Raw genomic sequence first — 57,671 nt, 5'->3', positions numbered from 1 at the left:
ATCCTCCGGATTCATGCAAAGATGCCTGCTAACAAATTCTTGTAGCCGATCTTCCCCAAATTCTTCCTCAGCCTCATTTAAGGTCTCTGTCAACCCGTCGGTGTATAGATGCAGCGTAAAATTACCGGGAATTTCACGTTTGCCTATCTCCAAAAATGGAAGACGATCAAAAGCCCCCAAAATAGTCGTCCCAGCCTCTAAAAGCTCACTCTCTTCTTTCTCCTCCCAGCAAAGAACAGGGGGATTATGTCCGGCATTTACATAGTCAAGCTCCCGGGTTTTCAAATCAAACCTACCCAGAAAAAAAGTGATAAATCGATCACCTTTGGTATTTTCATACAAGGTATAATTCAACTGATGGACGATCGTCTCTAGATTAGCATCGCTTCGAAGCATCGTACGCAGGGACGCTTGAAAATTTGACATCAAAAGGGCAGCGGCGATTCCTTTACCAGACACATCTGCTATACAGAAATAAATTACATCCTCGGACTGTCTGACAAAGTCATAATAATCTCCTCCAACCATACTGTGAGGGATGTAAGTCACCTTCGCTTTTATATTTTCATGATTGGGAAGTGCAGAGGGGAAAAGCATTTGTTGAACCTGAGAGGCTATAGCTACTTCTCGATTTAGCACTTCCTGTTGAACCTGCTTCCTAGCAAACCGCTTATTCTCTAAAGCTACTACCAGAATATTTGCTATAGCTTGGGTAAAATTCAGATTGAGTTCTATCTGTGGATCCTTGCTGCGCAAAAATAGAATCGCAAGCAACTTTTCTTTATGAAAAACGGGGAGATAAGTCTCAAACTCATCAAAGATCTCTCGATCCTCAACCTCCAGTCGTGCGTTTCCTTGGCTGTTAAACTCTTTAACCTCATCGGAGGGAATAAAGTCAGGCACCTTGGCTTTGACTCCATGGGCTATCTTTTTTTCATAGCCGCCTTCTTGAAGAACATAGAGGACCAGCGAATATATATTCAAATGAACTAGGCAGGTAAACTTGAAAATGTTGACCAATACCGACTCGGACTGATTTTCATTAATAGCCTGAGTGATCTCCAAGAGGGCCTTTAGCTCCAGTTCTTTCCGTTGGTATTTGTGATTTTCAGTTATCAAATTTTAAAGGGCATTATGGGCCATCAGACCCTTTTTGGTGGCTAGAAAGTAGAGCGAGGTGCCTTCTTTGGAAATATCCACTTGATCAAATCGCTCCTGATCAGGCTCCGTGAGACATTTGATATAAGATTTGCTGTACAACTGTGTCAGAGTTTTTAGAATCAAGTGCTCTTCCCAGCCCAAAGTATCTTTCAAATAGGAATAAGATTGCACAAAGTACAATTCATCTAACAAGTCAAACTCTTCGTCACTCATCTTTATTTTTTCTTTGCTAAAATAAGCAAAATCACTGGCTTCTTCCTTTCCAAGTATATTTTCCAAATATGATTCCAAAGATCGTCGAAATCACATAAACCGGATGAAAAAGACTCGTCTTTATAAACACCCCAAAGGAAGGCTCCTTATTGAATGAATAGAGCACTTTACCAAGTACCCATTTTTCCAAAAGAATTTTTCCAAGCCAAATTGCGAAAAAACTTATAATGGAAAAAAGCCCTAAAAACAATAAAGTGACACTACCCAGCCAAACCATCTGCAGGATACCGAAAAACACAGCTGTAAGACTATGGCTGATTGAGGAGTGATAGCTCCATTTTCCGGCCCAGCGTTTTCGCTGATTCAGCATTCCAAAAAAGTCATTTTGCGGTCGGGTCAGCACCAAGGTTTCATTTCGGGAGAGATATTGACAGGAGTCTCCGCTGAATTCTAAGACAATTTTTTTTAAAAGAAACTCATCATCTCCCGAAGCGATTTCTTCATTTCCTGCATAGCCATTCACCTTCAAAAAAGCAGATTTTCTATAGGCTAAATTTGCTCCACTACACATGAGAGGCTGCTTCTTGATAAAAAAGAAGTGAGTGAGCAATAGAATACTAGCCCATTCGACCTGCTGAAATCGGTCCAAAAATCCCGCTCTCTCAATTCTAGAAAGCACAGGTCCAGCTACTAATTGAATTTTTGCATCGGCAAAAGGAAGTAGCATTTGCTTGACCCATCCATCCTGAAAAAAGCAATCGGCATCCGAAGTGAGAATGATACTTCCCTTGGCCATGGCTACCCCATGTGCCAAAGCGGTCTTTTTGCCTTGACCTGGATTGTCTATAATTTTAAGTTTAGAAATACTTCCAGAACACCGCTCCAATTTACTTCTCGAGTCATCCTCGCTATGATCATCAATGAGCAGCACTTCCGCTACACTTGGGGTGACCTTGGCTAGCTGACGGCATAGTTCCTCTATATTTTCTGACTCATTTCTAAAAGGGATAAGAAGCGAAACAGGCTCGGAATAATCATTTTCATCCATCTGCTTTCGACCCTCGGACCAACTCCTAATCAGGAAAATGAGTTGTACGGAGTAGATTAGGAAGCAAAACAGGTAAAAACTGATCATCTTTTAGACTAACTTGCAGAGGTGAGTAAAGAAGCAAAAAAAGAAACGAAGGAAAAAATCATTTTAGGAATAGACCCCGGTACCAATATCATGGGTTATGGGCTGATTCTTACTGAGGGCAAAAAATACAAACTGCTCCAGTACGGAGTGATCCATCTAAAAAAATATGAAACCCATGAGCTAAAGCTCAAGAAAATTTTTGAACGGATAACAGGAATCATTGAGGAATTTCTACCCGATACTGTAGCTTTAGAAGCTCCTTTTTACGGAGTAAATGTCCAGTCCATGCTTAAGCTAGGTAGGGCACAGGGAGTAGCAATGGCAGCTGCTTTAGCACGAGAAATCCCCATCACCGAATACTCTCCAAAGAAAGTAAAGCAATCCGTCACTGGAAATGGTAATGCTTCAAAAGAGCAAGTCGCCGCAATGCTACAGACCTTGTTTAATTTAACAGAAATACCCAAGCTTCTAGACGCTACAGATGCGCTAGCTGTAGCACTTTGCCATCATTTTCACGAAGGAAGAGTACAAACTCGCGGGAGAAGTGCCGGCTGGAAATCCTTTATTGAGGAAAATCCAGGCAGAATAAAAAAATAAAGCCCAGTTTCCTGGGCCTATTTTAAAACTAGAAATCGTAAGCTATTGATAACTTTAAAGCCTGATTTTTGGCATCCTGTCCAAAGTAATTGACACTGGTTAATCCCAAGTCATAGCTAACCTGAAGATTGAAACCACGGGGAAGCAAAGCCTGCAAACCCACCACTCCACTGATGTCATAGCCTTTCACTGGCTCAGTAGAAGTTTGATTATTCCCTTCCTCGGTTCGCTTACGAGAGACTAAAGCCCCAAACTGGGGTCCGGCAAAGACATTTACCGCAGGGATGAAATTCAATCGAACTAATACGGGCACTTCCACATAATTGAGACGCTCGTCTACTTCATTGGAAGTGGGTGGATCTATGGTTTCAAATCCTTTTTGTGAAAACTGAATCCCTGGTTCCACACTAAAAAACTCTGAGGCTAGTATAGTGTAATAGCCCCCAACGTGAATCCCCACATTAGCGTTGAAGTTCGTATTGGAAAAATTGGATGAGGACAATCCGGCACGTACGCCAAATTGAGCTTCCGCACTAAAATAGAAGCCTATGACGAAGAATAAGATTAAAATCTTTCTCATATGTGTATTATGTTTTAAATTTCCGTTAAAACTAGCAGTTCTACTCGAATACATTTTAACTCGCTGGTATTTTTAACCAAAAAATATGAAACAATCATCAGGCCTTTTTGAAAACATCACCACAGTAAGTGAAGCTGCACGCCTTGCTTTTATCAGCAAACTGGAAGAAATCAAAGCCGACAAAGGCTTTAAGATGGAGCATGAGGGACAAGTCAGCAACTACTTGTATTATATTTCTGAAGGCTCTGCCAGGAGTTTCTACATCCGTGAAAACAGAGACATTACCGTTTCTTTTTCACTTGAAGGAGAATTTGTCACAGCCATGCACTCCTTCATCACTCGTAAACCGAGCTACGAAACGATAGAAACCTTAGAAAAATCTTTGCTTTACCGCATTTCGCACAGTGAGCTTCAAGCTTGCTTCGAAGAGTACCCCGAAATGGAACGAGCCTACAGGATCATTTTGGAAAAATACTTTATCGCACTAGAGGAACAGCGAATCTTCAACAAATTCAAGTCAGCAAGAGACCGCTATCTTGAACTAATGGACAATAAGCCCAAAATCATCCAGAAAGCCTCTGTGGGCCAAATTGCCTCATTTTTGGATATGACTATCGAGACCTTAAGCAGGATAAGAGCAAAAATCTAACTATCAGGTCTTCCAAGGCAGAAAGACACATAGAAGTATGTTTAACTTTTCGTCAAAAAAAAGGACTCCGAAAAGCCCTTTTTTGTGTATCAATCAATTACTTTTTTGTCCACATAATTGGAGTTTAGTATCCCTAGTGCCCCCATGTATTTCAAATCAAAAGTCATCAGGTCACCTACTTTGTAGTCATTGGGGTTTTTACCCAAATTAATGATCAGCATGTCGGAGCTCGCTCCCAATATTTCGATAGCCTCATCTGATGGGATCAAATATTTCGGATCCACATCTAAAAGCCCAACATCCACGATAGCCCGATAGGAGGTTTGACCATAGAGTGCTTCATCTATTTCCAATACTTCTCCTTGAGGATTTGCAGCCAAATTACCCACTGGAAGTAGAGGCTTTTCCTGCATTTCGATGATTTCAGCATGCAGCTCAAAAACATCACCGTGCATTCCTTCAATTACTTTCTCTTCGAATAAATCGACTCCAAAATATAGCGTTTCCCCTACTCGGAAATGATTAATTCCCTTAGGAAGCTGCTGCGTAAGCATTAAAGGAATCGTCACAGAGGTGCCTGCAGATACCCAAGGTATCTCCTTACTAAATTTGAGCTCAATGATTTGCTTGTAAAGAGAAAGCTGAATCAACTTATCTGTGGAAGGCATCACCCCATTCAGGCAGTTTAAATTGGTGCCTAATCCTATGATCTCAATATTGGGTAGCTTAAATACATCAGAATAGAAATCCACCAATTGCTCACCCATGACTCCTTCTCGGAGATCACCCGTTTCGACCATGATTATGATTTTATGCTTTTTACCTTGCCTCACTGCTTCCTCACTTATCCAGTGAATGGTCTCTAGTTCGCTATTCAAACTTACATCCGCAAACTCAACCATTTTTCCCACATTTCGCTTGGAAACTGGTTTCACATAGACGGTCTGTACCTCCGGGTTTAATTTTTTGACCATTGCAAGGTTACTGATTCTGCTGTCGTGAATTTCATCGACGCCAAGGTTAATCAGCTCCTGCAGAAAAAGCCTGTTGCCACAAAGAAGCTTGGACACTACGCCCCAAGCCACTTTGTTTTCATTGAATTTCTGTTTGAGAAACTCAAAGTTGTGCTTCAACTTGGTTCGGTTTAATGTCAAATATGCCATCTTATTTATTTAATCTCATCTCGAGATATTTGTTTGTAAATCCTAATCGTTCGTACAATTTCTTAGCAGGATTATCAGGCTCTACATGCAATGCAATGGCCCCATTGGCCATTTTAATAGCCATATCCATTATTTTCCCACCTATTCCTTTACCACGCTGGGAAGCATCTACTGCTATGTAAACTAAAATATTCTCAGGAATATAGCCCGACATGCCCGTCTTATTCATTACTAAAGCACCCACTATTTTGTTTTTTTCTCTAGCCATAACTACAAAGCCTCCTGCATGAAGCCCCTGATCAAGCGCATAATCAAGGCATTTCATGATATCGTCTTTTGGGTCTCCATATTGTCCCAAGTGCTCAAACAGAAATTCAGATATTTCATTTTTTTGCAGGTAGGTCGCATTATCTATGGCAGAGAGTGTTTCTAATTTAATCATACTTATGTTTTTTTCGAGTGGTTAAGTCTAGTTTATATATTGTTAAAAAGGTCAAAAGCGAAGCCGTCAACCCAAATAAGTTAGCATCTAACCCAAGTGGCAGAGCTACCTCCAGGAAAGTTAATCCCGCAGTCAGAGTTCCTCCTATGATCATTGAAGATACAGCAGCTCGTGAATTACTGACTTTAAAGAATAAGCCAGCCACCACAGGAACTAATAATCCTGAGACCATAAAGGCATAAGAGTAAAGCATTAAACTTAGCACTTCTGTCATTTGCCAAGCAATCAGAATAGCGACAATTCCTATTCCTAAAGTTAAAACCTGAGAAACTCTCATTTCAGTTTCATGAGATTTATTTTTCAAAAATTTCCCAAGCAAATCAGTAGTCAAGTTCCCGGATGCTGCCATTAGGCAAGAATCTGCTGTGGATAATACTGCTGAGAAATAGGCGGACATCATTAAACCCAAAATGCCGGCAGGAAGAATCTGACTAAGCAAAACAGGAAGTCCCATCTCAGGATCCATAGCAGTAGTGAAGCCTTCCAAGGCTCCTTGCTCTACTGCCACTCTAGACAAAAGCCCCAAGGCAACTCCCAGAAAGGCCATAATTGGCCATTCAAACAAGCCTGCAATAAACCAGGCTCTTTTAGCTGTTTTTTCATCTCTAGCAGCAAAAATTCGCTGGTAAAGAGTCATGCCTACAAACCAAATCGGAATGATCGTTATTCCCCAATTAAAGAGGTCTTGCCAGGTTAAATTGGATAATGAGAAAAACTCTTGGGGAAGAGTGGCCTCAATTCCTTCCCAGCCCCCCACGTAATTATAAGCTATGGGAATACCAATAAACATCAGGCCAAGCATTAAAATAATCCACTGCACAGTATCAGTATAAATAACTGCTTTTAGTCCTCCCATTACCGTATACACTACTGCTATCGCGCCCATAATCAAGAGCGCAGTCTGTAAATCAAGTGCAGAAAAGGTGCCTGACGCCAATTTAGCACCGGCTAGCAGCTGAGAAGAGGTAAAGCCCAAATACCCTAGGAAACAAATGACAGCAGCAACTTTTGCCGTAGTGGAATTATAGAGATGGCCTACAATCTGCGGGAAAGTGAAAAATTTTGCGAAAGCTGGATCTGACTTTACTCTTGGAATCAAAATCACCGCAGCGAGCCAAGCTCCCAATAAACCTGTGAAAAGCATCCAAGAACCTGAAATACCCATGGCAAAACCAAGTCCTCCTAGCCCAATCGAAAAACCTCCGCCTACATCCGTAGCTACAACCGAAAGGCCTATATGAAGACTACCAATAGACCTGCCGCCTACATAATAATCCTCCTGACTGCTGTTTTTCCTCATAAAAAAATATCCCACGCCCAGCATGGTAACCATGTAAAGAAAGAAGATCAGGAGATCTATCAAATGCATTATGTCTTTGGATTTGTATCAAACTTCTTTAGAATATAATTTTTCAAAGTTAATATAATTGCCTCTGAAATGAAATAAAATTGGGTTTTAATCTATTTTTTAACTTTTAAATCTTATTTCAACTCAAATAAATACAAAAAAAGCCGGACTTGCCGGCTTTTAATTTTTTCTGAATTTAGATTACACATTATTGCTACTGACGACAGCCGAGAAATACTCTCGGTTCATACGTGCGATATTGGTCAAGGAAATCCCCTTAGGACATTCTGCTGAGCAGGCTCCGGTATTGGTACAAGCACCAAAGCCTTCCGCATCCATTTGGGCGATCATTTTCTCTGCCCTGTCTTTCCGCTCAACTTGTCCCTGAGGCAACATTGCCAACTGGGAAATTTTAGCAGAAGTAAAGAGCATCGCAGAGGCATTTTTACAGGCTGCCACGCATGCACCACAGCCTATGCAGGTAGCCGCATCGAAAGCCTCATCTGCTATTCGCTTTGGAATGGGAATTTCATTAGCATCTGGTACTCCACCTGTATTCACGGAGACATATCCGCCCGCTTGGATTATTCGGTCAAATGAGGAACGGTCTACCACCAAATCTTTTACAACAGGAAATGCTTTTGCTCTCCAAGGCTCGATAGTAATACTATCTCCATCATTGAAGGAGCGCATGTGTAGCTGACAGGTAGTAGTCTGCTGTGGTCCGTGAGGCTTTCCATTTATGTATAGCGAACACATTCCACAAATACCTTCTCGGCAATCATGGTCAAAGTGTACAGGATCCTCTCCTTTTTCTGTCAATTTTTCGTTTAAGACATCCATCATTTCGAGGAATGACATGTCTTTGGATATTCCATCTATTGGATAAGAAACAAATCCGCCTTTGTCGGCATTGTTTTTCTGTCTCCAAACTTTTAATGTCAATTTCATATAGTAATGAATTTTAAGTCTTGATTATTTGTACGAGCGCTGAGTCAACTTCACATTTTCGAATTCTAGAGGCTCTTTATTCAATTCTTCCTCCTGTCCTTCTCCCATGTATTTCCATGCAGCTACATAAGCGAAATTTTCATCATCACGCAAAGCTTCCCCTTCTGGAGTTTGATATTCCTCTCTGAAGTGGCCTCCACAAGATTCATTTCTGTTTAAAGCATCGTCAATCATCAATTCTCCCAATTCTAAGAAATCAGCTACACGGTGGGCTTTTTCTAGCGATTGATTTAACTCCTCATTTTCTCCAAGTACTTTCACATCCTTCCAAAACTCCGCTTTCAACGCTTTAATATCTGCTTTCGCTTGAGTAAGACCCTTGGCTGTTCTGGCCATTCCACATTCATTCCACATGATTTTTCCTAATTTCTTATGGAAATAATCGACTGTTTTGGAACCTTTGATACTTAATAGCTTTTGGATTCTGTCTTTGACTTCTTTGGAAGCCTTTTCAAACTCTGGGTGATTGGTATCTACTGGGCTAGGTCCAATCTGGGCCAAATAATCACCAATAGTGTAAGGAGCTACAAAATAACCATCAGCTAATCCCTGCATCAAAGCAGAAGCCCCCAATCTGTTAGCACCATGATCGGAGAAATTGGCCTCTCCTAAAGCATAAAGACCCGGGACAGTGGTCATCAAATTATAATCTACCCAAAGACCACCCATGGTATAGTGTACCGCTGGATAAATCATCATCGGAACCTTGTACGGGTTCTCTCCTGTGATTTGCTGATACATGTCAAATAAGTTACCATATTTGGCACGAATTACTTCTTCTGTATCTCTTTTGATGGCATCTCTGAAGTCCAAGAATACGGCTTCGCCTGTTTCATTGACTCCACGTCCTTCGTCACATACATACTTTGCATTTCGAGAGGCCACATCTCTTGGCACTAAGTTTCCAAAACTTGGATACTTTCTCTCTAAATAGTAGTCTCTATCCTCTTCAGCAATATCATTTGCCTTGATTTCGCCTTTACGAAGCTTTTCTGCGATTTCCACTGTCGCAGGCACCCATACTCTACCGTCATTTCGGAGAGACTCAGACATCAATGTCAACTTGGACTGATGATCTCCAGAAACTGGAATACAAGTAGGGTGAATCTGAGTATAGCAAGGGTTCGCAAAGTAAGCACCGCGCTTGTGAGCTCTCCAAGCCGCTGTCACATTGGAACCCATTGCATTTGTCGAAAGGAAAAATACGTTTCCATATCCTCCAGTACATAATAATACTGCGTGTGCAGCGTGAGTTTCTACAGCTCCCGTAATCAAGTTTCTAGTGACAATACCTCTTGCATGCCCATCCACTACGACCACATCCATCATTTCAGTTCTAGGATAAAGCTTTACTTTACCATTGGCTACTTGACGACTCAATGCGGAATAAGCTCCTAAGAGTAACTGCTGTCCAGTCTGACCTCGGGCATAAAATGTACGGGAGACTTGAGCGCCTCCAAAAGATCTATTGGATAGTAGTCCTCCATATTCTCTTGCAAAAGGAACACCTTGCGCGACACACTGATCAATAATGTTGACAGATACTTCTGCAAGTCTGTAAACATTTGCTTCTCTTGCGCGGTAATCTCCACCCTTGATCGTATCGTAGAATAGTCTGAAAATAGAGTCACCGTCATTCTGATAATTTTTCGCAGCATTGATACCTCCCTGAGCAGCAATCGAGTGCGCCCGGCGAGGACTATCCTGAAAACAAAAGGCTTTGACATTGTAACCCAACTCTGCTAAAGAAGCTGCCGCAGAAGCTCCCGCCAAACCTGTACCCACTACGATGACCTCGTATTTTCTTTTATTGGCCGGGTTGACCAATTTGCTGTTAAACTTGTGCTTAGTCCATTTTTCTGCCAAAGGACCAGCAGGTATTTTGGAATCTAGTATCATACGGGACTATTAAATTAGCTAGTGAAATAAATATAAAGTGGCATGCTGGCAAAAAGCACAGGCACCACAACGCAATAGATTTTCCCCACAGCCTCTATAGCTGGAGAGTATTTTTTATGACTTAATCCAAGTGATTGAAAAGCACTGGCAAAACCATGAGAAAGATGAAATCCAAGGAATCCCATAGCAATAACATAACCGGCGACAAGCAATTCATTCTGGAAGGCGAATGTGACAATTTCAAACAGATTCTTGTACGTTTCTCCCTCATAAACTACTGTAGGTACATCTCCCCAATGCATCTGATACCAAAATCCTTGAAGGTGAACTACCAAGAAAATCAAAATAATGGTACCCAAAATCCCCATATTTCTGGAAGAAAAAGAGGAATTGGTGGAGGATTTGGACTCTGCATAGGCTACTGGACGAGCTGACTTATTTTTCCGACTCAGAATAACCGAATAAATCACATGTCCAATGACAGAAATGTAGGTTAGGTAGGATAAAATTTTGACTGCAGGATTGGTAGTCATAAACTTGGCATATATATTAAATGCCTCTCCTCCATCTCCTTTGAAAAGCAACAAGTTGCCTGAAACGTGACCTGTCAAAAACAGGATAAGGAAGAGACCTGTCAATGCCATGATCAGCTTTCTTCCAAGTGTGCTACTTAAGGTTTTTGTAACCCAGCTCATACGATTTTTTGGATTAATTTAAAACGAATGTTTTACTATAATTGCTGCCAAATTTACATTCGGATCAACTAGTAAACAATCCATTCATAATCTACCTTCTTATTTTAAAAGGTTCTAAATAAATTTCTATGTTGAAGTTTTAGACTTTAGAATCTACTTTTTTAACCCCCTGTTCAATTTTATTGTTTGATTTTAAATGGAATTTCTCCTTTCTTCCGTTTATTTCGTATAGATTAAAAAAAGTTCAATACCTGAGCTTTCATAACTTTTGGTATTGAGAAGTGTTTTGAATTAAAAATTAGGACAAATCGTGCGAATCATGAAGCTAAAACTTTCCTCACTATTTTTTTTGACCTACCTGATTATCGGGCTTTCAAGCGCATGGGCTACCCATATTCGTGCAGGTGAAATAATAGCAGAAAGAATCTCTGTGCAGACACTCACTTATCGAATCACTGTCGTAGGATATACCGATACCCGATCAAATGTGGTTTTCGGACCTGGTACGATCAATTTTGGTGATGGAAGAGAGGAGCAGCTTAATACGGAAAGTGATTTCTCTTTGAATGAGAGCCTAGGTAACCAAATCGAAAAAAACACTTTTGTCATCACGCACACTTTTCAGGGACCCGGCACATACACCATTCGTTTCCAGGAATTCAATAGAAACGATCTAACACTTAACATGGACAACTCAGTCGATACACCTTTTTATGTTGAGACTCAGATCACTATCGACCCATTTATTGGAGTTAACAATTCTCCTGTTTTGACCATTCCCCCTGTAGATAACGGTGCTGTAAATGTTCGATATATTCACAACCCTGGCGCATATGATCCTGATGGAGACAGCTTGGCCTACGAGCTTGACGTACCCAAGCAGGCTTTTCAGCGTCCAGTGAATAACTATCGCGATCCAAACAATGCCGAGTTTAGCACCAATCAAGAGTCGGGAGTTTCTCCAGCTCTCTTTTCTATCGATGAGGTATTTGGAGATTTAATTTGGGACGCTCCTGGTACGGCAGGTCAGTTTAATGTGGCATTTAAAATCAAAGAATTCAGAAAGCTAGATGGCGAATGGGTACAGATCGGCTACGTGGTACGAGACATGCAAATCATTATCGAAAACTCCAATAATAGGAGACCCGAGCTAATTTTACCTCCTGATCTGTGCGTGGAGGCAGGTACACATATAGAAGAAATCATACAGGGAGAAGATCCTGATGGGGACCCTATCAAGATTGAGATTTTTGGAGAGCCGATTGAAATCTCCACCTCGCCGGCAAGCTTCTCACCGGAGGCAGAATTTCAACCCAGCCCCGGCATCGTCAATTTCAACTGGCAAACCGTCTGCAATCACGTCAGAGCAAGAGAATATGATGTAAGAGTCAGGATTACGGATCAACCTCGATCAGGACCCGCGCTAGTGGATATCAAAACCTGGCGAATTAAAGTCATCGGTCCTCCGCCAGTTTGGGATGAATTGGAGCAGATGCCAGGTCGAACGGTAGCGCTAAACTGGGATCCCTATGCCTGTGCTAATTCTGCCAGTGAGATGCAAATTTGGCGAAGAATCAATTCGGATCCCTACGAACCTGATAGTTGTGAAACAGGCATCCGGCCTGGCTACGACCTGATTGGCACGACTAATATGGAGACCTTCAGTTTTGATGACCTAAATGGTGGAGAAGGCCTAGCTCCTGGAAACACCTATTGCTATAGGCTAGTTGCTGCCTATCCTGAACCGCGACTTGGAGAAAGTATCGTTTCAGAGGAAATCTGCATCACCATTGATGTAGACGTGCCGATTATCACCAATGTCAGCGTAGAACAAACAGATGAGCAAGATGGAGAAATATTCATTAAATGGACCCCTCCTTATGACATCGATCCTGAGCAATTCCCTGGACCATTTACTTATGAGTTGATCAGAAGTACAGGGTTTACAGGAGATCAAGACCGCACTTCATTAGGGGTCACCTCAGATACCTTATTTACAGATACAGGGCTGAATACCGAAAATCTAGTCTACAATTATAAGGTAATTCTTATCGAAGAGGACACTAAGATTGACACCTCATCCAAAGCCTCCTCGGTGTGGCTAGAACCCACCATTATCAATGAGGCTATTGAATTAAACTGGGACTTCACCGTCCCTTGGAATAATGCCATTGGGGAATTTAGACATGAGGTCTATAGAAATAGAACAGATCCTGATGCCGCTGATGAGGATACCTTTGAATTGATCGCGGAAGTGGATGTCACTCAAAGTGGGTTTCAGTTTCTGGATGATGGCAGCTTTAATGGTCAGCCTCTCGAGAGAGAAATAGAATATTGCTACTATGTCATCACAAAGGGTGCTTATAACGTCGATGGGTTAGTGTATCCTCTTGAAAACAAGTCCCAAATCGTTTGTGCGAAACCTGATGACAATAGACTCCCATGTCCTCCCGTTCTTACCTTTGAAGGGCCTGAGTGTAGTGACTACGTCGCTAATTTACCTTGTAATTCGAATACATACTTTCATGATTTAAGCTGGGAACCGGATTTCTCAGGTGAATGTGATGACGAATTATCCGGGTATCGATTATACTTTACCGCCAATGGTGAGGATAGTCAATTTGAGTTGATCAAGGAGCTCTCCTCCTTAGAATTATCTACCAGAATCACAGAGCTGACTAACTATCGGGGATGCTACTACATCACTGCAGTGGATCGATCTGGTAATGAAAGCGAGCCCAGCAACATAGTCTGTGTAGAAAACTGCCCTAATTATGAATTGCCAAACGCTTTCACTCCTAATGGTGACGGCCTTAATGAAACATTCATGGCCTATGACAACCCATTCGCAAGGTGTCCTCGATTTGTCACGGGTGTAGAGATCTTTATTGTCAATCGCTGGGGTGCTGAAGTTTTCTCCTACAACAGTCTAGAATCCAATGAAAATGATGTATTTATTCGTTGGGATGGTAGGGATCAAAATGGAAACGAGTTACCAGCAGGGACTTATTTCTACTCGGGCAAAGTTTTCTTTGACGTCCTAGACCCAAGGGAGCAAGAGCAAGCGCTCAAAGGCACCATTCAGATTATTCGATGAACTCACACAAATCCGTCATCTTTTTTGATGGAGTATGTAATCTCTGCAATGCCTCTATTGATTTCATCATCAAAAGAGACCATAAAAACCGATTTCTAGTAGGGGCATTGCAGGATGAATACAGTCAGAAAATTCTTTCAAATCACCAAGTAAAAGAGGGCTATCTCGATTCGCTCGTATTGCTAGAAAGTGGTAGTATTTACTACAAGAGTACTGCAGCACTCAAAATCTCAAGAAATCTCTCAGGACTTTGGCCGATTCTTTACCCCTTGATTTTCCTGCCTGCAGGCCTTAGAGATTTAATCTATGACTGGATCGGAAAAAATCGCTATCGCTGGTTTGGTAAAAAAAATACCTGTCGTCTACCCTCAGCTGAAGAGAAAGCAAAGTTTTTATCAGAAAATAATTTCAAGCTTTAAAACGCCTGTATAATCATCCAATAGATCGGCATGCCCAAAGTAATATTAAAGGGAAAAGTAATTGCCAAAGCCATAGGAATATAAAGTCCTTCATCCGCCTCCGGATTAGCTAGTTTCATAGCTGCCGGTACAGCTATATAAGAAGCACTAGCGGCCAAAATCGAGAATATAAAACGATCGCCATCTCCTGGAGTAATCCAATAGCTCGCAAAGGCCACTACACAGCCATTGACCAAGGGCACCAAAATCGCAAAGACCGTGGAGAAATAGCCGTTTTTAAAGAAGCTTTTTAACTTTCTGCCACTACTGATCCCCATATCCAACAGGAACACCGCCAAAAATCCTTTGAATATATCAGTTACAAATGGCTTAATACCTTCCGCTTGCTTTTCATCAGCAATTAGCCCTATCAACAGGCTGCCCAAAATCAAAAGCACGGAACCGTTGGTAAAAGCATGGGTAACTATACTCCGCATTCCTCCATTGCTCTTGTTTTCCGAATATTTTCTAAGAAGAATAACTCCTGATATAATGGCCGGTGCCTCCATCAGGGCCATGACAGCTACCATGTATCCACCAAAGCTTACTCCCTGTAGATCTAAAAATGAAACCGCCGCTACAAAGGTAACTGCCGAAATAGAACCATACGCCGCAGAGATGGCTGCAGCATTGGGTGTCCCCAATCGAGACTTAAGAAGAAAGAAAGTGTAAAAAGGAACTGCAGCAGACAGAAAAATACCAAAAATCAAGGCCCAAATAATGGTCATTTCGAATTCGCTATGGGAAAGCTCCTGCCCTCCCTTAAATCCAATCGAAAGCATCAAATACAGCGCAATAAATTTGGCCGAAGTAGGCGGAATCTCCAAATCACTCTTGAACCTCACTGCCAAAATCCCCAACACAAAAAACAATAAGCTGGGATTAGTTAGATTGTTTATCAGTATTTGAAAATCCATACTGCAAAGATTTGAGATAAAAATTTTAAAAAAAACAAAAACATAATTTTTATTTATCGTATATGGGTTAAAGATTAGATTTACTTATGAATATTTCTTTCACTCAGCTCCGCGCTTTACAGGCAATAAACGAGCATGACAGCATCACCAAAGCTGCCAAAATGCTTAACATGACTCAGCCGGCTGTTTCTATGCAGCTTAAAAACCTCCAAGACCAATTTGATGTCCCTCTCACTGAGATCATCGGCAAAAAAATTCATATCACAGAATTTGGTCAAGAGATAGTGGAGATGTCGGATAGAATCTTTGCTGAAATGGATCAAATCGAACAGCGAATGCTTGAACTCAAAGGACTTCTGGCTGGAAAAATCAGGATTTCCGCTGTTTCTACCGGTAAATACATCATTCCCTACCTAGTCGCTGATTTCCTTAAAATAAACCCTCATGTAGAGTTCAGTCTGGAAGTTTCTAATAGATACAAGGTCTTATCTCATTTGCAAGAAAACAGTACAGACTTGGCTTTGGTCTCCCTTTCCCCAGAAGATCTTGATCTAGAACACATTGTCCTTTCAGAAAATCACTGGCACCTAGCCTCTTCCCCTGAGAACGCTGCCAAATATCAGGACCTCATCGAACGTGGAGCTTGGGATAAAATCCCTTTCATCTTAAGAGAGAAAGGATCAGGCACTCGGGTAATGATGGAGAAGTTTTTCAAAGAGAAGGACATTCATATCCAAAGTAAGATGGAATTAGCCACCAATGAAGCCGTGAAACAGGCCGTAATGGCTGGACTTGGTATTTCCTTATTATCTAATTTCTCCATGAGTAAAGAAGTAAAAGATGGACGAATCAAGCTTCTTCAGCTTGAAGGCTTGCCACTTACGGCAGACTGGAAACTCATTTGGCTCAAACAAAAAAAACATCCCCCTGCAGTAAAGGCCTTTATCCGATGGATTGCAGAAAACAAGGAAAAAGTTTTCAAAGACCACTTTGAGGAATTCTAATCAGAAGCCCTCCTCCAGAAGGCCAAACAGAAAAATTCTATATTTGCCCTGAAATCAACTATCAATTCATGAAGGCATTTGTTTTTCCGGGCCAAGGAGCCCAATTCCCAGGAATGGGAAAATCACTCTATGAATACAATCCGAAAGCCAAGGAGCTATTTGAAAAAGCCAATGAAATCCTTGAATTCCGAATCACGGATATCATGTTTGAAGGAACTGATGAAGAACTCAAGCAAACCAGGGTAACTCAGCCTGCAATCTTTTTGCACTCTGTGATTTTGGCAAAATCCACTCCGGACTTTAAGCCAGACATGGTAGCTGGCCATTCTTTAGGGGAGTTTTCTGCACTAGTGGCCAATGGAGTTCTTTCTTTTGAGGATGGATTGCGTCTCGTCTATCAGCGGGCCATGGCCATGCAGGAAGCCTGCGAAATCAATCCCTCCACCATGGCGGCTATCCTTGGCCTAGCAGATGAAAAGGTGGAAGAAATCTGTGAACAAATCACCGAAGAAATAGTGGTTCCTGCCAATTATAATTGCCCAGGTCAATTGGTGATATCAGGCAGCAATAAAGGAATAGAAATCGCCTGCGAAAAAATGAAAGCTGCAGGAGCCAAGCGCGCGCTCCCATTACCTGTAGGAGGAGCTTTTCACTCACCGTTGATGGAGCCGGCTCGGGAAAAACTTCAAAAAGCAATCGAAAACACCACCTTTGCAAAACCTATTTGCCCTGTCTATCAGAATGTCAGTACCACCGCAGTGACGGAAGTATCAGAAATCAAAGCTAACCTCATTGCTCAACTCACAGCCCCTGTCAAATGGACTCAATCTGTACAGAATATGGTGAAAGACGGAGCACTCGAATTCGTGGAATGCGGTCCCGGAAAAGTACTCCAAGGGCTTGTCAAAAAAATCCATGCTGAGGCCAACGTCTCGGGCTTATAATCATGCTTTCAAGGCTGTCTCAAAAGGGACAGCCTATTTTACTTAGCCAAGAAAATTGAAACGGAAGAAGAGTCCTTACAGGCTGACAATAAGGATCGTTGGTCTTTCTTCAAGAGAGGATGGATAAAATCAGGCAAAATTTCCACCAGAGGCTCCAAGACAAATCTTCGCTGATCCAAAAGTGGATGAGGCACTTTCAACTCGGGAAGATGAATAACTTCCTCCTCCCAATAGAGAATATCAATATCCATGGTTCGATTTCCCCAGTGCGTATCCCGCTTCCTTCCCAAGGCCAATTCGATAGATTGCATTTGAGCTAAAAAAGCCATCGGAGTCGATGTGGTTTTGACAATCAATAGTTGATTCAAAAAATCCTGATCAGCCACTCCTCCCCAAGATTCAGATTGATAGATGGAAGAAACACAAATTACCTCTCCGTGATCAGAAATCATCTCTACAGCTTTGATAAGAAGTCCTAGACGGTCTCCTTCATTGCCTCCCAAAATGATGACCACATTTTTAAACATTATTGATAGAAAACAATTTTTTATTCATTCCTTGAAATAAACTATTTTGCAGTCAAATTTATCCAATTATGAAATTCTTAGGAAATGTTTTGGCAGTTATTGTCGGACTCTTTGTATTTAGCATTTTGAGTGTTTTGCTCTTTTTCGGCTTAATCGGCATTATTGCCGCATCCACAGACAAAGAAGTCAAACTAGAATCAAACACGGTACTCCACCTTGATCTTAATGGTAGAACTCTCGTAGAGCGCACCTCTGATGATGATTTTAACTTTGGGGCTTTTGGCAATCCCTTTGGTCAGGATTTCTCCGCAGGTCTCCTCAATTTAAAAAAGGCAATCAAAGAAGCAAAATCCAATGAAAACATCAAAGGAATCTACCTCAATACAGGCTTAATCTTTGCTGGGCAGGCAAGTCTTTTAGAACTCCGGGAAGTCTTAGAAGACTTCAAATCCTCTGGGAAATTTATCCTGGCCTACGACGAGGCCTATTCCGAGGCAGGATACTATTTGGCATCGGTAGCAGATGAAATTTACATGAACTCATTAGGAGGCATTGAGTTTAACGGGCTTTCATCTGAAGTAATATTCCTCAAAGGCTTTTTTGAAAAAGTAGGGATCCAACCTGAAATCTTTAGGGTAGGCGAATTTAAAAGTGGCGTTGAACCGTACATTTTGGACAAAATGAGTCCTGAAAACAGACTTCAAACCCAATTCTTCCTCGATGATATCAATCAGCAAATGCTTCAAGCAGTCAGCCAATCAAGAGGAATTTCTTTTGACAGCACCGTTTTGATCAATAATCAAATGCTGGTCAGGGATCCTGAGGATGCGTTGGAATATCAATTGGTGGACAAACTGGCCTATGAGGATCAAGTCCATGCTGCTCTTCGGGAAAAGCTAGGCTTGGAGGAAGATGATGAAATCCCAACCATCAATGCGACCAAACTGGGCTCTCTTGCCAAATCAAAGAATCTCACCTCCAAAAACCGTATCGCTGTTATCATTGCAGAAGGTGAGATCACAGGTGGCAGTGCAGAGGGAGTAATTAGCTCAGAAAAATTTGCTAAAGAAATTCGCAAAGCAAGAAAAAATGAAGACATCAAGGCGATCATTCTGAGGGTAAATTCACCTGGAGGTTCTGTCTTAGCCTCTGAAGTGATCTGGAGAGAAATGGTAGAAGCTAAAAAAGCAAAACCCGTTATCGTCTCCATGGGAGAAGTCGCAGCCTCAGGCGGCTACTACATTGCGGCTCCAGCTGATGTTATTCTAGCCCAGCCCAACACCATCACCGGGTCGATCGGGATTTATGGCCTTTGGTTTAATGTCCAGGAGCTTATCAATGATAAACTAGGAGTCACGACAGATGTGGTGACCACTGGAGAACTTTCTGATTTTATGAACCCCTCTAGACCGCTTGCTGAAGTTGAGCGATCTATCATTCAGAACCAAATAGAGGAAGGCTACGAGACCTTCATCACCCGAGTGGCGGAAGGCAGAGAAATGGATCCTGAAGCTGTCAAGGAAGTTGCTTCAGGTAGGGTTTGGACTGGAAATCAAGCTAAAGAGAGAGGTCTGGTGGATGAGATTGGCGGTTTGGATAGAGCAATAGAAATTGCTGCCGAAAAAATTGATGCGGGTGAGGATTACCGTGTCATCTATTACCCTGAGCAGAAACCTTGGTTTGAAACTTTCATGAGCGATTTTGGTAATAATGTAAAAGTCAAACTGCTCAAGTCACAATTTGGGGAGGAATATGAAATTCTAAGAAAAGTAGAATCCCTCAAAAAGTATCAAGGCATACAGGCAAGAATGCCTCAAGAAATCCAAATTAAATAATTCAAAAAAAAGGCCTTAAATCAAATCTAAGGCCTCTTTTTTTATCTTTGCTGCAACAAAATCAACCAAGCTTTTTCCACATTTCCCTCTTCCAGTTCTTCCTTGGCCCAGAGGTGCAGGTGATCTAACCAACTTGCGGGATCATTTTGAAACCTCACTCTCATTTCTTCTACCGCTGCGGTTTTCCCAAAGCTTTCGACGGCTTCCTCATCAGGCAGCTGCTCTACATTACCCAACCTACCGAGATTATTGCCTGTCAAAATCACACTGTTTCTAATTGCTTCAGGGATCTGATCCACTCCTATTCCCAAGGTTCGTAAGGGTTTGGGAATTTCAAAAAGCGAATCACCATTTGTTCTTGAATACCAATTCCCCCCTAAACGTGCCACCAAATCCAACTTATTAGGGTCAATGACACCCTGCTGATCCAAAATCTGCTCATCCACGTGCATACACAAGACCTCACAGATTACCAGATTACCTGATCCTCCACTTTCTCCAAGTGCTTTCACCTCATTGACTTTACACTCGAAAGATACTTTTGCTTCCTTGACTCTAGGCGGCTTGACTAGGCTAGATTTCACTGGCGTGAGTCCCGCCTTTTCAAATTCATTGATTCCTTTGGCATACTCTGTACTTGCAAGCGACATCTGCTCGACAAGCCCATAGTGGACAGTATGGATTACTACTTCAGGAACTTCTTTGACATTTTCAAGAGTATGTTTGGTCGTATTGTCTCTCACCCTGCGAGAAGGGGAGAAAATCAAAATAGGTGGATTGGTGCTGAATAGATTAAAAAAGCTAAAAGGACTTAAATTGATATTTCCTTCCAAGTCTATGGTGCTGGCAAAAGCTATTGGCCTAGGGGCAATACTTCCCTGTAATAGCGCATGAAACTCTGGAACAGGCAGGTCTTTGGGATAAATTGTTTTCATTCAATCTAGTTTAAGTAAAATCTTGCTTTTGGCTCAAAAGAACTAAGAAAAGCCATTTCTTTTGGCCAAATTAAAGGTCTATTTTCAATCTTTAACAAATACAGGTCAATAAGTTCACTCATGAAAGCCCAAAACTTCCAAAAGCTCTTTCTTTCTCTCCTCCTCACTCTCATAACTATCACCTATGCTTCTGCCCAAAGAGCCCATCATTTTGCCACTTTCAATATCCGATGGGACAATCCACAAGACATTGGTAATCTTTGGAAAGACCGGGCTCCTCAGATAGCAGCGCTGATTCGATTTCATCAAATCGGAATCGTAGGAACTCAGGAAGGACTGAAGCATCAAATCGAACAACTTAGTGATGCATTAAACTTTGACTACCTAGGTGTAGGAAGAGATGATGGAAAAGAAAAAGGAGAATATACGGCCATTTTGTTCGACTCGGAAATGTACACTCTGCTAGACCAAGGAACCTTTTGGCTCTCTCCCACTCCCGAAAAACCAAGTAAAGGATGGGATGCCGCACTGAATCGGATTTGTTCTTGGGGAAAATTCCTGAGTAAAGATCAGACCGAATTTATGGTTTTCAACATTCACTACGATCACGTAGGCCAAGTAGCACGCGAAGAAAGTAGTAAATTATTAATCCGAAAAATCGAAGAAATCAACATCAATAATCTTCCGGTCATTCTTTTGGGTGACTTTAATGTCACACCGGACAATGCGGCTTACACTACGCTCATCAGAGCTCAAGGCTGGAAAGACGCCCGATTGATTTCCCAAGTACCTGCTTATGGGCCCGTCGGAACTTTTACCGGTTTTGACTGGGAAAAAGAGCCGGAGGGTATTATTGACCATATCTTTGTCAAAGGCAGCCTTCAAGTAATCAGGCATGGCATTCTGACAGACAACTATGGTAAAAAGTACCCTTCTGACCATTTCCCTGTATTAGTGGAGGTTGAATTTTAACCCTATACGCAAAGTACTACAGAGAGACTAGTTCATCAACTCTTCAATTTCATCAGTTTCGATCGGAATATCCCGCATCAAATCGAAATAGCCATTCTCTTGAATGACAATATCATTTTCCAGCCGGATGCCTAGACCTTCTTCTTGGATATATATTCCCGGCTCTACGGTAAAAACCATCCCCGGCTTGATCGGGCCATACATAGTCCCTACGTCATGGACATCAAGCCCGAGATGATGCGATGTCCCGTGCATGAAGTATTTCTTGTAAGCAGGCCAATTGGGATCCTGATTTTTGACGTCAGTTTGATCTATCAAACCCAAACCGATCAGCTCGGATTGCATGATCAAACCTACCTCTTTATGATAATCCTGAATTGTAGTGCCGGGACGAAGGATGTTCATTGCTTCTCTTTGGACTCTAAGGACTGCATTATACACAGCTTTTTGTCGGTCGGTAAATTTCCCGCTGACCGGTATGGTCCTAGTCATGTCAGCGTTGTAATTACCATACTCCGCTCCCACATCCATGAGCAGCAATTCTCCTGGATTACAAGCTTTGTTATTTTCTATGTAATGAAGCACACAGGCAGATGCACCGGAGGCAATAATGGGCTCGTAGGCAAATCCTTTGCTGCGGTTACGAACAAATTCATGTAAGTACTCCGCCTCTATTTCGTATTCTGTAACCCCAGGTTTTACAAATTTTAAAATCCTTCTGAAACCCTTCTCTGTGATGTCACAGGCGATTTGCAATTGGTCTATTTCTTCCTGCTCCTTTACTCCCCGGAGTTCATGCATTACAGGTGCTAGCCGGGCATAAGCGTGTAGGGGAAATTGCTCCTTGCAGCTTTGAATAAATCGGGCGTCTCTTGTTTCCACCTGGCTTCCCGCCCGAAGATGCTCATTGGTATTGAGATAGACTTGGTCAGAGAGCGCCATCACCGTATTAAAAATCTGCTCAAAAGCACCCAGCCATTGAATATTTTGTATTCCAGAGGTAGCTTCGGCTTCCTCCTTGGTATATTTATGCCCTTCCCACACAGCGATGTGCTCATTGGTCTCGCGCAAAAAGAGCACTTCTCTATAATTGGAATTGGGACAGTCAGGTGCTAGTAGAAGAATGGTTTCCTCTTGATCAATTCCACATAGATAAAAGAGGTCATTGTTCTGTCTGAATTTCATCGTGCCGTCCGCATTGGTGGGCATGATATCATTGGAATTAAAAATAGCCACCGAATTTTTAACCATTTTTTCGGCTAGCTTTTTCCGATTCTTAATATAAAGCGTGGAAGATAGGGGCTGATATTTCATAAGATTATTCTTTCTATTATTCGATTGTATTAATGATGGCCCTTGCTCCTGCTTAAAGGCTCATGTTTTTTTGGTATGATGTTTACAGAGTAGAGCTTGAAATTAAGAGAAATCAAGCTTTAGAACAGGCTTTGAACTTAAAAATATTAAAGGGAAGCAACTAGAAGATAAAAGCTTTCAGTAAAGAAAACTAAATCCTCGCCTTCCCTGTTGAGGAGAATCAATAGATTTTTAAGTTTCACAAACTTAAGATTATTCCTTCAGAGAAAATAAAAGAGGAATTTAATTACCTTGATTACAAAATCGAATTCATGATTCAAATCAAAGAGCTGGCAAATGGCATCCGTATCGTGCATCAAGAAGTCACACATACCCGATTGGTTCATTGTGGGTTTGTCCTAAATATAGGGAGTCGAGATGAAACCAAAGAGCAGGAGGGCTTGGCTCATTTTTGGGAGCACATGGCTTTTAAAGGAACCAAAAGGAGAAAAACCTTTCATATCATCAACCGTCTCGAGTCTCTCGGTGGAGAATTAAATGCCTATACGACCAAAGAAAAAATCTGTTTTTATGCCTCCGTCTTGAAGGAGCATTACCCCAAGGCGGCCGATTTGCTCTTTGATATCACCTTCAACTCAACCTTTCCTCTTAAAGAGATTGAAAAAGAACGGCAAGTAATCTTGGAGGAAATGGCGATGTATAGAGACTCTCCTGATGACTCGATACAGGATGAATTAGATGAGTTGGTTTTTGATAATCATGCCTTGGGTAGAAATATTCTTGGAAACGAAAACACAGTCAGAAATTTTTCACAGCAAGATTTCTTTGATTTCATTTCCAGCCGTCTAGATACCAGTCAAATTGTATTTTCTATCGTAGGAAATATTTCATTTGCTAAGGCACTACGAGCCATAGAAGGTCCTTTGAATCAAATCCCTTCCAAACGAACACTTTACACAAGAAGCCCTTTCAAACATTTTCAACCCCAATCAAAAACAACCAACCGTGAAATATCTCAAGCCCTAGTCGGAATCGGAAGGCCCGCCTACTCCCAATTTCACCCCAATAGGTATAAACTTTTTCTCTTAAACAATATTCTTGGCGGACCGTCCATGAACAGCCGTCTCAATTTGGCATTACGGGAAAAATACGGCTATGTTTACAGCATAGAATCCACCTATCAGCCTTTTTCTGATACGGGTTTTTTCGGAATATTTTTTGGCACAGAAGAAAAATCCCTTCGGAAATCCGAACAAATCGTCATGCGAGAGTTGAAAAAATTAAGAAATAAAAAATTGGGCAGCATGCAGCTTCACATGGCCAAAGAGCAAGCGATCGGTCAAATGGCCATGGCTGAGGAGATGTATGCTGCATTGATGCTTGTCTATGGCAAAAGCCTTATCGATCATGGCAAAATCGATCCACTTGAGCTAATTTTCGAACAAATCAGAACGACCAATGCAGAGGAACTGCTAGAGATTGCAGGCGAAATTTTTGAGCCGGAGCAATTGAGCTACCTCACTTATTTACCCAATTAATCATGGAATTTATCGCCCCCGAATTACTTTCCTATTGCGAAAATCACAGCACTGAAGAAGATGCTCTTTTGAAAAAAGTAGTACGTGAAACTCAGGCAAAAGTCCTCATGCCAAGAATGCTTTCTGGACACTTGCAAGGTAAGTTTTTACAGGTTTTGGTGAAAATGCACCGGCCACAGACCATACTTGAAATCGGCACCTACACAGGATATTCAGCTATTTGCATGGCTAGAGGACTGAGCAGTACCGGCAAATTGATCACACTTGATAAAAATGACGAGCTGGAACACATGGTCCGGGGATTTTTTAGTGAAAGTGGCTATGCTAATCAAATCGACTATCGACTGGGAAATGCTCTAGACCTCATCCCCCAGCTCGAGGGTTCTTTTGATTTTGTATTTATCGATGCAGACAAAAAAAATAATGCTCAGTATTACCAATTGATCATAGACCGAGTGCCTTCAGGAGGCATAATTCTCGCGGACAATGTACTCTGGTCAGGCAAAGTAATACAGCAAGAAGGCCAAAAAACGGATAAGGATACCAAGGCAATTTTGGAATTTAACCAGATGGTCGCTGATGATAAACGAGTTGAAAACTGCCTACTTCCTATCCGAGATGGACTCATGATGATCAGGAAGTATTAGGACAGGTAATTTTAGGAATCATTTTTGCGTGAAAAAGCTTACATGAGTCCACGAATAACGATGAGAAAAAAAAAAATACTAAAACTCACTTTTAGCCTTCTTTTTATACTACCCCTTTTGACTCAGGCGCAAACCCCTCAAGTACCTGCTGAGCTCGAATTTGCGGATATGATCATCCGAATAAATCCGCAAGCAAGAAGGGAAATTCAACTGGATGTCGACGCGCTCTATCGCAATCCCTCCTATTTCAAAGTAAAACTAGACCGTGTCAATTTATTTATGCCCTATGTGGAGCGCGAGCTCAAAGCGGTGGGTGTACCCTTGGACTTAAAATACTTGGTCATCCAAGAAAGTGGACTCATCGCTGATGCGGTTTCTACCTCAAATGCAGTCGGTTTTTGGCAATTCAAACAAGGTACTGCAGAGGAGGTATTTCTCCGCGTAGACAACCAGATAGACGAGCGGAAAAATATCGTCACCTCGAGCCGTGGAGCTGGGTTATACCTAAAAAAACACAATAATTCATTTGACAACTGGGTCTGTGCCTTGGTCTCCTATCAAATGGGATTGGGCGGAGCAAAATCCTATTTTGGCAACCGCTACAATGGCCAAAAAGTAATGGATATTGACCGAAATAGTCATTGGTATTTCAAGAAGTTTTTGGCGCATAAAATAGCCTTCGAAAACCAGCTGGCAATATTGACATCCTCGAGGCAGCGACTAGTGGAAGTAAAGGTCCAGGGACCTACTAATCTATCCACTTTAGCAAAGAGATACCAAGTCAGTGAAGATCACTTAAAAGAAATGAATAAGTGGACTTCGAATGGTCGGATTCCGGCAGGGAATTTCTCCTTGTTTTACATTGAAGAAGTCTCTCCAGATTATCAGCCGGCAGTCATAAAATCGCAGCCAGAACCTAAACCAAGCCCAGAAAAAGCTACTACTACCCTAGCAGCAGGTCCCATGGATGCTTTCCCGAAAATCGAGGGTAATACACAGCGGGCTACTCAACCTAATCAAATCACTATCAATAATCTTGATGGAGTTCAGGCTGCCAAAACCACTTCTGTGGAGCAATTTGCAGATCAAGTAGGTATCAAGGAGCGAAAACTCAGAAGACTAAATGACCTTGACTCAGACGAATCCATCGAAGCCGGTAAATACTATTATACACAGAAAAAGAAACCAAAAGCGGCAGTAGAAACCCACGTAGTCCAGGCTGGAGAAACACTCTGGAGCATCTCCCAAAAATACGGCATCAAACTCTCTTCTCTGAAAGCAAAAAACAGAATCCGAAAGGACAGGGATTTGAAAGCGGGAATGGTACTCAATCTTCAAGACCATAGAAAGCGTGGAGAGGATATTCCGATTGTAAAAATAAATCAAACCCAAAGAGTAGCCCAAGCCAAGCCTGAAGCTTCTTCACCTACTCCTGCAAAGGAAGTCTCTACTCCCAAAAGCGCAACACCTTCAGCGCAGTCCAGTCAGCTATCCCATACTGTTTCTCCAGGAGAAACGCTCTATGCGATCAGTAAAAAATACGGTGTTACCGTAGATCAAATCAAAAACTGGAACCAAATCGGAAGTCAAAATATCATCAGCGTTGGTCAGAAATTAACTATCTTCAAACCCTGATTTCACTCCTATTTTCTATGCGTCATTTTCTACTTATGGTAGGGCTGTTATACTTTTGCCTGACTCTCGAGTCAGTAGCCCAAGATAGACAGATCATCCCTGACACAGTACTCATAGCAGGAGATACCCTTCTGATGCTAGGCGACTCATTACTGATAGATGAACCTATAAAGGAAATTTTTTGGAAGACCGGAGGAAATTACAACTTAAATATTCAGCAAGTAACACTGACCAATTGGGCTGCAGGGGGAGCGAGCTCTTTTGCCCTTAATACAGGGGTTTCCCTTTTCGCCAATTATAAGAAAGACAAAAAAGTGTGGGATACTCAGGTGAATATAAACTTAGGTTTTAACAGGCAATCAGACCGAGATTTTAAAACCAGAAAGACCAATGACAATTTTAACTTTGTTAGTAATTACGGCCGAGAAATTTCAGAAATGCTCTACCTGTCGACTCAGATCGATGCAAGAGCCCAACTCCTTGAAGGGTACAAGTACAGCAGACCCGCAGGAAGTGAAAATGATGTAAGGACCAAAATCTCAGACCTTCTCTCTCCAGGCTATATCCAATCCTCCACCGGTCTGAATTACCGAAAAACCTATGAGAAGAAAGGTAAGCTTTCGATGATTGTATCTCCATTTACCGGCCGATTCACCATCGTGATGAACGACTCCCTGAGCAATGCAGGAGCCTTTGGGGTGACACCGGGAGAAAATGTAAGGGCTGAGGCAGGAGTATCATTTGCAGCGTCCGTCTCTGATTTTCAATTGATGGAAAATATCACCTGGAAGGCTGACATTAACCTCTTTTCCAATTATGAAAGCTTCGGAAATATGGTCGTCAATTTCAACTCCATCGTCCGAATGAAGGTCAATAAATACATCTCAACCCGAATCGAAACCGTGCTCATCTATGATGAGGAGGTGTTTATACGCCAAGAAGACGGCTCTTCCAAACAGGCCGTACAGCTTCAGAATCTAATAAACTTTGGGATTTCTTTGGATTTTTAGTAATCTGTCTCCAATCCAAACCTTTTTGAAAACTCCTTCAGTGCAGGATGCTTTTCGGTCAAAAATCTAAACTTATCAGAATCTGTATAAAGTTTAGAAGACTGTGTGGCGATTTCTTCTTTAGTTACTATTGAAAAAGTGAACTGCCCCACCCCTGCCCGTTCGCGTATCAAACGAATCAATTCAGGCTTCATTTTCTGAGCGATTTCTTCCTGTACATGTCCCATCACTTCTACTACAAGCTCATTTTCCTGAACCTGCAGGGCTTGATTCAAAATGGCCAGTTCAAGGTTTTTACCTTCTGATTTGAATTGCTCCTTAATGAAAGGTAGTACTTGCTCTAGAAGCTCTTGAGTGATACTTTTTTGATTTTCGGTCGTAGAGACAAACTCAATTGGTTTCTTTTCTTCCTCCACCTTTTCGGGTACAGCCTCTTGTACCTGTTCTCTGACGATCTTTTTAGTATGAGAAAGACTTGTAGGAATGGAAATAGTTTTCTGAATAGGAGTGGTTTTTACTCCTAGCTTTGCTACTGCGGGGGTAGCTATAGAAGCAGCTTCTTCTTTAAGTTCAGCTGCTAGGCTTTTTTTTTTGAGTCCTCTACTACAAGAGCGGCCAGGCTGAGAGCTTCAGGCAACTTTGCCATTTTCATCAGCGCCAATTCCACGTGTAGCCTTTGGTTTTTACTAGATTTGTAGTGGATGTCGCATTGATTGGCGATATTCAGTGCAGAAAGCAAAAAGGACTGACTCGCTGATTGGGTTTGCTGAAGGTAGCGCTCCTTCACGGAATCTGAAACTTCGATCAGGTCCAAAGTAACCACATCTTGTGACACCAATAAATCTCGAAAATGCTCTGTCAGACCGACAATGAAATTGTGTCCATCAAAGCCTTTTTTCAATATCTCATCAAAAATCAATAGTGTCTGAGAAATATCTCCAGCCACTAGGGCATCAACGACTTTGAAATAATAATCGTAATCGAGTATATGAAGATTAGAAATCGTCTCATGATAAGTGACTTTCTTTCCTGCTGAGTAGGTGACAATCAGGTCAAAAATAGAAAGGGCATCCCGAAGCGCTCCATCTGCTTTGGTGGCGATCAATCGCAAGGCCTCCTCCTCATATTCCACGTTTTCCTTATCTGCGATGTACTTCAAATGCTCTGCAATGTGCTTGATTTGAATTCGATTGAAATCAAAGATCTGACATCGAGAAAGAATAGTGGGTATAATTTTATGCTTTTCCGTGGTGGCCAAAATAAAAATGGCATACTTTGGAGGCTCCTCAAGCGTTTTCAAAAAAGCATTGAAGGCTTGATTCGAGAGCATGTGCACCTCATCAATGATATAAACCTTGTACTGACCTTTTTGAGGAGCATACCTCACCTGATCCACCAGGTTTCGGATATCATCTACCGAGTTGTTTGAAGCAGCATCTAGCTCGTAAATATTGAAGGAAGAGTTATTGGCAAAAGAGACACAAGACTCACAGGTGCCACAGGCTTCCTGATCACTTCCTCTGTTTTCACAGTTGATGGTTTTGGCCAAAATTCTGGCGCAGGTGGTTTTGCCTACTCCTCTAGGACCACAAAACAGAAAGGCCTGAGCCAAATGGTTGTTTTTAATGGCATTCTGCAGCGTAGTAGTAATATGCTGCTGCCCCACCACACTTTTGAAGTTAGCCGGTCTATATTTTCTTGCCGAAACAACGAAATTTTCCATCGCTGCAAGATATAAAAATCTGTTTATTTGGAGCCCTTGAAAAAGACACAATCCAAAAGAATTTCCAAAAGCCCTTAAGAATTAGAGGGATTATTTTGGGATGAGCAAAGGTTGCCATTTGCTTTGGCGAAAGGAGATTATAATTTTTACAGATTAAAAAAATCTCCCTCAATCATCTTCTCAGCTCAATAGCAGGCAGTGGAATGAGAAATTTCTTTTTGGGAACCAAAATTGAATTACTTTTGTCATCCGTAATGAAATGGGGCTGACCGGTTTTGACAGTAAGTGTAAAGATCGGGCTCGCATGCAGGCTGGAGTATGTACGGCCTTGAAAGATTCATACGAACCATAAATGGCGAAAATTCTTACGCCATGGCTGCCTAATCTAACCTTTACGGGATAGAAAGCTTAAAGGGTTGAGTCCGCCGTGGCGGATTCCCCGGCCACATCTCACCACCTGTGGTCTGATCCGGGTGGATCCGAGGTGTCGATCAGGTCAGACTGCGAGCGGTGATGCGATTAAGCCGTTCTAAGATCAATCGATAAGCTAGGTTCAGGTGTGTCATCCAGCATAATCTAGTCGAAAAACCAACAGGTGACTAAGCATGTAGACGGTACGGTGTTTCCTTATCTGGACGCGAGTTCGAATCTCGCCAGCTCCACGTTTTAGATTAAATAGGCCCTGTAAAGACTTAATTTACAGGGCTTTATTTTTTGATGATGTTTTTCCAGTGGATATTCAGTGGTACAACCTGGTTAAACATTAATTTGATTTGATACTTTTTACTAAGTTAAGGAATTCTGATTCAACTTTTGGGTTCACCACGTTTCCACTCAGATTTATCAGATAAGCATTCTTTCCCAAAATAAATGCAGCAGTGCATTCCTTCATAGTCAGTTCTGAATCAACCCTAGCTGTGCTGACATATTGAACTGAATTTTGAGAAAGGATCTTTCCAGTAGAAATTAATCTACCTCCACTGCTCAAAACTCCTTCCTTAATATTTGCCAAGAAACTAGAAATATAAGTTTCACGAGTACTTGAGAATTGAGTAAGATCCTTGGAGAGATCAATTACAGAAATACTGAAAATATAGACCTGCCCAGCTTTTTGGTAATTACATGTATAATACACGTTACTTCCTTGCCTTTGACTCATTTTAGGATTGCACTCCCATTGAATAGAAATGTCCTGATTTTGAAATGAAGCTTGACTGTAGGAATTACTCAGGCTAAGCAAGAGCCCAAGAATTGAGAATAATAGATTTTTCATTTTGATTCAATTTATAGTTTTTAAAATTAGATTAATCCTTCATCTGCAAAGCTGAAATACCCTTCATCTGAAAGAATCAAATGATCAAATAGATGAATGTCCATCACCTTGCATCCTTTTGCTACTCTCTTGGTAAGATTTAAATCACTAGAAGATGGTTTCAAATTCCCTGAAGGATGATTATGACTTAAAATAACGCTGGTAGCAAGGCTTTTTAACCCCACACCAAGGATTATCTTCATGTCACAGGTAACACTTGATATACCTCCTGTAAATGCTCTAAAATAACCCAAAATCCTACCTCCATTATTGAGATACAGAATGATGAATTCTTCTCTTGCACAGATCAGGTCTTGATTGTATAGCTCTTTCAATACCCTGTAGGCATCTGAAGAGCTTCTGATAGACCCTAAACTTTTATTTTTGTGATTAGGTCTATATGAAATATTGATTTCTGAGATAGATTCGTTCATATTCAATTTTTTATATAAAAGAAAAAACCTACCCCGATTGAGGTAGGTCTTAGATTAATTCAAGTACCAGAATCCATCAGATTTATTCTCTAAAGCATTCTGTATCTGCAATGTAAAATCATAAGCATTGACTTCTCTTTCAAGAAATTTGTCAATGTAAGATGATTTCACTGCACCTGTCATCAGATTGTATAACCTCCACAGGTCAATTCTACCAGATTCATACCTAGAGAAATTCTCATCACTGTAGTAGGATTCTGCTACTCTGGAAATTTGAGTATCATTAATCAGTAGCTCTGGAATATGAAGCTTCTCTTCCTTGGGTAGATACTGATACATTCTAGCTCTTCCAATCAACTTGGCAAACTGTGATTCAGATAAATCCATTTCTGGGAGTTGCTCCATTCTGGAGATTTGATCTACTGCATCATAGCCAGTGAATAATTCATAGGACTTGGCATACAACTCCTGCAAGGACTTCACTTTCAGATCTAACTTTGACCCATCTGTAGAAATGCAAAGGTTGGTACAGACCGTATTTTTGAACCCCACAAAGATTTTGAAGTGCTCATAACTTCCTTTGTTAGTATTCATATTGTCCAGATTGTAGGCCTTCACACCTCCAACGGTTAGCTCTAGTAACTGCCCATTAACATCCTGCATGATAGTAGGAATGGTCACCATAAAGGCCATTCTTTCATAGTAGATGGTCTTTTCATTCGGAAATAATTCACTAGCTTTTTTGTGTCTAGCTTCATAAACCCTCCCTTTTACTGCATGAGAGACCCTAACTGAGGGTGCTGAAAGATCTCTAATAGAATAAGCATCTTTGGCAGCTTCAGTCACAGCCTCCACAAATTCCACTTGAGAAATAGCAGGTTCATTGTCTTTCAGAAACACAGGAATGATGTGTTTATCCCTAATTTCATTTAGATCCATTTCTATGGTATTGGCTTGTAGGAATACATTCCCCTTGCCAACTTCTTCAGAGTTGAGGTTTTGAGGCCTCACTAGTGTATTTTCCATTGGTTTCAAAGGGTTTTGGTTTCAATAATTCCTGCTTTTTCATAGAAAAGGTTTGAAGCTGATCCTCAGTGACCTTACCAGATTGCTCATACAGCTCATACAGCTCCTGTAGGTTTTTGCAGGAATTGATAGCTTGCAATAAATCCATTTTTTCCTCAGGTAATTTGGTATCAGCTGACTCACACCACTCTTTGATCTTTAGACCTGTTTCTTGAGTGATTATAAATTCATGCTGAGAGGAAAATAAACCAGTTCTATCCTTAGATGCTCTTGCATGGTGTCTGATATTGATGTCAAATACCACAGTGAACTCATAGTCCATCCCATCTCTGGTGACTCCTTTTAACCCTACCTTTTCAGGTACAGATTTGCCATTCTTCTCCATCATCACGTAATCTTGCTTTGACCTGATCGTAGCAATCACGTGAACAGGTGTATAAAGAATTGCATTAACGAATGCATTGTGTCTTGGAGTAATTTTAGCCCAATTGGAGAAACTGTTCCCAGCCATATTTCCATGGATATCTAGGATTCCACCGTCACCCTCCCATTCATGAGAAATAGAGTCCAGAATAATAGCTTCCATACCCTGAGCATGACACATTTTGATTGCTTCCATGTACTTCTCTGGAGTATAGGGAGCAGTAATTCCAAGTACATTGTATTCTCCAAGATGTGAATAAAGATCAGCTGAACCATTTTCACTGTCTATCACTGCAATCTTGGACCAATCTCCTACCAATCCATAGGCAAGGAGTAGCGCACTGGTAGTCTTACCTGATCCACTTGGACCTTGTAATCCCACTTTAATTTTGGCCTGCCTTCGAGCAGCCCTACGGAATACTAAGTTTTCCATAAGTGTTATAATATAGTTATGTGAAACACAAAAAGCAGCCCACTCGGACTGCTCTAAACCAGGTATTTAGCCACCTCCACGTTTGAATATATAAATCCAAAAATTTGAAAAACTCAAACAATAGATGGCGGGGTATGACCCAATTCAAGACTTATGGGGGGTAGTGATCCAATGTTGTTTTGGTAAATTCTGAATCAGAAGTTCAAAATTTTTTATATAAAAAAAATATTTGGAAAGGTGGACAAGAGAGGATTTCTATATAGGAAAAAAAATGACTCGCGTCCACCTAAAATTAAGAAACCAAAGACTTCAATAATTTATCTGAAACTGAAAGTAATACTTTTTTATCATCTACACCTAGCTTCTCATCTAGTTTATCTCTAAAGCTATTTCTTGATACTTTCGTCTTAAACTTGGGAGAATCAAAAGAAATAATTTTATACTTAGTTTTTTTCTTCCTTGTAACTCTAATTAATTCAACTTCAAAGATATGATTTAAAAATTCAGGGAATAATTGATTTGATATAATCAAATCTTGATTTATAAAATCATTTATGTGATCCTCAGAATTCTTTCTTTTGTTTATAAATAATTGATTAAACTTGTCTTTAAATGCTGAAACTTCTATTGAATCACCAATTTTAAATAGAGACTTTATTTTCTCATCAAAGAATTTAGAATTTCTTAATTTATAAAACAATAAAATTCTCCCAAACTTAATAATCTGTATAGCCTTTTCATTATATTCTCTTAAGGAATTCTTCCAGTCATTTCCATCTAAATATGAAAAATAAATACTTTGTAAAAGTAAGCTAGCAGTTGCTCTATCCTTTAAATTAGCCTCTGCTTCATAAAGGGCCAAAAGTGAATAATTTGCACCGTCAAAAAACCCAGAGGTTCTAAGAATTCTTGAATCATAACTACTTAAAAATGCTTCAACTTGATCTTTTGCATTAAGTTTACTAAGCTCTTCGAACTGTGAGGTAAATATTTCTCCTTTTTTAATCTCGAAGTATTGAGATAAATAATCCAATAGCGATTTAATGCCATTTTCGTATTCTCTTGCACGCTTGGAGTCATATAGCAAGTAATCAACTGAAAAATCAGATACAACAACTTGACTCGCTGAATCTAATCTTAATAGCCCCTTAATCCCTTCAACTTCCGTCTCAAGCAACCCATTAACTATGGACTCTTTTAAGTTTTTATTCTTTAATCCAGCTAGTGCTCTAGCTTGAATTTCTAAATCATTCTTGATATCACCAAATTTCTCTAAAAACTGTTTTTTATTTATAAACGGAAATTGACTTTTTATCCATGGATTAGCGAGCTTTCTGAATGAAATCAAACTAAGAGAATGAGGCTTAACCCGAATTCTTCCAATTATTTGAAGAATCTTCTCGGGAAATAAAATTGAATACCTCATATCATCAGCATTACACACAATAAGATGAACTTGCTCTTTGATATCTACTCCCACAAAATAAGCTGAGGTTGCAAATGTAATCTGTTTTGAAAGTTTACCATTTTCAATCTTTTCCCAGGACAAACCTTTCATCAGTTTTTCTCTAGAGGAAACAGAGCAAAGGACTCCAAAATCTTCTAATTGATATCTCTCATCCTCTAAAAGGGTTTTAATTACACGATTGATGTGAGAAACTGAGTTTAAAGCAATAAATATTTTTTTATTGTTATCCTGAATATAAAGCTGATTGATATAATTGGCTGTAGCCAATACTTGGTTTTCTACCAGAAAAACATTCAAAGGCTTTTTGACATAATCATCTAAATGAACTTCAAAAAGTGGAAAATCCTTTTTTGGTTTAAATCTAGGATCTGAAAATTCAATCAAGGTTGCTGTTACTACTGTCTTGTTGCTGAAATTCCAGAAATAATCTACAACTGATTCTAAGGAAGTTCTATAGGAGGTGTCCTGCTGGAATGAGTCTATTTCATCAATAATTATTGCATAGTCTTTATAAACCGAGTCTCCTAAGGCTTTGACTATTTTAGGAAAGCTGTCAGCTACTGAGAATACTTTCTTAAATCCATTTCCCGAATTAAATTTGGTTATTTCCTCGTCCTTGATCTTCCCAAACCCTCCACCTAGGTAAAAACATGAAATCCCCTTTTCCTTCTCTTTTTTAACCCATTCTTCATACTTGGACCTAGCCAATGATCTAGTAGGGGAAACTATAATGCTATTCCGTTTCGAAACGATCTCACAATGGGTAGCTCCAATTCCAGTGTATTTCTTATCAATTATTCCCGTGGGAAGTCCGTTCTTTTTAAAGTCAAAGTGATCATCCTTGTAATCTGAAAGTGTCTGACCTTGAGTTAATTCAATTTTTATAACGCTCATAGTAAATTACTAAATATTTTAAAATTCCATAAACACCTCAAATTGAAATAAGAATCGAAATCAATCATTTCCAAGAATTTTTTATAAGAGTTATAATGGAAATGAGGTCCTCCCATTGCTTTAAATCATAATTATTTTCGTCGAAAAACTTTACTTTTTCTCTAAAGGATCTTTGAATTTGATCTTTTTTTAGAACTACACCTTGGTATTTATTGATTGATTCCATATACCCTGTCCATTGTATAGGAATAAATTCTCCATTTTCCATCAAACAATCTTTCCCCAGATACATTTCGATGCTTCCAGCTAGCCCATTTATATTCATTACCTGAATCCCTGTGGGGCCTAAAGTGGGATAGTTTTTAGCCCATTCAATTTCTGGATATTGTAATACCTTTATATTATTTGGTAAATTGACTTTTTTAAGATTTTCAATTTCTTTTGATGCTGCGGAATCATTGTCAAAAACCGCAAGTATAAAATTATTAATTCCTGATCCTACAAATGATTTAATTGTATGGATAAGTCTAGATGCATTGGCTTCATATTTTGAGTTTTCGAAGTCCATGAAGTGATAATAACCTTCAAGATGCTTAAAAAAATAATTAAAGCAAATTTTTAAGAACTCAGTGTCTGTTTTACCTTCAGTTAAAAGAATAATTTTTTTCGTGTTAATTAAGGACTGAGGGGCTTGAACCCACCCTCCTTCAATAATGTCTGTTAAGTTATACTCAATTATACTTTTTGAATCAATAACTGAGAGAATTGACCATAAACCCAAACTTATTGACTGTCCATCTATATACAATTCAGATTTATACAAATAATCCTCAAACCCCCCATATACATCCTTTTTTCTTCCAGATTTTTTTGACTCTATAATTCTCTTTATTGTATCTAAATAGAAATCAAAAGTGATACTTTCATAGATGACAAAATCATAAATACCATCTTCCCTCAAAATTTTTAACGACTCTTCAAAATCAAGTTTTGCTTTTTCATAAGACGCACCAAATATTTCCAACCTTTCCTTGCATACTTCGGCAGTAGAAATAAACGATTTAAATCTTACAATTTCCTCCTCTTCTGGATTATCCTCATCAGAAACTGTAGCTTCATATTCGGTATAGTCAGATTCTAAAAAGATTAAATCAACAATATCATGGTAATAATTATTTTTTAAAGTGAAAATAGGATAATTACAAATAAATAATTCAGAATATGAACCCATAAGTATTTCTTAAAAATAACTGTTTAACTATATTTTAATCACTCCTCAGCAGCCATCCCCAATTCTCCACTTGGAGGTAGCTGATATTCTTTACTTTCTTTGTAGATGAGATTTGCCATCATCTTGGATCATTCTAGGGTTATCAAGTCAATACCCCCAATCATTATGCACGATTGGAAGATTGTTTAATTCATCGCGGTAAAGCCTCCACTTTGGCATAAATTCATTCATTAAGGCTATAAATCTATCATTGTGACTTCTTTCGTGGAGATGGACTAATTCATGTACTAGAATGTATTCTAAACAAATTGGCGGTTTCTTGGCCAACTCTAGGTTCAGCCAGATTCTTTTAGCCTCTGTATTACAAGCACCCCATTTTGTTTTCATTTGCTTCACACCCCAATCGTCTACTTTAACTCCAATCACTTTTTCCCATTTTTCAAGTAATGGTGGAATTTGATGTTTCAATTCCTTCCGATACCACTCTTTGATGATTTTAGCTTTATCATCAACAGTGGAATTCTTTTTAACCTTGAGTACAATTCTTTTTGCCCCTGTCAGCTCTACCTTACTATATCCTTCCTGTTCTTTCACTTCCAGAATATACCTCCTGCCTTGAAAGTAATGGCTTTCACCAGATACATAATCACGTTTGGTTTCTCTTGCCTGCTCTTGAAAGTTCTTAACATTCTTTTTTATCCAGCCCAGCTTACTAATGGCAAACAGCCTTAAAACTTCCTCATTCGTCTTTTGAGGTACTGCCAAGCGTACTCTACCATGTGGTGGATATACTGCCAAATGCATATTCTTGATATCCTTCCTTACCACTTCAATCTGAATGTTGGCGATCTGTACTATTTCAGGACTAATATTCACTCTGTGCCTTAATTATATTCATTAATTCCATAGTTTTCTCTGGGTCATTAATGATCTTATTTACTTCGATACGCAATTTCTTCTCTTTGATTCCACCATCACGCCATCCGTCCAATTTGTTGTAACGAATTGCATGATCCAGTACCATGGATAGTGAAATATCACTATCCAAATTATCATAGAGTGCTTGCTTAGCTTTCGTGTTTATTTCAGCAGGATATGAGGTATTACCAGCAGGATTAGAAACATTTTTGGCTAGCTCCTTTATTTTCTCTAGGTATTCCTGATAAGCTATTGCCGCTTGATTTCTCTGGTGGATAAGATCATTCAGAAGAGCAGACATTTTCTCGTAGTATTTTGGATTTGTCTGAGCCTCCTCATTAATCACTTTCCTGACATTATTTTCGATGGTCTCAGCTATAGCTGTCTGTCTGCTTTGCTTTTGATTCTCTGGGGTGCCTCTTAATTCATCACCCAGATTTACAATCAAATCTACCAGTGACTTATTCTCAAAATCTGAAATCTTTTTGCTGGCATTGGCATCTAGATACATATCCATTAATTGCCTCATTCCAGGTTCAAACCGTTTGAAATCTAGGTAGTCTCCGCTAGCCTGTTTGATGGTTTCTCGTAGGTCTGAGTAATATTTTACCTGCTCCTTTATTTTTGCTGCTTCAGCATCTGAATAACCAAGTTTGTGCATTTCATTTGCCACATTGGCATAGGCCCTTATCAACTTTACTACGGCCTTGTAGAGTCCAATTCTTTTTTCTTCAGTTTCTTTTATTTCGTTTGGATTTTCTGTGTTACCACAGAAATATTTGATAAAGCTTGGTTCATCTTTAGGGTGCACTGGCTCGCACATTGCATTCAAAGCTTCTAATGCTGTCTCTAATCGATCTTTGCTTTCTGTATGCCGATCCTTTAATAATCCTTTTACATCTTCCTCATCATAGTTGTCAAATGCTTGTGAAGTATAATCAGTGATGGACTTCTGCAAACTCTGGAACAAGTCCTTGTAATCTATGATGTAGCCATATTCTTTACTCTCTGTGTCAATTCGATTCACACGGCAAATTGCTTGAAAAAGACCATGGTCTTGCATGCTTTTATCGATGTAGAGATAAGTGGCTGAAGGTGCATCAAACCCTGTCAGTAGCTTGTCCACCACGATCAAAAGCTTCATTTTGCTTGGTTCTTTGATAAACTTAGCCTTTACCTCAGCTTCAAAATCTTCCGTAGATTTCCCTTTCAACATTTTGGTGTAAACCTCATACTTCATCAGTTTATCTGTCAAACCCTCTCCTGTTTCTTCCCCTTTAATATCTCCATGGTGAGGCTGATAGGAAGTGATTATTGCACACTGCTTGAAATTATTACTCTGGAAAAGCTCGTAGTATTTACATGCCTGATGCACCGAGCTTGAAACAAGCATCGCATTACCTTCACCAGTTTTTAACCTTGGCTTTGTTTCAAAGTCAAAAATGATATCAGATACGATCTTATCCAATCTAGACCTAGAACCAAGTACCTTTTGCATCGTACCCCAACGCTTCTTCAATTCTACTTTAGCAACATCTGTAAGACCTGCTGTTTTAGCATCAAACCACTCGTCAATCTTATTTTGGTCAGTGACAAATTGCTCCACATCTCTAGCTTCATACAATAAGTCCAGCACTACTCCATCTGCAACAGCCTCATCAAACTTGTAGGGTGTTCCGATGTATGGTCCAAATATTTCAATAGACTTTTGCTTGTCTTTTTTAAGCAATGGTGTCCCGGTAAATCCAATAAATAATGCCTCTGGAAGAATCATTTTCATGGCATCATGCAACTTCCCAGATTGAGTTCGATGGCATTCATCTACAAACACATAGATATCTCCCTTAGCTCTAAAATCAGTTCCTAAATTAGCCTTCACCTCCTCAATAAATGAATCAAAGTCCCCATCTTCAGCATTTCGGCCAAATTTGTGCACAAGACTGCAAACCAGCATTTCGGTCTTGTGATTTAATACGCTGATTAAATCTCTACCACTTTTGGTTCTGTAGATTTTTTCATCAATGCCTGTAAATAGCTTATCTATCTGGTCATCCAGTTCTTCACGGTCTGTAATGATGAGAATTCGGCTATCTCTTACATTCTCTCGTATCCATTTTGCTAACCAAACCATGGTTAAAGATTTACCAGAACCTTGGGTATGCCAAAGAATACCCCCTTGTTTGGTTTTGACGTTGGTTTGGGCTGCTTTAATCCCAAAAAACTGGTTTGGTCGGCATAATTTCTTGACACCTTTATCAAAGACCACAAAATCATGAATAAGCTCTAAGAGCCTGCTCTTCTCACAGAGTAAATAAAGATGCTTATCGAGGATGTAATCAAATTCAGTCCCGCACTCCTCTTTCCAACTCAAATAATATTTCTCTGGGGTTTCAATAGTCCCATAGCGCATTCCTTGGGTATCATTCCCTGCTAATAAAAATTGCATGGTGGTATAAAACTTGGGGATAAATTCATCCTTCTGATTATCCAGATTCTGACGAATCCCTTGCTCCACACCAACTTTACTTCTTTTTAATTCTAGAACTCCAAGTGCTATTCCATTAACGTAAATAACCAGGTCTGGTCGCTTACTATATCTTCCATGGACAGTCACCTCTTCGGCTACTCCAAATTGATTACTCTCTGGATTTTTCCAGTCTATGAGCCACACCGTTTCTTTGGGCTGTCCTAATTCCTCTCTTACAGTAACACCATAGCGAAGTAAATGATAGACCTCTTTGTTGGCTTCATATAACCCTTTGGAAAGGTTGGTGGCAGCTTTTACCAAACTATCAATTGCCTTTTGAGCCTGTATGTTAGAATAGCCATTTCCCAGCAAGTAGGACCTAAGAATATCTTCTTCTATAGGATGCGTACGAACTTCATCTTCCCAATCCCCCAGATAGGTATAGCTTAATTTGGTTTGGAATAAATCAATCACTCGATCCTGAGTTGTTCGTTCTGATTTCCCTATGCTTGTTCTCATTTTAAAACAATTTAATGATCAAATCTTATCCTACTAAACTTCCAATTTATTCAAATGCTAATTCCTGTAAGAGACTATGCTTTTCTAAAAATTTCATTTTTATGTGAAATGTAATAGGACTTGTATCCCTCATTTTCACACTCCTCAGCCCAAAGACCCTGGATTACCTTGCTTTTATTAAATATATCGTTCATACCTTTGTTCCAACTTACCCAGATATTGCCATTAATTCTCCCTTCTTTGTGCCAATAATACTCCTCAGCACAGATATTGAAAAAGTCTATCACTACACCTTCCTTTTTTTCTCTATCCTTAGCTTTTAAACCATTCCATTCCTCAATACTCAATTTGGAGATTATATCCAGTTTGTTGTTGATTAAATCATAGCGCTGATTAAACTCTGTAAACAGGTCCTTCATCATTCTGTCATCAGCTAATTTTTGAGTGTGCTTTTGATATCGACTTGTCAACCAAATAGCAATCAATGAGATTATCAGAGGTGCCAAATCTTTTAAGATATCAGTGTAAAAAAGTATGTTTTCTCTCATTTCAGCCTTGCTTAACCTTTTGCAATTTTAGCATCCTACTTTTCATTGATTTATATTTTGATTCCAATTGTCACACCACTTCTCATAGATAAAGTTAGGTAGGGTTCTAGCCATGTTTGGATCTTGTGGTTCCCAACCTCTCATTTGAAAGCGTGCATTTTTAGAGGGGGTGAGGAGATGCGAAAAGTAGATGTCATTTTGATGACAGTATGCTATTACCTCATTGATTTCAACATCAAATAATTCAACTCCTTCCTGTCTGGTAAAATAGACAGCGCTTATTGTAGGGTGCTGTTGCAATAGGCCTATAATGCCTGTCCTTTCAAATTCATTAAAGACGTTTGCAAATTCGGCATCCATAAATTCACCAATTACCTCAAGGTGATGTGGATTGTGTTCATCGGCATCTTCAATTGAAGCTATCAAGTCAGTAATGACCACCTTTTGCTGATGACAGAAATTTTTCCATTCTACTGGTCCAGCATGCCTAAGACCTTCAGTATTGAACATTCTTGGCAATACGTCCCAGAAATAGTTATTACCTGTTCTTCCATAGAACCATTCCGCATGATTATCAATAGGCCACTCTGGATTGAACGTACCAATGATTAGCGTTTTTGGCTCAAAGTATAAAGCTTTGAGATGGAGGTAGTCGTAAAATTTATGTTCACACGCCATACCTATACAAGTCTAGTTTTTCCCGTCAATAACTCCTGCATCATCCCCTGTTTGATGGATTGGCACTTTGCTTTCTTAGTTTCTAATTGCTCGATTTCTGCATCCATATCGGAAAGGATTTGAGCAATAGCTTTTTGCTCTTCGATATTTTCGGGAACACTAATGATTAATTTTTCAAATGTCGTTCTTTTAATTCCTTGGGCTGTTGAGCCAGTTGCACTTTTAGATATGTAATTTTGAAATGTGTTAGAGATTAAAACCTGGAAAATAAAAGAAGACTCGTATTTGTCTTTTTCAAGCTGAAGTAAAATAGTTCGCTGACTCAATATATACTTCCTATTATCTGGAATTAATGCAATATTTCCCAAGGGTGCCTCTAGAGTAAAAACAATGTCATCCTTTTCTACATCACCATTTCGCATCCATCTTTTATAAAGTGATTCTGAACCAAAGTAACATTCAGAACTATAGTCAATAAATCCTTTTTTAACATTTCCTGCTGACAAGGCTACTATTTCTCCATCACCCCAATCCATTCCAAGCTTTCTAGGAGTGACTCCCCTGTAATCAATAATGTTTCTTGTCAAGTTCCCTATTGAAATTTTCCTCCATTCTCCACTAAACCCATCCAATCTCTTCCCTCCTTTATGTGGCGGCGTCAACAGCTGCTGCATTGCCCCTTGTTTGATGGCTTTCTTTTTGGTGATAAGCTGCTCCAAACTGCTGATCAGTTCATCTACATCACTGAGTGCCGTGGCTATGGCTTTTTGTTCAGTGAGGGTTGGTGGGATAGGGATGGAATACTCAAATAGATCAACAAGAGTAATACTTGCCTGATTTGCATTCCCCCTATAAATTTTCTCAATATGGCTTATGTAATTTTCTCTCTTTAATGCATAGTATAGAAAAATTTGTGTCGAATCTTCTTTAGCCCGAAACAGAACTGCATTTTGATTTAATAAACTTCCAACATGCTCTTCTGTTACTCGAACTACATTTCCTACCATTGAATCATACATTGGTGGCTTCGAACCAACAGTACTTAGTATCAAGTCATTTTTGTAAAGTCTCCACTTTTCAAACTCGTGCTTTTTTTTATTACTTATGTAAACAGGGGTTTTATTAATAATTCTATCAAATAGCGTATCACTTACTCTAATTATTCGAATACCATCATCTGTGTAATCCGTTGATTTGAAAGCAAATCCCTTTGTATGTAAAACTAGTTTACCTAAATAATTAATATCCCAGTCTTCGGGAATTAAACCCACTTCGGTTTCCTTATAGCCTTGCTTCCTCATTAATTCCATACCAATCCCATGGTTGAAAGGTGAGCACTTACTTTATCTTCCAGTATTTTGGTATGGTTATCCAATTCACCTAAAGTGTTTTCATATCGTTCTGCCAGTTCCTTAATTCTACCAGTCAATCGCTGGGAAATGGCATCTATCTCGGTTTGTATGGCAGCTTGTAAGCTGGCAAGCCACTTATCATCCACCACCAAGGTTCTCACTTCTGCTTCAGTGAGGGTTTTGTATTTAGCCAAGGTTAATTCATCCAATTCATACTCTTTGGTTTTGAGCGATTTCTTCAAGTCAGCCTCTTTGGTGAATAGCTCCAAGATGGTATTGGCTAGCTTTACCGCTTCCTTTTCGTTGGGATTGCTTTTGTTTTCTTTGATAAAAGCAGCAATGGTTGATTTGGTGATTCCTCCCTTATCATTGGATGCTTCACTTAGCAAACCTTCTTCCCCTGCATGCTCTTCTTCAAGCCCAGTGATTTCAGCTTGAATCCCTTCAATTTTTGCTTCCAAGTCTTGTAATTCCTGCTGCTCTTTGACCAGGTATTTATCGATCACCAATTGCTTGGGAATTAAATCACAAGTCCAGCCTTTATCGGTTTCTTTACCAGACTTCTTATTCTTCTCAATGATCCGCTTCACCTTGGCGACCCATCCATCTTCAACCAAGAGATAGACATCATCCTTCATCGTTTCATTCCAATAATCCAAGAGGTGCTGATAGACATCATAGCGAACTATCAGAGGACGGTTAGAATAGCGTTCCAACAAGTCCTCAGCAATGCTCTTTATAAATGCCTTAGGCTTGGTGTTTTGATCAATTCCATTTAGTCTGGCGTGATTATGCTCTCGGTACTCTTCAAAGATAACATCTAGCTTCTCATTGTATGCGGTGAAATCTGAGTGATCAAAAATGGTGCTTTTGATAGCTGACTTGGCTACGTTCAGCTTAGAATACCCCTCACGTAAGGGGGTAAATAACTCCTTTCTCAAATTAGGATATACCTCCCAATACTCTTGAAGGGCCTCAATGTCTTTCTGTGGTATTCCACCATTTAGATGGGCATTTAAATCTTGGACATCCTCTTCCTCTTGGGTGTCTATGTATCGGGGAATATTGAGATTGTACTCGTTCTTCTCGATTTCACTGTAGGGTACAATGCGAGAATATTTATCAATTTCCCACTGACGCGTAAAGGCATCTACAATCTTATGAATGTCCTGCTCTCGTAATCGGTTTTTATTGCCATCCTTGATATAGCCTTTGCTGGCATCCATCATAAAAATACCTCCACGACTTTCTACATCTTCTTTATCAATGACTATGATACAAGCAGGAATACCTGTACCATAAAACAGGTTGGCAGGTAAGCCAATGATCCCTTTGATCCATTTACGCTGAAGGATATTTTTACGAATCTCTCCTTCAGCACCTCCTCTGAACAATACACCATGAGGAAGGATCACTGCTCCCTTTCCTGTACTCTTTAAAGAGGCTATAATGTGGAGTAAGAAGGCATAGTCCCCATTCTTCTCTGGAGGAATTCCATAGCCTCTAAAGCGGTTGAATTCATCATCCATGGCATTGATACCACTCGTCCAGTTCTTGACTGAGAATGGAGGATTTGCCACTACAAAATCAAAGCGTTTTAAAGCACCATCTACTTCTTTGAAATTGGGTGATGCAATTGTATTTCCACCACTAATTGCAGCTTCTGGATATCCATGAAGCCACATATTCATAATGGCTAAGCCTTTGGTAGCAATATCTTTTTCCTGTCCGTATAGTGTCAGGCCATTGGGTGCTTCTTCGGCTACTTTTAATAAGAGAGAACCCGAACCACAGGTTGGGTCATATGCTGTGTAGGAAGGTTTATTTGCTTTTTCTACACTGATTACCTTGGATAGAATTCTAGAGACTTCAGCAGGGGTATAAAACTGTCCTTTACTCTTTCCAGATTCGGTTGCAAAGTGACGCATCAAAAATTCATAGGCATCGCCTAATACATCATCATCTTCTGCACGGTTGTTTTTGAAGTTTAGTCCTGGATTTTCAAAAATGGCTATGAGCTTGGATAAGGTATCCACCTTTTCTTTGCCACTACCCAGCTTATCATCGTCATTGAAATCCACCAATTCCATAGAACCTTCCAGTCCATTGGCTGCAAAGAGTGGTCGTAGAATTTCTTTATTGATTCTGTCTCCAATATCCGGTTGATTTTTTAATGCAACCATATCTTCAAAAGAAGCACCCTTTGGTATTTCGATCAAACTCATAGCGTCACCAGCGTACTTATCGCTGACATACTTGACAAAAAGCATTGTAAGCACGTAATCTTTGTACTGTGAGGCATCCATCCCACCTCTTAACTCATCACAACTTGCCCAAAGGGAGCTATATAATTCTGATTTCTTTATTGCCATTCTATTTCTGGTATTTCAATTCTGGGTTAAATTCTTCTTTTGGGAATATAAGCTTGTCAGATGTAATCCATAGGTTTCTTTCGAGTTCTAAGGTTATTTAATTAGTAAGAGATAAAACAATTATCATTAGAATTACCGCTAAGATTATGAATATCCCGAAATACTCTCCGTTTGACGTATCATGTTGGTTTTCATCCATATTTGGATTAAATGACAACTTTTCAAAGCTTTCTATATTTTTGAAATAATCAATCAAATTCAGATCAGGCAACTCATTTTCATTAGCAAAAGCTAAAAAATCTATTGCTATACCATCTCTCTTTAGAATCAAAGCTTTTCCATCTACAAAGACCTCATTCATCAGTATTTTCTTTCCTGCAAGCGTGATGACTAAGGAGTTCATAGCGGGTAGGTATTCCCAAGTACTCTCCTGAATTTCTCCTTCTTTTACGATGTACAGTGAATTGTCTTTTCTGAAGATGAGCCTTTGAAGATTCAAATCTCCACCTACCATAGTCCAGGGGATATCTACCAAAATATTCTGCTTCGCTAATCCCTGACTGTAGGACTTAAGGTTGGATTGGAGGTCTTTGATAAGGTCTTGAAGCATGGCTCTAAAACATTGAGTTTTAAAAATAAGAATTTAATTGATTAAATCATCTATAGTTTTTATTCCCTTAGAACTATTATCAATCATTTGAGTCTAAAATCAAAAATTTCTCTCTGCTAAATTGGTAAGGACATTTGAAACATCCTCCACAACAATCTGCCCTTCCTGGTTGTAGAGCTTGTTTTCTTCAATAGAAATCTTCCCTCCATATCCAAAAAAAGGGGCCTTCAATCTTGCTACCCTTCCTGTATTTAAGTCTGATACAAAAATTCTGAAAGCTGGTTCTGGAGTTTCACTAACAGTAAAAAAAGCAAATTCACCATTTGAAACTACACTGGATATGGATGGATCTCTTAATCTCTCAGGTCCACTGGTCAAGGGATGGTCAGTAACAAACAAAACAGCTTCATCAGATCCATTCTTTAAAATCAGGCTATGCTTTCCTCTCCACAGGATAAGATCACTCTCCTCCACATTGATTTGTTCCTGATGGAGATCATGGTTGTTCCCATAATACTCTAGAGAGCCTTCTTTGGATTCATCAATCCATGCAGGTGGCTCTTGAATTGGATGATAAGCTGACTTGATCATTCGATCATCTATTTTCAACTGGTATTTTGAAATTTTACCTATTGGTCCATTATTCCAAAATGGCTTAACAGGTAGGATCAAATCAAATAAATCATCTTCAACAGGAATAATAGCTTGGAGATTAGCTTGAATGATCCAGTCCAGTGTAGGGTCTGGTTCTGCTTGAATATCAGGAAATAACTTCTCAGCTAGTGCATCATAAAATGGCTTATGCTCTGATAATCTCGCTTCTGGTGGAAATGGTACCACAAGTTTTATATCACAGAAACAACCCCAGGTGTTAAGCTCATAGATTTTTCCAGTGGCCCCATTTTTAACATGGCCATAATATCCTCCGAAGCCACTTCCTCCATCATACCAAATCTCCATTTTATCTGGAATTCCATCCTTATTAAAATCTTCGCTGTAGTCCCCTTCTTGTTGAGCATGGGATATATTGACTATCAAGACAAGTAGGGAAATACTTAAAAAGTTGATTTTCATCGATAAACTAAATTTGATCATAGAATACAAAATAAGAATTTAAAGGCAAACTATTTTCTTCAAACCCAAATTAAGCTCAGTCTAAGTCTGAACTTACACTATTTCGAAACCTCCTTGGAATACAGCTTTCTTTGCAGTAAGCACTTTGGTAGAAGGCTCCCCGAGCTTCCTCTTGTTTGCGGTAGTGATAATTACTAGTGCTAAACCAGATACATTTTCTGATATAGCATTCCTGAGCCTCAAATTCATCCATAAGCTTCAATAGTACCTTATGCTCCTTCTCCTCATTCCAGTAGATTAACTCAGTGATACGCTCATCAATTTCTTGGGGTACTTCAAACTGATTCCACTCCTCAGCCATAATCCATCTGGCTTCGAGCTCTTCGTCCTCTATTTCAGGTTTGTTCAGTAAATCCTTCATCAAAAAACTCTTTTATACTAATATCTAACCCTTTCAATATTTTAAGCAAACTACTGAATTTCAAATCTTCCCCTTTTTCATACCTTCCATATTGTGCCCTTGGTATATTATGGTCGTAGGCAAAATATTCATAGGAGGTATATCCTTTTTGAATTCGAAGCTGCTTGATTCTAGCAGCTAGTTTTTGGAGCTGATCCTTTTTGAATTCCTCGAATTGCTCATCCTTATTCTTCATAAAGATAAAGCAAATTCATTACGAACTCTTGCGTTACCGCTTTTAAGTTACTACTTTAGAGTATCAAATGAAATTTTCGATATTACTAAATATATGAAAGAAGTTAGTTTTACAGCAAAATATTGGAAAAGCACAATAATCAAAGAAAACGCCTTAAGCAGGATGGCATTAGGATTTGATGGAGCAGATGTAAAAATATCTGACACAAATATCGAAATTAAAGTCAAGGGTAATTTAGTTTTTCATTCGACTTTAAAACCACTCCCGTCTGATCCTTGGACCATCAGTTTTAGAGGGGTCTTAGAGGATGGTTCTGATTTCCGAATTATAAAACCAAGTGATTCTAGCCTTTCAAAACTTCAAAAAAGCATGAATTGCAAAGGGGTATTTTCAATAGCTAGCATGGATCCTCAAGGATTTGCTATCCACTTCTTACTAATTTAATATGGATAGGAACCAGATTATTAATTCAATTGGAGATGAAATTGAAAGAGCAATTGATGCTCATTTTCGAAATAATGACGGTATAAATTTGGAAAAGATTATTCATGAAGGGGCTGTCTGTTTAGCTGTTAATCATATTATCTTACAGGAAAAACTCCCTCCAGGTTACTTCAAAGCTGATCTTCTAGAACCAATTCGAGAAGGAATTATGATAAAACTTCATGAATTGTTTCCAGATCATTTTACAGAATCTCACCATTCAATGATTGATATAGTTTACTCAAACATTCTAAATTCACCTGTTCCTAAATCCTACATTGAAAATCACTATAATCAGTTATTCTCAGATAGAAATTCTCAAAATTTCAATGATGATGAGGACCTCTTTTTTTAGAGGATTAAAAAAACCCTTTAACTTTCAGTATCCAATTTGTCTCCTCATTTTCTAAGTTGAATATAATTTCGGGTAGTGGTTAATTTTCTATCCCTAGTAACCTACTGAGCCACAATCAAAGGGATTCCCGTTAAAATGGAGTTGGCGATAAAGGCTGTTCTTTCTATATAGCTTGAAATTAGCATCCTCTCAAAGGCGCTTCATATAGTCATTGTATTTCGTTGGAAATCTTGATTGGCTTTATATAAAAAAGAGGTGTATTACCACCTCTCATTATTTGAAGAAATTGCTAAGCTTTTCCAGCTCAGTCCTCTTATTCTCATCCGCTATCTCCACATACTTCTGAAGGGTAGTTAGCTTTCGATGCCCAGTAATTTTCTGAATCACAGGTAAGGGAATCCCAGCTAATATGGCATTAGTAATAAAGGTTCTCCTTCCCGTATGACTTGCAATCAGCTGGTGTTTGGGAAAGGTCAGGTACTTTTTCACACCCTTTTCATACCGTACTATTTCGATTTGGTCTGTAATTCCAGCTTCTCTGCAAAGCCCCTTGACATAGTCATTAAACTTCTGATTGGAGATTCTCAGTGGTATAAGATCATACTCATATTTAGCCAATACCTCTTTTAAATGAGGATGAATAGGAATAGATACTTTCTCTCCTGTCTTCTGGGTATTGATAAATAGAAACTCACCTCTTACCCAGCTTTTTCTTATTCTGACTGCATCTCCAAACCTTAGACCTGTAAAGATCAATACAAGGAATAAATCCCTCACTTTGGATTCTGAATTAGTCTTTGGGACATACTGAATCAGCTTTACCACTTCACCCTTGCTTAGTACTATTGTATTGGTTTCAACCATTCTAGGATATTGGAATTCCTTGTAGAATTCATTTTCTAGAAGGCCCTCTTTTCTGAGGTAATTCATAAACAATAGGATAAACCTGAAATTCTTGTGGATGGTATTTGGCTGTAATCCTACCTTTTGTTCCCAATAATGCGTCAGTTTATTGATAAAGGTCTGATTGTATTCCACTAGGTACATTTTCTTTCTGCCTAGAAAGATCTTTAGATGATTTTTAATGGTAGTAAGCTTAATTACCATTTTGTGCTTGGCTGTCAACTTCTTTACTTCCATAAATTCTTCAAACAGCGTGAGAATATCCCTTTCCTGAACAGGCTTCTCTTCTAATTTGGTCTTTATTAGGTCTACTGTAAGATATCCAATCTCCTTCTCCCATTGATAGAGCTGTTGCTTTACTTCTTGATGCTTATCTTCTAGTCTTCTCAGAAGCTGCTCTTTTTGGGGATATGATTTAGAGATTATACCATTTTTCCAGAATTTCTCATGGATTTCCTCCCCTGTGGGAAGGTACATTCGCTCCCTTTTGCTATCTCTGGAAAAGTAGATTTCTATGGTAATCTTACCTATTCCAGATTTCTTACTGGGGTTCTTTAGGACATATTTTGTTCGGTACATTTTCAGTGGCAATTCAGTGGCAGAACTCTCTGAAATCCTCTGGATCAACTCATCATTTTATATACTTAATCGAAATGGAAACTGGTAGAATCAACTTGTACTAAGCTCTAGAAATTATACCTAAACTAAGGTGTCGATCAGGTCAGACTGCGAGCGGTGATGCGATTAAGCCGTTCTAAGATCAATCGATAAGCTAGGTTCAGGTGTGTCATCCAGCATAATCTAGTCGAAAAACCAACAGGTGACTAAGCATGTAGACGGTACGGTGTTTCCTTATCTGGACGCGAGTTCGAATCTCGCCAGCTCCACAAAAAAGCCTCCCAAATTATAATCTGGGAGGCTTTACTTTTTTAAAGTCTATAGGAAGAATCAACCATTTCCCCTCAAAATCTCCATAGGAGGCTGATTGATAATTTTTCGCCCATTCAGCCAACCCAAAACGATGGTAAGCAGAGTAATCGAAGCATATAGTCCCAATGCAGCGCCCCAAGCAGGTCGGAAATTCATTTCAAACACAAAGGCACTTAGCATCCATGTAGCCAAAAAGGATAAAATGATTCCTGATAGAGAGGCTAAACTTCCCAAAAAGAAATATTCCAAGGTGTTAATTTTGGTCACTGTACCAGAGTCCGCTCCTAAAGTGCGAAGCAGTATGCTCTCTCTCATTCGCTGGTACTTGCTAATAATAAGCGAACTTATCAATACCAAAATCCCTGTTGCTATGCTGAAAAGCGCCATAAATTGAATCACAAAGCTGATTTTATTAAGAATATCCTCCAAGGTTTCCACAATTGCCCCAAGATTTACAATCGAGATATTGGGGAACTCTCGGACCACTTCCGACTGAATGGCTGCCGACTCTCTGTCATTTTTGGTGCGAGTGATGATCACATGAAACTTAGGAGCCTGCTCTAGGACTCCTTCTGGAAATAATACGATAAAATTGGTAGAAACTTGATTGAATTTGACATCCCTATAACTTCCAACATACGTTTTAATAGGCCTCCCTTGCACGTTGAATTCGATCTCATCTCCTATTTTAAGATTATTACCCCTGCCAAAGCTTTCTGACAAACTCACAAAAATCGAATCTCCCCTAGCTCCCAAGGGAACGAGTTCTCCTTCTACCAAGGTCTCTGTTTCAGTCAAGGTGTCCCGATAGGTCACTCGGTATTCTCTATTGTACATCCAGCGAGAATAATCCTCCTCATCAGGGAGCTCCTCATTTTCCCGCTTGTCTATCCCGTTGATTTCATTAAGCTGCATCGTCACAATAGGCACTTCCTGTAAAATCCGCAGTCCACGACCTATTACTTTGTCCCTGACAGCATCCAACTGTGGCGTCTGAATATCAAACATCAGCAAATTCGGCTGATCCTCTTTGTCTGCAAATTTCGCTTCTTCAAGAAGTTGATTTTGGAGAAAAAACAAGGTACTGATCATCGCCGTGCCCAATCCGATGGTAGCTATCAGAGAAATCGTCTGATTATTGGGACGGTAGAGATTAGCCAAAGCCTGACGCACCGTGTAGCGAAGAGTAATCGGAAGGAATTTACGGACTGACCACATGATCAATTGTCCCACTCCCCAAAGCAAGGCAAAAGCAAAAACCACAAAGCCTGTGAATCCAAATGACCAAAGAACCTGGCCCAATAAGTAATAGCTAAAACCCCAAATGAAGAGTAAAATACCTAAAACGACCAACCAACGCATGGGGTCCTTTAAAAGTGTAGTACCAGCTGCTTCAGGTCTTAGCGTGGCCATTGGTGACACTTTCCTCACTTTTAATAAGGGTAAAAGTGCGAAAAGAATAGAAACAAATAGCCCTGTAATAATTCCAAATCCAACAGAAAGCCAAGAAACACTAAAGCTGACTTCCACTGGTAAGAAATCAGCGAAGACAAACGGTAATATAAATTGCAGCGCTGTACCCAGAATAGATCCTAAAATCGCTCCCACCAATCCCATCACGACTATCTCGAAAAGATAAATCAAAAGCACATCTCTTGACGAAACCCCCAAACATCGGAGTACGGCTACAGAGGCAAGTTTTTCTTTTACAAAAACATTGACTGCTGAGGCTACTCCCACACAGCCAAGTAATAAGGCGATAAATGCTACAAGACTTAGGAAATTAGACAAGTTGCCAAAAGACCTGCCTGTCGATCGCTTTCTATCCTCTACTGTATCTGCGTCTATTCTATCAATCTCCCAATTGTCCTCAAATGGCTCGATAAGCGCTTCCACATCTGTGCCTGCTTCAAACTGAAAGTAACGATTATATTCTACTCTACTGCCATATTGTACCAATCCAGTAGCTTCCAAATAGCTATAAGGAATGTAAACTGCAGGAGCTACAGTAGCGGTAATTCCAGTTTGTCCCGGTACGCCTTGAAGTTCACCCGCGATTTCAAATTCCAGTTCACCAACTTTTATTTTATCACCTACTTGTGCATCAAACTGAGCCATTAGCACTTTTTCTACCAGCGCTTTTTGACCTCCTGACCTAAAGTCTGATTCTCCCGACTCAGGGATTGTTTCTAGTTTACCATAAAAAGGGAAATCTCCCTCCAAGGCTCTTACCTGAGTCAGACGGCTATCTCCGGTCGCAGGAAAAGCAACCATAGAAGCAAAATTCACTTCTTGTGCTAGTTGGGTGGCAATCGTATCAATCGCCTGCTCATCGATTGGCTTGTTATTTTCCAATACCAGGTCAGCACCAAGTAATTCTTTGGCTTGATTATCAATATCCGCTGTCAGATTATCTCCAAAAGAACTAATAGCCACTAATGCTGCAATCCCAACTACTATGGAAGACACAAAAAGTAAAAGGCGCGAAATATTTTTCCGGAAGTCCCGAAGCGCCATTTTTAGAATCCAGGCAAAATCAGGCATGATTATCCTCCTGTATTTTGCCTCCTTTGATATGTATGATACGTTGAGTTTTGGCGGCTAGCTCCAAATCATGTGTGACTAAAACCAGTGTAGTTCCATTTTCCTTGTTCAAGTCAAAAATCAATCGCTCAATCATTTCTCCCGTCTCAGTATCCAGGTTACCGGTAGGCTCATCTGCAAAAAGAATCTTTGGTTCATTGGCGAAAGCTCTCGCAATAGAGACTCGCTGCTGTTCTCCTCCTGACAACTGAGTGGGATAATGTGTGGCACGATCACCAAGCCCCACTTTATCCAATAGCTCTAAGGCTTTGGTTCTCGCATCTTTTCGTTTTTTGAGCTCTAGCGGGACCATCACATTCTCGAGGGCTGTGAGTGTAGGCAACAATTGAAAATTTTGGAAAATAAACCCAATATGCTGGCTACGAACTGCAGCTCGCTGATCCTCTGACAAGTTTTCGAGAGCTTGACCATTGAGGCGAATAGAACCTGTGCTGGCAGAGTCCAGTCCGGCACACAAACCTAAAAGAGTGGTCTTGCCACTACCAGAAGGTCCAACAATGGATATAGTCTCGCCACTGCTTATTTCAAAATTTACATCATCCAAAACGGTTAACTTTCTGCTTCCGCTTTGGTAGGTTTTACTGAGTCCTTGAATTGAAAGTATGCTCATTCAGCTTTATTTAACTTAACTATGAGAGTTGAAAACGGATCCGGGCTTCATTTGTTGACTTGAACATCCCGCAAAACTTAATCCTAGCAATAAACAAAAATTCAGCACAGAAACATTCCCCAATTGCACCGAAGGCAAAAATTATTGATAAACCAATTTGAATTAGACTGCTAAACCGTCTTTTGTGAACTTTTTGCTGGTGAATGACTTTTTGAATCTATACAATACGAAATCAAGGTATCTATTACAGCCTAAGGCTAAAAAATCTAGCGATTTGGATAATTTTACAAATTCTTGTGATCACTAGCCCTGTTTTTGTTCTTTAAGATTAACACCTGTAAGGTATTAAAATTCATTTATGAAAAAAACGACATTCACTCAGCTTGCCATGATGATTTCCCTTTTGGGATTATTATTTGCTTGCGGACCTGAAAATGAGAGCACTAAAGCTACAGCCGAAGAGGCTTCTACTAGTATTAAAGATAGCGATGTAGAAACAAAAAAAACGATATTATTTTTTGGAAATAGCCTGACAGCAGGCTATGGTCTTGATTCAGAGGATGCTTTTCCAGCCCTAGTCCAGCAAAGAATTGATAGTCTTGGCTTGGATTATCGAGTGATCAATGGAGGACTAAGTGGCGAAACGACAGCCGGTGGATTAAATCGTCTAGATTGGTTCTTAGAAGACGAGCCTTATGTATTCGTGTTGGAACTTGGAGGTAATGATGGCTTGAGAGGTATTGCCATATCAGAAACCCGGTCAAACCTCGAGAAAATCATTGAAAAGGTTCAGACCAAATATCCTTCTACAAAGATCATTTTAGCGGGGATGCAGATACCCCCAAACATGGGACAGGAGTATACCGATGAATTTAGAAAAATTTATCCCAAAGTGGCCAGCGAAAAAAATGTAACCCTTATCCCCTTTTTATTGGAAGGTGTAGCAGGTGACCCCGAGTTAAATTTGCCAGACGGGATTCACCCAACAGAAGAAGGGCATGAGATTGTCTTTGGGACGGTGTGGCCTTATATCAGTGACTTGGTTACGAATAGCTAAGATTTTGAGAAGAGACTAGACATCTTTCCAAATGGAATTCTCTTTTACCACCTTGCAGGGATTTCCATAAGCAATCACTCCGTCAGGAATGTCTTTTGTCACGACGCTACCAGCACCAATCAGGGATCGCTTGCCGATTTTGACGTTATTAGAAATAACTGCCCCCGATCCAATCTCACTTCCTTCGCCCACTTCCACATATCCCGATAAAACTGCAGCTGGATTGATACTTACAAAATCCCCCAAGGAAGCATGATGCCCTACTGACGCAGAACGTTTTACAGAAACACCGAAACCTAGCCGAGAAAATGAAGAAACAACCGCTTGAGGTTCAATCAAAACACCTTCCTGATAGCTAGCACTCGGAGCAACATAACTTAGTCTATGCCTTACCGGTATATAATCTTCTTGGGAGATTCCTCCTAATTCATTGAAGTGTTGAAATAAAATAAACCGTATATGGGATTGCTGAACGCCAAACTGGACCATAAAAGGCTTATTTGCTTCGAAATCATACTCTCTATCAGAAAAGTAATGGATATCATATAAGGATGGGACAAAATAACAATCCGGCAAATCGACATTTTTCACCACATCAAACTGAGAAATTCCAAAGCTTTCGTTAATAAGATCTGTCATTAAACCAACACCTGCTTCACTATGCCCCAATAGTATCAGCTTAAATTTTTCTTCTTTTGAAATCATCATTAGGAGATTAATTTATCAAATGAGCAAAATATCTTTTCAACTCATAAGAAAAGGAACGGAAGAAATGTATGAAATCCTTATCGATATATCTGAATTTGTACCAAGCATTAGAAATATTCACTAAATGCTTATTCTTGTTGGTTTGACTTAGATATAACCCGTTGGGATTGTAACGATACACACTAGTAATATCGGAGAGGTAAAAAATATCTCCCATTTGCTTATAAAAAGCAAACAATATGTTATCCAAGGGTAATGGTTTTTCAATGATTCTATTCTTTAAGAGTAAATTCATTCTATTTCTGACCAACCAACAAGAAACATGTCCAAAATAAGAAATTTTCTTATGGTCTTTTTTTGTAAATATCTTATTTCCCTGAGGGATTTTTACTTCCCCCTCATTATTGCCTATGCTATAATTGGTAATGCACATGTAAGCTTCAGGATAAGATTCTAATGTATCTACTTGCTTTTGTAGCTTCTGTGGATCTAACCAGAAATCATCTCCATCACAAAATGCAACATACTTCCCTCTTGCGGACCCATACAATCCCAATTGATTTCCTCTACCTGCCTTTTTGCCAAATAGTTTTATTTTTTTTGAGTCTTTTCTTAAAAATAATCTAATCTTATCTTGATTTTCGAGGGCATTTTTTTTGCATATTTCTCGAGTACGGTCTGGGCTTTCGTCTTCGCCTATCAAAATCTCAAATGGAAAGTCCGTTTTCTGGTTTAAGATACTAGCTAGACATTCCTCTATGAATTTTTCATGCTGAAAAGTGGGGACACAAACCGATACTAAAGGTTCGATAGAATTAACTGGTTTCGACTCACCTAGATATTCCATTAAAAATTACAATTCAACTTGCTTTAGGGTATTGTAAAAACCCAATCTCCCAAATTCTTTTGGATCCATAAAAGATTTTTGATTGAGTTTTATAAGCTCATGAACTCGTTTTACCAACTGAGCATTAGTAGCTTTCTGATCTTTAGTTCGATCCCACCAAATGTTGTCTTCTAACCCAACTCTGACACCAATACCTTGCGATATTGCCATCGAGTTGATTGACAGCTGATATTTGCCCAATCCTGCTAGAGACACATAATGATCACTTGGAATCTCTTGTAAAGCTGTGGCTACATGATTTAATTGAGCTTGGAATCCAGCGATATTCCCAAACAGTAAGTTCCAATAATAGGGGCCTTCTACAATTCCCTTTTGAATTAAATATTTTCCAAAATTGATCATTCCAAGATCAAAGCACTCTAATTCAGGAATGACCCCATTTTCTTTCATTTTATTGGCTAGACCAATTATGAAATCAGGTGAATTTACTGAAGCTTGCTTCAAAAAGTTTAAAGAAGATAAGGTAAGTGAACACATGTCAGGCTGTAGTTCCAACAATTCAGAACGCTTTTCGAACTCCGGAAAATTTCTCCCCGAACTGCTTCCACAAATAACCAAATCTGGACAGTGCTTTCGCACTCCTTCAAAAATCTCTTGATAAATACTTGATTTGTAGGTAGGGATTCCATCTTTTTCCCTAGCATGGAGATGAGCTATAGTAATTCCAACCTCATAAGCCTCGTGTGTCTGCTCGATGATTTCTGAGGGTGAAATAGGCACATGTGGTGTCATATCCTTGGTCGGAACCATGCCTGTAGGACAAAAATTGATAATTATTTTACTCATCTGATTCTTTTTGATTTATCGAAAAACCCAGAATCAAATATTCTAGGCTCTATGTGGAATATAGTGGGTAGTCGAATTTGAGTTTCCCAGCAATGAAATAAATCATGTTAATGTAGTTGTCAATGTTCCTGTACCCTCTGGCTCTTTTTTTGGCTAACTGTATTTTGGAATTAATGCCTTCGAGGACTCCGTTGTTTAAATTGGTTTCTGTATAGCTTACAATTCCGAACCAATGTGCCTGTATGGTTTTGGCCGCCTCCATGAACGGGAATATCTTGGATTCTTTTACAAGGTCACACCAATAGGAAAGGTATGCAGCAGCCTCTTCTTTGTCCTTAAAGTCCCAAAACTCGTTGAACAGTTCTTTGAGCCTATAAGCATTGGAAATGCTGGGCAGCAGTGTC

Annotated in this window: 54 protein-coding genes and 1 other RNA gene (1 of these 55 running past the window's edge); 16 read left to right on the top strand and 39 right to left on the bottom strand. The window is 39.7% G+C overall.

Going from position 1 to position 57,671, the window contains the following annotated elements; translation table 11 throughout:
* The 3 genes in view from BLQ57_RS10250 to BLQ57_RS10240 are tightly spaced (at most 31 nt apart) and all read right to left on the bottom strand, a layout consistent with a single transcriptional unit that may run on beyond the window.
* Positions 1 to 1,119, bottom strand: partial view of a PP2C family protein-serine/threonine phosphatase gene (locus BLQ57_RS10250; RefSeq protein WP_087939324.1) — the 5' portion only. Its footprint begins 93 nt before the window's first position; only the first 1,119 of its 1,212 coding nucleotides appear in the window; its start codon is at positions 1,117 to 1,119; its stop codon lies off the left edge, out of view.
* Between the two features lie 3 nt (positions 1,120 to 1,122).
* Positions 1,123 to 1,374, bottom strand: a complete 252-nt coding sequence (locus tag BLQ57_RS10245; protein WP_087939375.1) for a hypothetical protein — start codon at positions 1,372 to 1,374, stop codon at positions 1,123 to 1,125.
* A 31-nt stretch (positions 1,375 to 1,405) separates the two neighbouring features.
* Positions 1,406 to 2,509 (bottom strand): glycosyltransferase, encoded by a 1,104-nt coding sequence (locus tag BLQ57_RS10240; RefSeq protein ID WP_087939325.1) that lies wholly within the window; start codon positions 2,507 to 2,509, stop codon positions 1,406 to 1,408.
* Between the two features lie 21 nt (positions 2,510 to 2,530).
* Between BLQ57_RS10240 and ruvC the strand changes: the two genes are divergently transcribed.
* Positions 2,531 to 3,106, top strand: coding sequence for a crossover junction endodeoxyribonuclease RuvC (gene ruvC, locus BLQ57_RS10235; RefSeq protein ID WP_087939326.1), 576 nt, complete (start codon positions 2,531 to 2,533; stop codon positions 3,104 to 3,106).
* Positions 3,107 to 3,134: 28 nt separating this feature from the next.
* On the opposite strand, the gene BLQ57_RS10230 is transcribed toward ruvC, so the two are convergent.
* Positions 3,135 to 3,686, bottom strand: coding sequence for a porin family protein (locus BLQ57_RS10230; RefSeq protein ID WP_087939327.1), 552 nt, complete (start codon positions 3,684 to 3,686; stop codon positions 3,135 to 3,137).
* Positions 3,687 to 3,771: 85 nt separating this feature from the next.
* On the opposite strand from BLQ57_RS10230, the gene BLQ57_RS10225 reads away from it, so the two are divergent.
* Positions 3,772 to 4,335 (top strand): Crp/Fnr family transcriptional regulator, encoded by a 564-nt coding sequence (locus tag BLQ57_RS10225; RefSeq protein ID WP_087939328.1) that lies wholly within the window; start codon positions 3,772 to 3,774, stop codon positions 4,333 to 4,335.
* 89 nt (positions 4,336 to 4,424) lie between these two features.
* On the opposite strand, the gene BLQ57_RS10220 is transcribed toward BLQ57_RS10225, so the two are convergent.
* The 6 genes from BLQ57_RS10220 to BLQ57_RS10195 all read right to left on the bottom strand — a co-directional run bounded on the left by BLQ57_RS10220 (position 4,425) and on the right by BLQ57_RS10195 (position 10,953).
* Entirely contained in the window at positions 4,425 to 5,498 is a 1,074-nt protein-coding gene (locus BLQ57_RS10220; protein WP_087939329.1) for an alanine racemase, read from the bottom strand.
* Position 5,499: 1 nt separating this feature from the next.
* On the bottom strand, positions 5,500 to 5,940 hold the full coding sequence (locus BLQ57_RS10215; RefSeq protein WP_087939330.1) for a GNAT family N-acetyltransferase: 441 nt from the start codon (positions 5,938 to 5,940) through the stop codon (positions 5,500 to 5,502).
* Positions 5,933 to 7,369, bottom strand: a complete 1,437-nt coding sequence (locus BLQ57_RS10210; protein ID WP_087939331.1) for a sodium:solute symporter family protein — start codon at positions 7,367 to 7,369, stop codon at positions 5,933 to 5,935. Before BLQ57_RS10210 ends, BLQ57_RS10215 begins: the two co-directional genes overlap by 8 nt.
* A gap of 180 nt (positions 7,370 to 7,549) precedes the next feature.
* Complete coding sequence (locus BLQ57_RS10205) at positions 7,550 to 8,299, bottom strand: succinate dehydrogenase/fumarate reductase iron-sulfur subunit (protein ID WP_087939332.1); 750 nt, start codon at positions 8,297 to 8,299, stop codon at positions 7,550 to 7,552.
* A 24-nt stretch (positions 8,300 to 8,323) separates the two neighbouring features.
* The gene (locus tag BLQ57_RS10200) at positions 8,324 to 10,258 is read right to left on the bottom strand and encodes a fumarate reductase/succinate dehydrogenase flavoprotein subunit (protein WP_087939333.1); all 1,935 of its coding nucleotides are present in this window, start codon (positions 10,256 to 10,258) and stop codon (positions 8,324 to 8,326) included.
* A 14-nt stretch (positions 10,259 to 10,272) separates the two neighbouring features.
* Positions 10,273 to 10,953, bottom strand: coding sequence for a succinate dehydrogenase cytochrome b subunit (locus BLQ57_RS10195; protein ID WP_087939334.1), 681 nt, complete (start codon positions 10,951 to 10,953; stop codon positions 10,273 to 10,275).
* A gap of 319 nt (positions 10,954 to 11,272) precedes the next feature.
* Here BLQ57_RS10195 and BLQ57_RS10190 point away from each other — a divergent pair, with 319 nt between their 5' ends.
* Together BLQ57_RS10190 and BLQ57_RS10185 are read left to right on the top strand one after the other, a co-directional pair.
* Entirely contained in the window at positions 11,273 to 14,050 is a 2,778-nt protein-coding gene (locus BLQ57_RS10190; RefSeq protein WP_087939335.1) for a T9SS type B sorting domain-containing protein, read from the top strand.
* A complete protein-coding gene (locus BLQ57_RS10185) occupies positions 14,047 to 14,469 on the top strand; it encodes a thiol-disulfide oxidoreductase DCC family protein (RefSeq protein WP_087939336.1) in 423 nt (140 codons plus the stop codon). Before BLQ57_RS10190 ends, BLQ57_RS10185 begins: the two co-directional genes overlap by 4 nt.
* Here BLQ57_RS10185 and BLQ57_RS10180 read toward each other — a convergent pair.
* On the bottom strand, positions 14,466 to 15,425 hold the full coding sequence (locus tag BLQ57_RS10180; RefSeq protein ID WP_087939337.1) for a sodium-dependent bicarbonate transport family permease: 960 nt from the start codon (positions 15,423 to 15,425) through the stop codon (positions 14,466 to 14,468). The two genes, BLQ57_RS10185 and BLQ57_RS10180, sit on opposite strands and share 4 nt — an antisense overlap.
* Before the next feature lie 86 nt (positions 15,426 to 15,511).
* On the opposite strand from BLQ57_RS10180, the gene BLQ57_RS10175 reads away from it, so the two are divergent.
* Together BLQ57_RS10175 and fabD are read left to right on the top strand one after the other, a co-directional pair.
* Complete coding sequence (locus BLQ57_RS10175; protein ID WP_087939338.1) at positions 15,512 to 16,429, top strand: LysR family transcriptional regulator; 918 nt, start codon at positions 15,512 to 15,514, stop codon at positions 16,427 to 16,429.
* 68 nt (positions 16,430 to 16,497) lie between these two features.
* Positions 16,498 to 17,373 (top strand): ACP S-malonyltransferase, encoded by an 876-nt coding sequence (fabD, locus tag BLQ57_RS10170; RefSeq protein WP_087939339.1) that lies wholly within the window; start codon positions 16,498 to 16,500, stop codon positions 17,371 to 17,373.
* Positions 17,374 to 17,411: 38 nt separating this feature from the next.
* On the opposite strand, the gene folK is transcribed toward fabD, so the two are convergent.
* On the bottom strand, positions 17,412 to 17,900 hold the full coding sequence (gene folK, locus BLQ57_RS10165; protein ID WP_087939340.1) for a 2-amino-4-hydroxy-6-hydroxymethyldihydropteridine diphosphokinase: 489 nt from the start codon (positions 17,898 to 17,900) through the stop codon (positions 17,412 to 17,414).
* A gap of 68 nt (positions 17,901 to 17,968) precedes the next feature.
* On the opposite strand from folK, the gene sppA reads away from it, so the two are divergent.
* Positions 17,969 to 19,735, top strand: coding sequence for a signal peptide peptidase SppA (gene sppA / locus BLQ57_RS10160; protein ID WP_087939341.1), 1,767 nt, complete (start codon positions 17,969 to 17,971; stop codon positions 19,733 to 19,735).
* Between the two features lie 41 nt (positions 19,736 to 19,776).
* On the opposite strand, the gene BLQ57_RS10155 is transcribed toward sppA, so the two are convergent.
* Positions 19,777 to 20,670, bottom strand: coding sequence for a flavin reductase family protein (locus BLQ57_RS10155; RefSeq protein ID WP_087939342.1), 894 nt, complete (start codon positions 20,668 to 20,670; stop codon positions 19,777 to 19,779).
* Positions 20,671 to 20,790: 120 nt separating this feature from the next.
* On the opposite strand from BLQ57_RS10155, the gene BLQ57_RS10150 reads away from it, so the two are divergent.
* Positions 20,791 to 21,642 carry an endonuclease/exonuclease/phosphatase family protein gene (locus BLQ57_RS10150; protein ID WP_087939343.1) on the top strand — a complete coding sequence of 284 codons (852 nt, stop codon included), beginning with the start codon at positions 20,791 to 20,793 and terminating at the stop codon, positions 21,640 to 21,642.
* Between the two features lie 27 nt (positions 21,643 to 21,669).
* Here the strand turns inward: BLQ57_RS10150 and BLQ57_RS10145 are convergent, their stop codons facing one another.
* Complete coding sequence (locus BLQ57_RS10145; RefSeq protein ID WP_087939344.1) at positions 21,670 to 22,956, bottom strand: aminopeptidase P family protein; 1,287 nt, start codon at positions 22,954 to 22,956, stop codon at positions 21,670 to 21,672.
* A gap of 311 nt (positions 22,957 to 23,267) precedes the next feature.
* On the opposite strand from BLQ57_RS10145, the gene BLQ57_RS10140 reads away from it, so the two are divergent.
* From BLQ57_RS10140 to BLQ57_RS10125, 4 genes are read left to right on the top strand one after another with little or no spacing between them, the layout of a single operon-like run.
* Positions 23,268 to 24,494 carry a M16 family metallopeptidase gene (locus tag BLQ57_RS10140; protein WP_087939345.1) on the top strand — a complete coding sequence of 409 codons (1,227 nt, stop codon included), beginning with the start codon at positions 23,268 to 23,270 and terminating at the stop codon, positions 24,492 to 24,494.
* A gap of 2 nt (positions 24,495 to 24,496) precedes the next feature.
* The gene (locus tag BLQ57_RS10135; protein ID WP_087939346.1) at positions 24,497 to 25,141 is read left to right on the top strand and encodes an O-methyltransferase; all 645 of its coding nucleotides are present in this window, start codon (positions 24,497 to 24,499) and stop codon (positions 25,139 to 25,141) included.
* Between the two features lie 60 nt (positions 25,142 to 25,201).
* Positions 25,202 to 26,776: a LysM peptidoglycan-binding domain-containing protein gene (locus BLQ57_RS10130; RefSeq protein WP_087939347.1), complete on the top strand. Its 1,575-nt coding sequence runs from the start codon at positions 25,202 to 25,204 to the stop codon at positions 26,774 to 26,776.
* A 17-nt stretch (positions 26,777 to 26,793) separates the two neighbouring features.
* Positions 26,794 to 27,786, top strand: a complete 993-nt coding sequence (locus tag BLQ57_RS10125) for a DUF3078 domain-containing protein (protein ID WP_087939348.1) — start codon at positions 26,794 to 26,796, stop codon at positions 27,784 to 27,786.
* Here BLQ57_RS10125 and BLQ57_RS10120 read toward each other — a convergent pair.
* Both BLQ57_RS10120 and BLQ57_RS10115 read right to left on the bottom strand, forming a co-directional pair.
* Positions 27,783 to 28,202 (bottom strand): hypothetical protein, encoded by a 420-nt coding sequence (locus BLQ57_RS10120; protein WP_087939349.1) that lies wholly within the window; start codon positions 28,200 to 28,202, stop codon positions 27,783 to 27,785. The two genes, BLQ57_RS10125 and BLQ57_RS10120, sit on opposite strands and share 4 nt — an antisense overlap.
* Before the next feature lie 161 nt (positions 28,203 to 28,363).
* Positions 28,364 to 29,509: a DNA polymerase III subunit gamma/tau gene (locus tag BLQ57_RS10115; RefSeq protein ID WP_087939350.1), complete on the bottom strand. Its 1,146-nt coding sequence runs from the start codon at positions 29,507 to 29,509 to the stop codon at positions 28,364 to 28,366.
* A 261-nt stretch (positions 29,510 to 29,770) separates the two neighbouring features.
* On the opposite strand from BLQ57_RS10115, the gene ssrA reads away from it, so the two are divergent.
* Positions 29,771 to 30,174: a transfer-messenger RNA gene (gene ssrA, locus BLQ57_RS10110) on the top strand.
* 98 nt (positions 30,175 to 30,272) lie between these two features.
* Here ssrA and BLQ57_RS10105 read toward each other — a convergent pair.
* The 16 genes from BLQ57_RS10105 to BLQ57_RS10030 form a co-directional block, all read right to left on the bottom strand.
* Positions 30,273 to 30,782: a hypothetical protein gene (locus tag BLQ57_RS10105; RefSeq protein ID WP_087939351.1), complete on the bottom strand. Its 510-nt coding sequence runs from the start codon at positions 30,780 to 30,782 to the stop codon at positions 30,273 to 30,275.
* 26 nt (positions 30,783 to 30,808) lie between these two features.
* Positions 30,809 to 31,255 carry a JAB domain-containing protein gene (locus tag BLQ57_RS10100; protein ID WP_087939352.1) on the bottom strand — a complete coding sequence of 149 codons (447 nt, stop codon included), beginning with the start codon at positions 31,253 to 31,255 and terminating at the stop codon, positions 30,809 to 30,811.
* Between the two features lie 54 nt (positions 31,256 to 31,309).
* Entirely contained in the window at positions 31,310 to 32,281 is a 972-nt protein-coding gene (locus BLQ57_RS10095) for a DUF3871 family protein (protein ID WP_240507795.1), read from the bottom strand.
* Positions 32,241 to 33,137 carry an AAA family ATPase gene (locus BLQ57_RS10090; RefSeq protein ID WP_087939353.1) on the bottom strand — a complete coding sequence of 299 codons (897 nt, stop codon included), beginning with the start codon at positions 33,135 to 33,137 and terminating at the stop codon, positions 32,241 to 32,243. The genes BLQ57_RS10095 and BLQ57_RS10090 overlap by 41 nt, the downstream gene beginning before the upstream one ends.
* A gap of 292 nt (positions 33,138 to 33,429) precedes the next feature.
* The gene (locus BLQ57_RS10085) at positions 33,430 to 35,499 is read right to left on the bottom strand and encodes a DEAD/DEAH box helicase (protein WP_087939354.1); all 2,070 of its coding nucleotides are present in this window, start codon (positions 35,497 to 35,499) and stop codon (positions 33,430 to 33,432) included.
* 64 nt (positions 35,500 to 35,563) lie between these two features.
* Positions 35,564 to 36,730, bottom strand: a complete 1,167-nt coding sequence (locus BLQ57_RS10080; RefSeq protein ID WP_087939355.1) for a HEPN/Toprim-associated domain-containing protein — start codon at positions 36,728 to 36,730, stop codon at positions 35,564 to 35,566.
* Between the two features lie 147 nt (positions 36,731 to 36,877).
* The gene (locus tag BLQ57_RS10075) at positions 36,878 to 37,606 is read right to left on the bottom strand and encodes a M48 family metallopeptidase (protein ID WP_240507796.1); all 729 of its coding nucleotides are present in this window, start codon (positions 37,604 to 37,606) and stop codon (positions 36,878 to 36,880) included.
* Positions 37,596 to 40,634 (bottom strand): type I restriction endonuclease subunit R, encoded by a 3,039-nt coding sequence (locus BLQ57_RS10070; RefSeq protein WP_087939356.1) that lies wholly within the window; start codon positions 40,632 to 40,634, stop codon positions 37,596 to 37,598. The genes BLQ57_RS10075 and BLQ57_RS10070 overlap by 11 nt, the downstream gene beginning before the upstream one ends.
* A 74-nt stretch (positions 40,635 to 40,708) precedes the next feature.
* Positions 40,709 to 41,182 carry a hypothetical protein gene (locus BLQ57_RS10065; RefSeq protein ID WP_087939357.1) on the bottom strand — a complete coding sequence of 158 codons (474 nt, stop codon included), beginning with the start codon at positions 41,180 to 41,182 and terminating at the stop codon, positions 40,709 to 40,711.
* Positions 41,183 to 41,224: 42 nt separating this feature from the next.
* A complete protein-coding gene (locus BLQ57_RS10060; RefSeq protein ID WP_087939358.1) occupies positions 41,225 to 41,860 on the bottom strand; it encodes a hypothetical protein in 636 nt (211 codons plus the stop codon).
* Positions 41,861 to 41,862: 2 nt separating this feature from the next.
* Positions 41,863 to 43,170: a restriction endonuclease subunit S gene (locus tag BLQ57_RS10055; protein ID WP_087939359.1), complete on the bottom strand. Its 1,308-nt coding sequence runs from the start codon at positions 43,168 to 43,170 to the stop codon at positions 41,863 to 41,865.
* Positions 43,161 to 45,584 (bottom strand): type I restriction-modification system subunit M, encoded by a 2,424-nt coding sequence (locus tag BLQ57_RS10050; RefSeq protein WP_087939360.1) that lies wholly within the window; start codon positions 45,582 to 45,584, stop codon positions 43,161 to 43,163. The genes BLQ57_RS10055 and BLQ57_RS10050 overlap by 10 nt, the downstream gene beginning before the upstream one ends.
* Positions 45,585 to 45,681: 97 nt before the next feature.
* Positions 45,682 to 46,194 (bottom strand): hypothetical protein, encoded by a 513-nt coding sequence (locus BLQ57_RS10045; RefSeq protein ID WP_087939361.1) that lies wholly within the window; start codon positions 46,192 to 46,194, stop codon positions 45,682 to 45,684.
* Positions 46,195 to 46,293: 99 nt separating this feature from the next.
* Complete coding sequence (locus BLQ57_RS10040) at positions 46,294 to 47,268, bottom strand: hypothetical protein (protein WP_087939362.1); 975 nt, start codon at positions 47,266 to 47,268, stop codon at positions 46,294 to 46,296.
* Positions 47,269 to 47,344: 76 nt separating this feature from the next.
* Positions 47,345 to 47,689 carry a hypothetical protein gene (locus tag BLQ57_RS10035; protein WP_087939363.1) on the bottom strand — a complete coding sequence of 115 codons (345 nt, stop codon included), beginning with the start codon at positions 47,687 to 47,689 and terminating at the stop codon, positions 47,345 to 47,347.
* On the bottom strand, positions 47,664 to 47,924 hold the full coding sequence (locus BLQ57_RS10030; RefSeq protein ID WP_087939364.1) for a helix-turn-helix domain-containing protein: 261 nt from the start codon (positions 47,922 to 47,924) through the stop codon (positions 47,664 to 47,666). The genes BLQ57_RS10035 and BLQ57_RS10030 overlap by 26 nt, the downstream gene beginning before the upstream one ends.
* Before the next feature lie 93 nt (positions 47,925 to 48,017).
* On the opposite strand from BLQ57_RS10030, the gene BLQ57_RS10025 reads away from it, so the two are divergent.
* On the top strand, positions 48,018 to 48,368 hold the full coding sequence (locus tag BLQ57_RS10025; RefSeq protein ID WP_087939365.1) for a hypothetical protein: 351 nt from the start codon (positions 48,018 to 48,020) through the stop codon (positions 48,366 to 48,368).
* A 1-nt stretch (position 48,369) separates the two neighbouring features.
* Positions 48,370 to 48,762, top strand: a complete 393-nt coding sequence (locus BLQ57_RS10020) for a hypothetical protein (protein WP_087939366.1) — start codon at positions 48,370 to 48,372, stop codon at positions 48,760 to 48,762.
* A gap of 273 nt (positions 48,763 to 49,035) precedes the next feature.
* Here the strand turns inward: BLQ57_RS10020 and BLQ57_RS10015 are convergent, their stop codons facing one another.
* The 3 genes from BLQ57_RS10015 to BLQ57_RS10005 form a co-directional block, all read right to left on the bottom strand.
* Positions 49,036 to 50,244 carry a tyrosine-type recombinase/integrase gene (locus tag BLQ57_RS10015; protein ID WP_087939367.1) on the bottom strand — a complete coding sequence of 403 codons (1,209 nt, stop codon included), beginning with the start codon at positions 50,242 to 50,244 and terminating at the stop codon, positions 49,036 to 49,038.
* Positions 50,245 to 50,613: 369 nt separating this feature from the next.
* Entirely contained in the window at positions 50,614 to 53,139 is a 2,526-nt protein-coding gene (locus BLQ57_RS10010; RefSeq protein WP_087939368.1) for an ABC transporter permease, read from the bottom strand.
* Entirely contained in the window at positions 53,132 to 53,809 is a 678-nt protein-coding gene (locus BLQ57_RS10005; RefSeq protein WP_087939369.1) for an ABC transporter ATP-binding protein, read from the bottom strand. The genes BLQ57_RS10010 and BLQ57_RS10005 overlap by 8 nt, the downstream gene beginning before the upstream one ends.
* 358 nt (positions 53,810 to 54,167) lie before the next feature.
* Between BLQ57_RS10005 and BLQ57_RS10000 the strand changes: the two genes are divergently transcribed.
* On the top strand, positions 54,168 to 54,866 hold the full coding sequence (locus tag BLQ57_RS10000) for an arylesterase (RefSeq protein WP_205635621.1): 699 nt from the start codon (positions 54,168 to 54,170) through the stop codon (positions 54,864 to 54,866).
* A gap of 15 nt (positions 54,867 to 54,881) precedes the next feature.
* Here the strand turns inward: BLQ57_RS10000 and BLQ57_RS09995 are convergent, their stop codons facing one another.
* The 4 genes from BLQ57_RS09995 to BLQ57_RS09980 all read right to left on the bottom strand — a co-directional run.
* A complete protein-coding gene (locus BLQ57_RS09995) occupies positions 54,882 to 55,574 on the bottom strand; it encodes an acetyltransferase (protein ID WP_087939370.1) in 693 nt (230 codons plus the stop codon).
* A gap of 7 nt (positions 55,575 to 55,581) precedes the next feature.
* Positions 55,582 to 56,421, bottom strand: a complete 840-nt coding sequence (locus BLQ57_RS09990; RefSeq protein ID WP_087939371.1) for a glycosyltransferase family 2 protein — start codon at positions 56,419 to 56,421, stop codon at positions 55,582 to 55,584.
* Positions 56,422 to 56,427: 6 nt separating this feature from the next.
* Positions 56,428 to 57,267, bottom strand: coding sequence for a beta-keto acid cleavage family enzyme (locus BLQ57_RS09985; protein ID WP_087939372.1), 840 nt, complete (start codon positions 57,265 to 57,267; stop codon positions 56,428 to 56,430).
* A 49-nt stretch (positions 57,268 to 57,316) separates the two neighbouring features.
* Positions 57,317 to 57,671: transposase (locus BLQ57_RS09980; RefSeq protein ID WP_139162706.1), on the bottom strand; the 355-nt coding region annotated here is incomplete at its 5' end.

Origin of the sequence: Algoriphagus faecimaris (genome assembly GCF_900101705.1) — a bacterium.
Classification (GTDB): domain Bacteria; phylum Bacteroidota; class Bacteroidia; order Cytophagales; family Cyclobacteriaceae; genus Algoriphagus; species Algoriphagus faecimaris.
Note: the sequence above shows the minus strand (reverse complement) of the source record. Positions and strands in the feature narration are given on the sequence as shown.

Coding starts and splice junctions, on each gene's coding strand:
- BLQ57_RS10245 (WP_087939375.1), bottom strand. CDS start 1,374: ATGAGTGACGAAGAGTTTGACTTGTTAGATGAATTGTACTTTGTGCAA.
- BLQ57_RS10240 (WP_087939325.1), bottom strand. CDS start 2,509: ATGATCAGTTTTTACCTGTTTTGCTTCCTAATCTACTCCGTACAACTC.
- BLQ57_RS10230 (WP_087939327.1), bottom strand. CDS start 3,686: ATGAGAAAGATTTTAATCTTATTCTTCGTCATAGGCTTCTATTTTAGT.
- BLQ57_RS10225 (WP_087939328.1), top strand. CDS start 3,772: ATGAAACAATCATCAGGCCTTTTTGAAAACATCACCACAGTAAGTGAA.
- BLQ57_RS10220 (WP_087939329.1), bottom strand. CDS start 5,498: ATGGCATATTTGACATTAAACCGAACCAAGTTGAAGCACAACTTTGAG.
- BLQ57_RS10215 (WP_087939330.1), bottom strand. CDS start 5,940: ATGATTAAATTAGAAACACTCTCTGCCATAGATAATGCGACCTACCTG.
- BLQ57_RS10210 (WP_087939331.1), bottom strand. CDS start 7,369: ATGCATTTGATAGATCTCCTGATCTTCTTTCTTTACATGGTTACCATG.
- BLQ57_RS10205 (WP_087939332.1), bottom strand. CDS start 8,299: ATGAAATTGACATTAAAAGTTTGGAGACAGAAAAACAATGCCGACAAA.
- BLQ57_RS10200 (WP_087939333.1), bottom strand. CDS start 10,258: ATGATACTAGATTCCAAAATACCTGCTGGTCCTTTGGCAGAAAAATGG.
- BLQ57_RS10195 (WP_087939334.1), bottom strand. CDS start 10,953: ATGAGCTGGGTTACAAAAACCTTAAGTAGCACACTTGGAAGAAAGCTG.
- BLQ57_RS10190 (WP_087939335.1), top strand. CDS start 11,273: ATGAAGCTAAAACTTTCCTCACTATTTTTTTTGACCTACCTGATTATC.
- BLQ57_RS10185 (WP_087939336.1), top strand. CDS start 14,047: ATGAACTCACACAAATCCGTCATCTTTTTTGATGGAGTATGTAATCTC.
- BLQ57_RS10180 (WP_087939337.1), bottom strand. CDS start 15,425: ATGGATTTTCAAATACTGATAAACAATCTAACTAATCCCAGCTTATTG.
- BLQ57_RS10175 (WP_087939338.1), top strand. CDS start 15,512: ATGAATATTTCTTTCACTCAGCTCCGCGCTTTACAGGCAATAAACGAG.
- fabD (WP_087939339.1), top strand. CDS start 16,498: ATGAAGGCATTTGTTTTTCCGGGCCAAGGAGCCCAATTCCCAGGAATG.
- folK (WP_087939340.1), bottom strand. CDS start 17,900: ATGTTTAAAAATGTGGTCATCATTTTGGGAGGCAATGAAGGAGACCGT.
- sppA (WP_087939341.1), top strand. CDS start 17,969: ATGAAATTCTTAGGAAATGTTTTGGCAGTTATTGTCGGACTCTTTGTA.
- BLQ57_RS10155 (WP_087939342.1), bottom strand. CDS start 20,670: ATGAAAACAATTTATCCCAAAGACCTGCCTGTTCCAGAGTTTCATGCG.
- BLQ57_RS10150 (WP_087939343.1), top strand. CDS start 20,791: ATGAAAGCCCAAAACTTCCAAAAGCTCTTTCTTTCTCTCCTCCTCACT.
- BLQ57_RS10145 (WP_087939344.1), bottom strand. CDS start 22,956: ATGAAATATCAGCCCCTATCTTCCACGCTTTATATTAAGAATCGGAAA.
- BLQ57_RS10140 (WP_087939345.1), top strand. CDS start 23,268: ATGATTCAAATCAAAGAGCTGGCAAATGGCATCCGTATCGTGCATCAA.
- BLQ57_RS10135 (WP_087939346.1), top strand. CDS start 24,497: ATGGAATTTATCGCCCCCGAATTACTTTCCTATTGCGAAAATCACAGC.
- BLQ57_RS10130 (WP_087939347.1), top strand. CDS start 25,202: ATGAGAAAAAAAAAAATACTAAAACTCACTTTTAGCCTTCTTTTTATA.
- BLQ57_RS10125 (WP_087939348.1), top strand. CDS start 26,794: ATGCGTCATTTTCTACTTATGGTAGGGCTGTTATACTTTTGCCTGACT.
- BLQ57_RS10115 (WP_087939350.1), bottom strand. CDS start 29,509: ATGGAAAATTTCGTTGTTTCGGCAAGAAAATATAGACCGGCTAACTTC.
- BLQ57_RS10105 (WP_087939351.1), bottom strand. CDS start 30,782: ATGAAAAATCTATTATTCTCAATTCTTGGGCTCTTGCTTAGCCTGAGT.
- BLQ57_RS10100 (WP_087939352.1), bottom strand. CDS start 31,255: ATGAACGAATCTATCTCAGAAATCAATATTTCATATAGACCTAATCAC.
- BLQ57_RS10095 (WP_240507795.1), bottom strand. CDS start 32,281: ATGGAAAATACACTAGTGAGGCCTCAAAACCTCAACTCTGAAGAAGTT.
- BLQ57_RS10090 (WP_087939353.1), bottom strand. CDS start 33,137: ATGGAAAACTTAGTATTCCGTAGGGCTGCTCGAAGGCAGGCCAAAATT.
- BLQ57_RS10085 (WP_087939354.1), bottom strand. CDS start 35,499: ATGAGCGTTATAAAAATTGAATTAACTCAAGGTCAGACACTTTCAGAT.
- BLQ57_RS10080 (WP_087939355.1), bottom strand. CDS start 36,730: ATGGGTTCATATTCTGAATTATTTATTTGTAATTATCCTATTTTCACT.
- BLQ57_RS10070 (WP_087939356.1), bottom strand. CDS start 40,634: ATGAGAACAAGCATAGGGAAATCAGAACGAACAACTCAGGATCGAGTG.
- BLQ57_RS10065 (WP_087939357.1), bottom strand. CDS start 41,182: ATGAGAGAAAACATACTTTTTTACACTGATATCTTAAAAGATTTGGCA.
- BLQ57_RS10060 (WP_087939358.1), bottom strand. CDS start 41,860: ATGGCGTGTGAACATAAATTTTACGACTACCTCCATCTCAAAGCTTTA.
- BLQ57_RS10055 (WP_087939359.1), bottom strand. CDS start 43,170: ATGGAATTAATGAGGAAGCAAGGCTATAAGGAAACCGAAGTGGGTTTA.
- BLQ57_RS10050 (WP_087939360.1), bottom strand. CDS start 45,584: ATGGCAATAAAGAAATCAGAATTATATAGCTCCCTTTGGGCAAGTTGT.
- BLQ57_RS10045 (WP_087939361.1), bottom strand. CDS start 46,194: ATGCTTCAAGACCTTATCAAAGACCTCCAATCCAACCTTAAGTCCTAC.
- BLQ57_RS10040 (WP_087939362.1), bottom strand. CDS start 47,268: ATGAAAATCAACTTTTTAAGTATTTCCCTACTTGTCTTGATAGTCAAT.
- BLQ57_RS10035 (WP_087939363.1), bottom strand. CDS start 47,689: ATGAAGGATTTACTGAACAAACCTGAAATAGAGGACGAAGAGCTCGAA.
- BLQ57_RS10030 (WP_087939364.1), bottom strand. CDS start 47,924: ATGAAGAATAAGGATGAGCAATTCGAGGAATTCAAAAAGGATCAGCTC.
- BLQ57_RS10025 (WP_087939365.1), top strand. CDS start 48,018: ATGAAAGAAGTTAGTTTTACAGCAAAATATTGGAAAAGCACAATAATC.
- BLQ57_RS10020 (WP_087939366.1), top strand. CDS start 48,370: ATGGATAGGAACCAGATTATTAATTCAATTGGAGATGAAATTGAAAGA.
- BLQ57_RS10015 (WP_087939367.1), bottom strand. CDS start 50,244: ATGTACCGAACAAAATATGTCCTAAAGAACCCCAGTAAGAAATCTGGA.
- BLQ57_RS10010 (WP_087939368.1), bottom strand. CDS start 53,139: ATGCCTGATTTTGCCTGGATTCTAAAAATGGCGCTTCGGGACTTCCGG.
- BLQ57_RS10005 (WP_087939369.1), bottom strand. CDS start 53,809: ATGAGCATACTTTCAATTCAAGGACTCAGTAAAACCTACCAAAGCGGA.
- BLQ57_RS10000 (WP_205635621.1), top strand. CDS start 54,168: ATGAAAAAAACGACATTCACTCAGCTTGCCATGATGATTTCCCTTTTG.
- BLQ57_RS09995 (WP_087939370.1), bottom strand. CDS start 55,574: ATGATGATTTCAAAAGAAGAAAAATTTAAGCTGATACTATTGGGGCAT.
- BLQ57_RS09990 (WP_087939371.1), bottom strand. CDS start 56,421: ATGGAATATCTAGGTGAGTCGAAACCAGTTAATTCTATCGAACCTTTA.
- BLQ57_RS09985 (WP_087939372.1), bottom strand. CDS start 57,267: ATGAGTAAAATAATTATCAATTTTTGTCCTACAGGCATGGTTCCGACC.